Here is a 57,671-nt window from a genome sequence, read left to right on the forward strand (position 1 = left end):
GTAAATAGTCTATTTTTCATTCTATGTCCTTTATAAAAGTAATACGAACCTATAAAATCGAAGCTAGTTTCCGATTTTAACATTTTGCTACTGAAAAATCTTATTGGATTTTCGTTCATATAATGAATTAAAATGCGAATATATTTGCTGATTCCCTAAATATTTATGAAAATTTCTTTTTTTAGCACACAAAGATATGAACGGCCCATTTTTGATCAAGTAAATCAACTCCATCATCATGAAATTAATTATTATGATTTCCATCTGAATTCAGGAAGTGTCGGGGCAGTTCCTCCAACAGATGCCGTATGTTGTTTTGTGAATGATTCCATTAATGCCAAAGTAATTGATGGACTTTATGAGCGTGGTGTCCTGCTAATCGCTTTACGCTCTGCAGGATATAACCACGTTGATTATGCTTATGCACAAAAAAAAGGAATAAGCATCTGCAGGGTTCCCTCCTATTCGCCACAAGCGATTGCAGAACATACCGTAGCATTAATTTTATGCCTCAATAGAAAAGTTCACCAAGCCTATAATAGAGTAAGAGAAGGAAATTTTTCTCTCAATGGATTAATGGGATTTAACTTATATCAAAAAACAGTAGGAATTATTGGCACAGGACAAATAGGTACTTCTCTAGCCAATATTCTTAATGGTTTTGGTTGTACAATCCTTGCTTTCGACCCGAAACCTAATGAATGTTGTATCAAACTTGGAGTAGATTATACAAGTTTAGATTCATTATTGAAAAACTCAGATATAGTGAGTCTACATTGCCCATTAAACGACAATACATCCCATATAATCGATTACCAAGCTCTAGAAAAAATGAAACAAGGAGCGATGCTTATTAACACTGGTCGAGGAAAGCTTCTTGACACAAAAGCAGTTATAGAGGCACTAAAAAGTAAAAAATTAAGTTCTCTCGGAATTGATGTATATGAAGAAGAGGAACCATTGTTTTTTGAAGATCATTCCTCTGAAATTATTGATGATGATGTATTTTGTAGGTTACAAACTTTTCCAAACGTACTTATTACTGGTCATCAGGGTTTTTTCACACAAGAGGCCATACAGAATATTGCGTCTACAACATTGGAGAATATAAGTAACTTTGAGAAAAAAACAGGCCCAATCTATTTGGTCACAACTCCATTATAAAATCCAGATTTTTATGAACAGTATATCGAACAAAATTGATCTTTTAATTAATGAAGCCAAGTTACACCTTAATGAGACTCAATCTCTATTAAGTAAACTTCTACAAGTAACAACTGATACTGAAGATGATGGCTCTTCTGATGAAGATAAAATACTTAAAATTCAATTAACGCTGCAATATCGTTTAAGCTGTGAAGATGCTTTGAGCTTTTTATTAAGTCTTGATCATAATTTATTGTATTATCTTGGAATTCAACCGAAGCAGTCTGCTAAAATGAATATGGATCGATTAGCCTATGCAGTAGGTAATGAAGATTTAAAGCAGATCCTAAATATTTTAGCCATATTAACTGGTTCTCTGTCTAAAATCGTTGCGCGATATAAAAACACCCATACTTCTTTTGCATTACGGGATAGGGGCTCTAAAAAACATCACGTTATAACAAAAGAATTCACGAGACTACTAGACAAACAAAATCAGTTTTTAGACGTGTTGCACAAGCTTGATCAGGAAATGGAGCAGATTATAAAACTGCAAGCTGGAGAGCCTATTTTTGATTACATTGCTGCCTTAAGGGGACCTATTTCACATTTTCACCAAGCTATCATGAATGGTCTTGAACAGGGAAAACAGCTCTACCTCCAAGTAAATCAAACACCTTTGCTTGAGTACCAACTCAATAGTTTGCTTAAAGAAACGGAGCACGTACTTCATTTAATGCCTAGTGCCGATAACTCTCACCCCAATTACCCTATTAAACAATTTGATCACCCAGTAACATCTGAACAATTAGAACAACGTGCTGCCGCAAAACGATTACGGCCTTTTTTTGGATAAATAATCTGTATACGAGCAAAATTTGAACTAGTCAGGTTGCTTAAATCGGTTGGCCGTTCCATTACTCCCCCTGACCCAAAATAGCTTATCGATAAGTGGGAATAAGCGCTTCATAGTTTAGAAATAATGACTTTATCTGGGAGTTAAACCACAAGATAAATTCGTTTTATCTTTTTTGTCTGCCGTCTTTATCCCTTTAAAAAAGGAGAAAGTCGCTCTATCTTGCCATATGACAAGCTCTCTACACGGCTCGGGCGATTCTATTTGAGGCTCTTCTAATTTAAGTCTCGCAAAATCTAATTCAATGACATCTGATTCATCGTCAAGAAAAGTTATAGTGACTGTTGAATGCTTTTGTTGCGAACTACTTGTCGTGGTATCTTCATCAAGATCTTCCTCAATAGTTGTCAGAGAAGATGCATCAGAGTTTTGTGCGATACCACTCTCACTAACATCCAATTCATCTTCAGGAAAAGTTATAGAGACGACTGAAAGTCCTTCTTCTATGCTTATTGAACAACTATCTGCTTCTTCGATAGTAACCATAGAAGATGTATAAGCAGCAACTAGCTCTTTAAAAGTTGGTAACGGCGTTGCTTTAAAAGTACTCATATCAGGAGAGCAGTTTGAGCGGTTTTTCTGGATTAATGCATCACTAACTTTTATCGAGTGTTTATGATCATGAGCATAACCCGCCTTGACTAATTTTACTCCTCCATCATTATCATACGAGTTAAGGCAAGCGCGTTTCCTTATGTCTAGACTACCTTGTTCATTTAACATCGGTTGAGGTATATAAACTAACGCAGCATAATAATTAACCGTTACTTCTTTGTAGCCATCGCCTAACTCTTGTCCAAAATAAGTAGCTAATTGGTTATTATTGTTATTTTCATCACAAATGTATAAATTAATTGCTTTTAAATTTCGAGTTAACTCAGGTGTCAGACCACATTGTTTCAGGCGCCAAGCCACCGCATTAGTTGTTAATTGATATGGTTCTTGAGCAAAAAATTCATAATAGACTTGATTAACATTAATCACATAATCAGGATCTCCGGTTCCATCCGCAAGAACGTAAATTACGGTATCGCTGGTTAAATTTTCCTGAGTAAATTTAAATTGGACATCATACCCATCATAATCTTGTTCATTTTCATCAGGATGACGATACACAATTATGTCTGGAATTTTCTTTTTTTCTGCAGATCTTAAGTTATAGCGCCAGTCTAATGCTCTCATATATAAGGAGTAATTATTTTCACTTACTGTAAATGGTATAAATAGGATAACTTTAGGTGTGGACTGCGATTGCGGGACTGATTTTTCAAACATAATTAACGTGTTTTAAATAATAAATGCGGAATTATATAATTTCTTGATTAAGATAGTATTAAGAAATAAATTCTTATGAAGTTTCATTGATATAAAAACCGTTTTTGAATAAAAGCATCAGCTACGTGTTTAACCATAATTGTGAGTTAGTGAATTTTCTTTTCAATAAAATCATGATTAACAAAACCCATTAGCAGTGTTTGTACTGCATTTTCCCCCATTTTTTCTCTGGGACAAAAATCCATCGCAACAGCAAAGCCTATTTCTTTCAAAGACTCATCCCATCCTGTCTCTTTGTTCAAAATTGGTTTTATTTTTTCAAATAAAGAGTCTACAAAAATATCGTCCATAGAAAGAGATTGCTGCTTTTGAGGTTTATTAATAAGCATTGTTTTTATCGTGGTATAAAGTGCATAGTTCAATAGATATAAGGCAGATTCCTGCGCCACATATACTTGATCCAAACTGATCTTCTGCTCTTGAATATACAAATGAGTCATATGATAGTTCTCCGGGCAAAACTCGTGCTCAATAAAGTCCTTTTGCTGAGCGTTATGTACTTCACATCGGAAAAGTAAATACTCTTCGTGTTGTGAATCAAGGGTCGAAATTTTAAAACATCCTTGAAAAATATTAGGCTGGTTCCAAACAGTTACCAAGATTAAAGTTTCAATATTTATGTCGATAGGACTCATTTTCATTAATACATTTCATTTTTGTTTACTAGTGTACAAATAGATAACATATGGGGCAAGATATGATTTTCCAGTGAGTCATAAATTTGAAAAATACGAAATAAGGCCCTCTTAACCTTTATGAATTGGAACGACTTGTTGGACTTTACCGCTAAACTTAGCACCTATAGTTAAAATAGCTGGAAATTGTTTGATTACAGGTAATAGTAACGATCTAGGCCAAGATTTCATCATAGCCAATTGTGCAAAAAGGGAAGAAACGTGAATGCGTGTACTAAAATATTTACGCCATTGCTTTGAATAATAATTACCAACCTCGTCCAAATGCCCTATCCCCTTATGATTCGATTTAAACTGTATTAAACAGTGTGCCAGTAACCAGGCAGATTGCATCGCCATACTGATTCCTTCAGCAACAACCGGATGTGCTTCTCCCGCAATATTACCTACAAAAAAAATACCTTCGCTATAACAAGAGCGAATCCCCGGTCTAATCGGCCCTGCTGCCAACCAGTCTCCCTTACGTTCTGCACTGCTAAGAGCTTCTCTAACCCCGCGGCATTGGCTCAATAGATGTTGATAAACTGCTTCCCCTGCTTGTATCCCTGGAGTTTTTGAGCGCAAATCATGTAGTGCATCACGTCGAATACAACAAGAAAGAGTGACTTTCTGCAGGCTACTGTGCACAATTCCTCCGTATCCGCCAGGAAATGCAAGTAACGGCATCAAATTTGTAGGTAAATTGGTGTTATTAAAATGTGCTTTAAATGCTAAAAGATCAGAAGCTTGATGCATTTTAGTTTCTGAGTGCACAATCTTTTTTTCCCATGAACCATGGGCAATAACAACTAGTGGAGCAATGATCTCACTGGTTTTATTATTTTCCTTTATAGAGCAAATGAATACCCTGTCTTCTCGACAACGGTGTAAATTTATAGCCTCACAAGGCTGCCAAACATGTACCCCTCTCAATTTGGCTTGCTCTATAAGCTCTGTATCAAGATACTCTCGTGCTAACGCCCTACCCCATAGATTTTTTGAGGCATTAGAGGGAGGCATATTTGCGGTCATTATCACATCATCCGCATATAAACCGACTTTCTTTACTTCAGGACCACCATTTGCTAAATAAAACTCTTCTAATCCAAGTTTTTGAAGAAGAGATAAACTTGTAACCGATATAAATTCACCGCAGACTTTTCTACGCGGAAACTGCTTCTTTTCGACCAAACCTACGTTCCAACCCGCTTCAGCAAGTAATAATGCTGTAGTTGCGCCAGCTGGTCCTCCTCCAATAATGAGCACATCCAAAGTCATAGGCTTTCCATAGTACTATTTCAGAATAAGAATACTCCACCAAAATGGGAAGTGCCATTTGAGCTGATAATTTTTAATACCGGCCTGCTGCAATAAAAACTCTAATTCTTTTCGGGTAAAACTTTTTTGAATGGAAAGCAAACCATCATGTGTAATAAGTCGATTATAAAATAATATAGGACTTATTATTTTATACAGCCAATAAGCAATAACGTTGCGATGTAAATCATTAATAATTACCGCTTTACGGGCTGTATCATTAGCTTTTACTAAAAAGGCAATTAATTCTTCGTCATCCAGATGATGGCACACCAAATTGATTAAAATGATATCCACACTATTTGTGGCTATTTCCAGTTCTGGTTGTTGTTGAATTTTAAACTTAACTGGAGGGTCTTCATTTTTTTGTTGCCATTCATGCAACTCTTTTTCTGCAAGGTTAATGGCCTCTACAGAAACATCCAATCCCAGCAGGCGCATTTTAGGATAATATTTACTAAGATTAAGTAGGAATAAGCCGCCACCACATCCAACATCTGTTAGCACCGAATGTTGCGAAAACTGTCGAAGTAAATGTACTGTGTTATTAAAAATACCCATCAACTTATTAATTTTAAATAATTTTTTTAAAGACTGCTCATATTCTTGTGATGTATAAAAATCTGGACCGAGATCAATAATTTCCTTTTCCATTGATCGTGTTTTGAATTTGCCCATGTTATTTCTAAAATAATGAGAGATTTTCATTTTGCATTGTATACTTAAATATTGCAATCAATGATTTAGGTTGATAAATAGATCCGTAAGCAAGATAAAATTTGTCTATATGGAAAGGGAAACTTCAAAAAAAGGGAAAAAATGCACGCAAATATTACTGCAATTGGAACAGCAAGCCCCCCGTTTATGCGTACACAAGATGAGATTGCCGAACTTATTTCTATAGGGTTTCATCTTGATGAAACACAAAAGAAAATATTAAAAAAAATCTATAAATCTTCAGGAATTGATACTCGATATAGTGTATTAACTGATTATTGTAAGCAGCCAGGACAATTTGAGTTTTTTCCTAATACTCCTGAAGAAAGCTTTCCATCAACTTTACAAAGAATGATGTTATATAAGGAGAATGCGCTTAATCTAGCCATAACATCCATCGAAAACTGCTTAAACAGTATTGATTTTGACAAAAGTAAAATTACCCATTTAATTACAGTCAGTTGTACTGGTATGTATGCACCGGGAATTGACATTGAGATTGTTCATAAACTTAACTTATCCTCTTCCGTTAAGCGAACGGCAATTAATTTTATGGGTTGTTATGGTGCCTTTAATGGTTTAAAAGTAGCCAATGCGTTTTGTCAAACAGAACCTGATTGCAATGTACTCTTGGTTTGTGTTGAGCTTTGTACGATACACTTTCAAAACACTTTTAACATAGAAAACATTATCTCAAATGCTATTTTCGCTGATGGCGCGGCATGCGCTTTAATTCAGGGACAAACCAATCAAAAATGTTTTGCTCTTGAATCATTCTATTGTGACTTAGTACCACAAACTAGTCGAGACATGGCATGGACCATTACCAATTATGGATTTGATATCATACTAAGCTCTTATGTGCCTGAAGCAATTGAAGCAGGTATTTTCATGTTTACTGAAAAACTGCTAAAGCAATCCAATTATTCATTTAATGATATAGATTATTACGCGATTCACCCAGGAGGCATTAAAATTTTGCACGCATGCGAGAAAGCATTAAAGATTACAGCGCATGACAATCAATATGCTTATGATGTATTAAGAAATTATGGGAATATGTCCTCTGCAACCGTATTGTTTGTATTAAAAAACATCTGGGATAAATTAAGTGCTCGAGATGAGGCGAAACATATTTTTAGTTGCGCGTTTGGACCAGGATTAACTTTAGAATCGATGATACTCAAAATCCAGCATCATTAACCATGAAAATTATCCCCTTCTAACCGCTACCCTTGATTTAACAGGTAAGGGTTTTTTGATGCTTACAATCAGCTTCATCAACAGCCCCTATAGGTGAGCCCCCCGTATTAAACATAACGAATAATGAACTTCCTAGAGAAGAAGAGTCTAAATTTGCTTTGTCATGATATTGGGCATTAATCAGTGCAATCTCATTTCTTAAAGTTTCTGTTTCAGCTGGGTATTCGTCTTTATGTAGGTCTATAACCTCTGCTAAACTTAGTAAGTTCCATAAGTTGTATCGTAAAATGCCACTAAACTCATTGACTAGGCTTACTTTCATCGCTTTGTTTTTAAAAGTCTGGCCTTGAGCATCTTTCATATCAGCTACTTTCGACATTCCCCCCAGTTGCTTAATGAGGTGATGCAGCCGAATAATTTCCTCAAAATTAACTGTGCCAATATTTTTAGCTTTGTTTAATAATTTATGTGCAGCGGATTCACGAATTGGGGCGCCGTGTTGTACCAAGTATGCGAGTAAAGTCATATTTCTTATTTTACATGCATAATCAACAGGTAAATCATCTGATGTATTAATTGGATAATTAAATGAAACACCATGCTTTACAAGAGTATTTAGCATAACGTAATCAATCGTTTTCTTAGAGAGTAACGACGACAAAAGAGATTGATTCGTCGGAGTAACCACTTTATTGATAAAATCTGGATTTTTATCAAGCCCCTTATCTACTTCTTGATAAGAGCTATTGTAAACTGCTGCAGTAAGATTGAGAAATATAGGCTCAACATCATTGTTTTCTATGTATTTAATATCAGTGGCTTTACCCATTTTAAATCCCCAACTTAAATAAAAATATTTATCAAATAAAGATTCACATCCCTTTAATCGATGCCCATATTATCATCAAAAAATACAATTTACAGCTCATATGTATATTCATTCTTAATTTTCTCTTAATTTTCACAATGTATATTGTGCGAAAGAATATACATTGTGGGGAATAGTGGGGCATGTTGAGCTATAAAGAAATTCTTGCGTTATTAGATAAAGCAGTTAAAAAAACTGTGGAGCGTGTTGTTTCTGCTTCAGATAAACAAGCCAAGTCAGTTAAAAAAGCATCTGCTAACACTGCCATTTTGGTGGATAACGCAGCTGAAGAGACCAGAGTTTTAATTGAAAAAACAATCACAGGTATGAGAACAAAACCAGTTCACGAGCAACTTGTGCAAAATGCCAATACAACTACAAGTAGCGCATCATCTTTACCCGCTCAAGCCCCATTAGCTCAAGTAACGCAACCAGAACAGGCGCAAAATGTACCTCAAATCATACCAGTGACAGCCCAACTCGAATCATTATTCACTTTAATAGGCAATAAAATCAAGGGGCATGACCAAAAGCAGCATTTAAAATCGGTGTTGATAAAAGCTATTCTTAGCAAGAATACGGCTCTTTTTAGAGAACTGATGCTACAACTTGAGCTTTATGATTCATCAACTTTTGAACAGTACACTAAGCTCTTAGAGTTGCATCAAAAAGCCCCTCTTGCTATTTTACACTCTCCTGTTCTAGCGTATGTTCAAAAAGAACTTGCTGGAGAGGATGTAAAACCTTTAATTTCACTTTTATTAAATGTATTTCAATCCATACCTGAGTCATCAAAAGAAAAAGCAGGCATATGTCTCAGTATGCGTGATAAAAAGCACTTATTACCCATATTACTTGATCAAGTCGATACTCAAATTAAAAAGGCAGTTCTTTCACAGCTTACCGATTTATCTTTTGATGCGGTGTTGCCATCATTTAGACCGTCAATTGGTGATACAAGTTACATACCAGTTAGATTAACGCACAAACAGTATCTACAAATTGTTGCTAAGGGTGTAGATCAATCCATTTTTATTGCACTAACTATCGGTTATTTAAACTCAAATGGACTTGCATCAAAAGATTTTTTACAAGAATTAACCGCTAACTATTTATTTGTGAACTATGAAAACTGTTTGGCTGCAATTGAGAAACATTTCCAAGAGATGGAATTACCGCAAAACGCGCCTACAGGCTATGAGCAAAGCGTTCGCTCTATAGGCAAATTTATTATGGAGTTTGATCATCGTAAAAACGATACTCGACGTTTTTTTGAAACACGCCTTGCACAATACATCAATGGATTAACGCACTCCGAGGATACATTACATAGCATAGATGAGCCTTATGAAGACTTATTTGATGACAGCCAATTGCGGTTAAAAACGCTTGATGCAGCAAATAAAATATTATATTTCTTCCTTGGTCCGGAAGGGGTTGTAAACTCTCCTTTAGAAATGGAAAGAAAAATCAGTATTTTTGCTAATGGTTATAAAGATAAAGACAAGTACAATCAAGAAGAGCTCGAACGCTTCATGAAGTCTTGCTCTGCCTATCATGGAAGAGATCGAATGGCCAAAGCAAAAGAAACTGGCATTTTAGAAAGAAAATATGAAACATCAGTTGATAAGGTAGGTGCTGATACGTGGAACTCTTCCGGAGGCACGATGCGTTCAACCTCCGCGACGTTTGTTGATGCACAGCGAGATCCCATGCGTAATATGTTGGTTGACACCAGCGAAGTCTCGCCGAAAAAGGAGGTAGATCATCCTCAATGGTTTTGGTCAAATAATCGCGTTCGCTCAGCATACGTAGGTTCGATTTCTGGACATACGTGTAATATTGCATTCATGCTTAATTGCTATATGAAAGAAAATCAAAAAGATCCCAATTTAAGCCAGGACATTAATCTATTTTTAGTTCAGCTAATCGCTGTATATGCAAAGCGCGGTTATCATGGCATGCTCGAAGTTATAGATGTTTTGCATGATCCATTGGTCCAAAATCTATTTCAAGACAATAATGTAACGCTTAACTTAGCTCAATATTTCCGTCACAATCAGGAGGTTGGTGCATTTCTTGAATACGCAATGAATGACACTTCGGTTTATGCTCAGATTATAGCAAGTAAACAACATTTAAAATGCGAGTTAGCTAGATTCTTTATCCCGAGTGTCACATTAGAATTAGGAAGCTCAGCAAATGTTGAAGCTGAGAGTTACATGCCGTCTGGCAACTAATATTAAAAATAGGATGAAAGATGGTGTTTATAGCTCAATTGATAAATAAAATTATTTTATTAACACTATTTCTTTCTTTATCCTTTTTTTCTTCACCAACACTTAATGCCAATCCTTATGATTTAAGAGTATATAATATGTATGAAAAAACACCCATTGCTGATAAAACGCAAGAAGGCAGCTACCTCAAGTCAATTAAATTCTTTAAATATGAATATCCGAAAGAGCACTGGTCAATAGATTATACTAAAGCAGGAACATCTATTGCTCATGTAAGAGTAAAGGATAAATACAATTACTCCATCATATTAAATCCAACAGACTGTAGAGGCTACAGAATCATAGTAAGGTATTTAAATGATACTCATTCCGATATTGCTTCTGCACTCAATCGCCGTTATACAGTAGCAGAAGAGCGTGGATTAAATGAAGTCACCGCAATGATGGAACGAGTATATGAACGTCTGGGGCTTATTCCACAATTTTCTCAACTTGGCAACAATTCGCATTCCTTTGATGAAAAAACGCGTGAAATCACTATAGGTAACGAAGAAGAACCTGGTATGCTCCATCTTCACCTTTGGGGTAGAGGCGATCCCAACCATGAGTTTATCCCTGGGGTACCTTTGCGTGGCCCTATACCAGGATTAATGTTTGATCTGATAGCGAAATCCAAAACCGAGCCAACTAATCAATTTGCAATTAAGTGGGAGCCTCAAGAGTTGGAAATTGCTTTGTCTGTATTGAAAGAAGAACTGGGTGCCTATATTGATTCGGAAGAGTTTAGAGAGGAATTTAGCGACTCATTAGACGTTTCAATTGATCCAGTAACTCATCCAGCGATGGAGGCGTTCAAGAATTAACTTGTCTTGATTTAACAACATTATCTGTCTTATATCCAGAATGGTCTAATCTTTTCTCATGAAACGAAAAATAATGAGGAAACACCATGTTTACTAAAAAATTATGCCGTGTTTTTGTTTTAACATGCTTTTTTATAGTGAGCACTTCAGGTTATACAACAGCAAATAACATACAATTTTTCTATTCGAATAATAATCAAATTCTTGATCTTGAGCAGGCATATCAGCACTTAATTGGTAAAGAGCAGCGTCAGCTCCAAAAAGCTAGTCTCCATATATTGCCACAACAACATATGGAGGTAGGAGCGTTTAAAAATGTTCTTGGAACCTATACGTCACAAGAAAAAAAGCTATTTACAGCAGATAACTCTGAGGTTTTTTTTGTTTCACCGTTACAAAAGATGTCCCGAGAAAAAACGTTTCTCATCGCCATAACTTTGGCCAAACAACTTAAGCAAGAGAGTGTTGCTGTTTTTATTCCAAGCACTACAGGCACAATTGCACATATAAAATTGGTTTTTAGTTACACTAAGCCCACGATTACTGAGGTAATGCAGCTGGTTCATAAGCTCCCTACCTCATTGGCAACAGCCTTCACTTTAAAATTAAAAAACAGCCACTCTGATTTTGAATCAGCAGAAGTGCACTCCATTGAATGGCTTGGCAATAATCTTAATAGCTCAGTGATTAAAGAGTTTTTCCCTTTTGATACTGTACTTTCATATAACGGTGAAGCGTACTTGGTTTTTAATACTGGGCGTCTCCAAAAACTATAAATTGTTATAAGAATGATCGCGTGTTACAAAAAAAAATATCTGGAAAATATTCAAAGAGATACATAAGAAAACATCTACATGATCTTGCATAAATTGAATTTTTGACTATTCCTATTTAATAGCAATTAAATATAGGTATAGGATTATATACAATTGCTTTGCTGTTCGTTTTGATGTAAATGATTTTTTTGTTGTAGTGATTTTTAACTTTTTCAGGAGAAAATCATGAAAAAAATATTTTCTGTTCTACTATTAACAGCAACGTTTTCTTCAGGGTATGCTTTGGGTACGATAAGTACAGTTGTTTCGTCGCCAGGTAGCGCAGGAGCAAGCACCACAGGTACTGAAGGAACTAATACAAATACCGGCACGAATACTGGAACGAATACTGGTACAAACACGAATACTGGAACCAACACTGGCACAGATAATGGTACAGGCACCAATAACGGTACCAATACCAATACCAATAACGGTACCAATACCAATAATGGTACCAATAATAACACCAGTACTACCTATTAAATAAGGAGCTGAAAGCAGCTTAAACTTAGTTCGCAAAAGACGAGGCTAGTGTTTGTTCTCTCAACGTCTCACGGTTTTACGTAAGTCTAAGCAAGCCGTGGGACGTTAACCTCTCTCCCCTATTTCAAAAATTAAACTCAGTATTTAGCGCTTTACTTTGAGGTTCATGATCTTGCAAAGCACAATCTGGACGACAGTTACTTTTGTAGAGTTGATAAATCGTGGCAAAAACTTCTTTTTCCATGTTACTCTTAAAATATTCAATAGCATCCTCATCCCCATAACGCACAGCGAGATCAAGCCAATCAAAACCAGCTCTCCAGTCACATTTTAGTCGTTTTGGAAATTTTACTTCAATACCCTCATCCATTTCTTGTTTTAACACTTCAAGGTCAGCAAAAGCAATAAGTGCCATTTCAAATTGAGCGCTGCTGTATTGTTGCATGCCAGGAGAAACTTCGGTAATTCGTTTTGCTGTAACCAGAGTTCTTTGTATATACTCGCCAAAAGAAATCACTTCTTTAGGGGGGCTAAAAAATCGTCGTTTCATTTTTAGATTCAAAAAAAGTTTAATTGTGAGCATATAATACAATTAAATGTTTTTTGTTCTAATATAAATTCATTATTTAATCGTTTCTACGCTATAAACAAACACAAAAATCAGATGGATGATTTTATAGGAGATAAATATGGAGAAAAGAGTATGCGTTATTATTGGCGTTGGGCCGGGAAATGGTGCTGCTTTTGCTTCTCGCTTTTCCAAAGAAGGATATCATTTGGCTTTATTAGCACGTTCAAAAACGTTTACTACGGAGCTGGCAAATAAGTTAGGAAATGCATACGCTTATGAATGTGATGTAGGCCAGAGTGATTCAGTGCAAAATACTTTTAGCCAAATTCAACAAGACTTAGGAATAATAGATGTCATTGTATACAACGCAGGCTCAGGCTCATGGGGTAATATCGAACAAATAAAACCAGAAGATTTCGAAGCAAGTTGGCGAGTGAACGCATATGGATTAATGCTAGTTAGTCAACAAGTGCTCGCTAGTATGAAGCAACAAGGAAAAGGAGCACTTATAATCATTGGTGCAACAGCCTCTAAAAGAGGTGGAATTAAAACTGCAGCATTTGCTCCAGCTAAAGCAGCACAACGAAGTCTTGCTGAGTCAATGGCTAAATATTTAGGCCCCCTGGGAATTCACGTTGCCCTAGTTATTATTGACGGAGTTGTTGGTTTACAAAAAACAAGAGAGTTTATGCCAGATAAACCTGATGATTTTTTTGTTAAACCAAACGATGTTGCTGAGACTGTATTCTGGTTAACACAACAAGCCCCCTCTACTTGGTCATTTGAAGTAGAGATTCGTCCATTTGGTGAAGTTTGGTAGTAAGAAAACGTCATTCTTGTATGTGTGGAGAGTAAGAGTTAATTCAGCGAATGCTATCTCCTTACGGAAGCGTAGCGTAACCCAGAATTGTGTATTTGAATTCCGAGTTACGGCTTCGCCTTCACCCAGGCTACAGAAACTATAGATGAGCATTATTTTAATTAGCTATCCAATTGTACATGAATATCTCGTGCATCAGATTGGCCATGATCATCGACTACCCTCACAACAAACTTTCCAGGTTTTGCTTTCCATAAATAAGATTCTCCAGCCTTAGTCTTTGCAATAAACGTTTCATTAATAAACCAGTATACATGGGCGATGCCCGCGTCGGTCACAGCAGTAAAAGGAATGGTGTTATTGTGATGAGAATTAGCACGTACGATGTAACTAATTCCGTTTTGAGGCGAGGTAATGTGCGGATCAACTCCAGAGTTTCCATATAATGCGCAGTCAGATTCATAAAAAGGTGGTGTATGTCTTTGTATTCCAGCTTTTTTGAAAATACTCAGTAAGTCAGAAGGCCAAAACTCGAAAACCTCAAAACGAGTGTATTCGTCCATATGGCAGGTTCGTAAACCCGTTTTCGTATTAATCGCGACTTCACGATAAATTGTATCTGTTTTTATTGGAGATTTCCCAGGTATAAACCAGCTCCACTCCGTATCTTTGCAATAGCGTGTAGGCAACATCCCAGAGGCTTTGCATACCTCTACTTTTTTCAGGTTCATTTGTTCCAGATGCTTTTCTAAAGCATGTATAGGCCCACGCTCATGTTTTAATGCATCAATCAACTCAAAAAATAAAGGGGCAGCAATATCTTTGCCTATAAACGCGGGATTAGCCTTATTGTCAAAATTTCCTACCCATACTGCTAACACATAAGGACCGAATACGCCCACAGTCCATGCATCACGATATCCTGAAGACGTCCCAGTTTTCCAAGCGACCTGCAAACGCGACCAGCCGCGCGAATTATCATCTAAACGCGGGGTATTTTTTAACATGTCCAACACAAGATAACTTGCTTCTGGACTAAGTAAGCGTGTCCCTTTTTGCTTTGCTTCATTTTTAAACGCACGTATCGGGAACCAAACGCCATCATTAGCTAACATGGCATATAAGCCGACAAGCTCATTCATTGTTAATTCAACACCACCCAAACTTAATGACAGTCCATAGTACGACTCAGACCTTAGATGATTAATTTGCGCTTTTTCCAGTAGTTGATGCAATGTTGGACTGGTTAGCTGGCTAGCAAGATAAATTGCCGGAATATTACGGCTCAAAACTAAAGCATCTTTGGCTTTAATAGGACCGATAAAATCATAATCAAAGTTCTCTGGGTTATAGCCATTAAAACTGTGCGGAACATCTTTTAATACAGTATCAGGGTGAATCAAGCCTTGATCCAAAGCCAATCCATAGATAAAGGGCTTCAACGTTGACCCAGGTGAGCGCTTTGCTTCAGTGCCATTAACTTGTCCGCTAATGCCGGGATTAAAAAAGTTAGCCGATCCTAGCATTCCCTTAATACTCATATCTCGAGTATCTACAAGCAGAACGGAGGCATTACTTACCCCTAAACCCTTTTTCCTGGCAAGATAATGATGCGTGATACGCTCGATGATTAGTTGCGAACGATAATCTAAAGTTGTATCAATACTTTGCTGTTTGTTTGGTGCATCTGCCAAGATTTTATTGACAAAGTGTGGTGCACTAAAAGGAAGCATATGTGTATTTTGCATCACTAAGGGCAAAGCAAACACCGCTTTTTTATTAAGGTCATCCGGATGTTTGTTTAACCAGCGGACTAACAAATGCTCGCGAATTTTTTTTAACTCTTTATTGTTGGGTGTCCTTTTGCCTGGATTTTGTGGAATAATGCTTAAAGTTAAGGCTTGGGGTAAAGTAATTTTATTTACAGGTGTTCCAAAATAAACCAAACTCGCAGCCCCTACTCCTTCGACATTGCCGCCATATGGTGCCAAATTTAAATAAGCTTCTAGAATTTGCTTTTTGCTGTAATGCATCTCAATTTGTATTGCCCGAATGATTTGTAACAGTTTTCCTGAGATTTTTTTTGATTTCATACCATATCGCATTCGTGCAACTTGCATGGTAATTGTTGACGCCCCTATTCTACGGGATTGTGCACCGTATGTTTGCCATATGGCTTTTATCGTCGCCCAAGGATTGACACCATAGTGCCAATAAAAGTATTGATCCTCTTGCAATAAAGTGGCCTCAATAAGTTGATTTGATATGTCTGATAATGGTGTAAACAGTCGATACTTATCATCTGGACTTAATGTTAATCGGAGTAATTGATGATGTTCATCGTAGACTGCCTTAGAAAAACTTGTTCCTTCGAGTAACACTGGCTTTGGTAAAAAAAATAATATTAGATAGGCGCTGACAAGGAGCGTAATTAGGATTATGCTTAGCTTTTTAAATGTTTTGTTCATAGTCGCTATTATGCACTAAATAGAATAAAATATATGCAAATTTCAGCCCTATTTTACCACATGGGATAAATGATGAATAAAAGTCCGCTTTCTTTGTTAATCAATGCGTTTTCATCTGTATTTGGCAAATTAAATTGGCGTAGTCCACCATGGGTAAATTACTTATGCAGTAAATCAAAATCTTCTCCCAAAAAATTTTGGGGAAGCAGTCTATTAATAGTTCTTATTTTAATTTCAGCAGGCTGCTTTTTACATTGGTATAAAAATTTGCCGCAACCCATTTATACCACCGCACAAATCACAGTCCCAGATATCACACCAAATACTGAAGAACAATTAGTTCCCAACAATTTGATTATTGACTTTGGCATAAAAAATAATGGGTTTATTAATCAATCAGTTGCACCCATTAATCTGATTGGAAAAACAGTAAGCGAAGGCATTGTAATAACTCCCAAAATGCTTGGAACATGGACATGGAATACTGACAGCCAATTAGTTTTTACACCTTCAGAAGATTGGCCTGCAGGGAAAAAATACACTGTCCTTTTTGCTAACAGTGCCTTTGCGCCTAATGCAAATATGGAAAGTCATAAATTTTCTTTTTCTACCCACCCTTTTAATGCCAAAATTACTGAATTTAAGCTCTATCAAGATCCGGTACATGCTGAGGTAAGAAATGCTGTTGCAACAATAGAGTTCAATTTTCCGGTTAATCCACAAACTTTAGAACAAAATACATCTTTAGCATACCAAACGAAATCAGGTTCCACTGGCGAAAATCTTCCGTTTACTTTTACTTATGATAAAAATAAGCGTGTTGCTTACCTACATTCAGAAACAATAAAAATAGATGATGTAGCCCGCTTTTTACGTTTAACATTAGGTCAAAGCGTTACCTCATCAACAAATTCCGGCCATTTGCTACAGGAACAATCACAAAATTTATTAATTCCAAGCGCCAAAGAATTCCTTAAAGTTCTCTCAACTTCAGCCTCTATTGTTCGCAATGAAAAAGACAGGCCCGAACAAGTTCTGACGGTGGAAACTTCTTTAGGAATAAATGAAAACGACTTTAATAAGTCAGTACATATTTATTTACTGCCTAAAGACCGACCAGCAACCACTGCAGAGGCTGCCAAAGAGAATTATCAATGGCAAAATCCAGGAGAAGTAACACAAACGATTCTGGCTTTAGCAACTCCCTTGGCAAAAGAGCCTATTCCTACAGAACAAAACTACTCAACCTTACATAGCTTTAAATTTAAAACAGAAGCCCCTCGCTACATCTATATTAAAATTGATAAAGGCATGCAGAGCTTCGGCAATTTTACTTTAGGCAATGAATACGTAGCAGTTATTCCTGTGCCTGCAATACCTAAAGAGATCAGTTTTTTACATAAAGGCTCACTTTTGGCTTTAAGTGGTGAGAAAAAACTTTCTGTACTGGTTCGCGGTCTACCTGCAGTCAAGTTTGATTTCGCACGTGTATTGCCTGAAAATATCAATCAATTAGTAACGCAAACTCATGGTGATTTTAATAATCCCTATTTTATTAATCCTACCTTTAATCAACAAAATATCAGTCAAATTTCTTCAGAAATTCAAGAATTTGATATTTCTGATTTAGCCAAACAACAATATACAGCGCTTGATTTCAGCAAGTATTTGACAATGAGCACCAATACTTTGGGGCCACAGGGCTTATTTTTGCTACAAGCTACAGGCTGGGATGTCATCAATAAAACAGCATTGGATGTGAAAGCCAGTCGCATGATATTGATTACTGATATGGCCTTATTAGTAAAAGACAATCAGGATGGCAGCCATGACGTGTTTGTTAATTCGATAACGCAAGGAACCCCAGTTGCCAATGCTACAGTAACCGTTTTAGGTAAAAATGGCTTACCCATTTTATCCCGTATTAGTGATGCCCAGGGCCGCGTTTCGTTCCCGCCTTTAAAAGATTTCATTGATGATCGAGAGCCCACAGTATATTTGTCTCAATTGAACAATGATGTGTCATTTATTCCATTCAATAATGCGAATAGACAGTTAAATTTTTCCAAGTTCGACATTGGCGGTCTTTATACTAGCAATCAAGAATTACACAGTTTAAGCGCGTATCTTTTCTCAGATAGAGGTATATACAGACCTGGAGATACAGTGCATATTGGCATGATTGTCAAACAAGCCTTTGCTCAACCACAACCTGGTGGTTTACCGCTGCAAGCGACTGTGATTGATTCAAGAGGCACAACAATCAAAGATGAGAAAATTACCCTTAATGATCTCGGCTACATGGACCTGGACTTTGCAACCAATGCCAGCTCGCCAACTGGCCAATATATGGTTAATTTGTACTTAGTCAAAGATGGATATCCCCAAAATCTACTGGGCTCTACGACCATTCGTGTTTCTGAATTTTTACCTGATAGAATGAAAATCACTACCAGCTTGTCTCCAAAACCATCTACCGGTTGGAGCTCACCAACTGGATTAAAAGGTGAGGTGACTCTTTGGAACCTATATGGCGCGCCTGCCGTTGATCGAAAAGTTAGTGCTAAAATTTTGTTAGTCCCACAAAAAGTTCAATTCGATAAATATCCTGATTATGTTTTTGTTGATCCCTTGTTGGATCCCAAAAAACCACCCAAAGTCTTCACCGAGACCTTAAATAACGCAAAAACAAATAATAAAGGCGACGCTGAATTTGACTTAAATCTTGACCGTTTTGAAAAAGCGACTTACCAATTGACATTCTTTGCTGAAGGTTTTGAATCAGAAGGTGGTCGTAGTGTAACAAACCAAACTAAAACCTTAATTAGCCCACTACCCTACTTTATCGGATATAAACCGGATGGGGACTTATCCTTCATTAAGCAAAACGCTACCCGCGCTGTTCACTATATTGCGATTAATCCCGAATTAAACCAGCAAGAAGTCAAAGATGTGAAGATACAACTGGTTTCGTTACATCCGGTCACAACGCTTGTTAAAAAAGCAGATGGAACTTATCAATATCAGTCGGTGATTCAATCGACAATAGTGAGCACCACACCATTTAATATCTCCGAGCAAGGTATTGATTACACATTACCAACACAACAGATTGGCGATTTTTCGTTAAGTATTCTTGGAAAAGATAATACAGTACTTAATCAACTAAAATTCAGCGTTGTAGGTGCAAGCCAGCAACCCTTAGCTAAGAATGCCGAGCTATCGATTAAACTCAATAAAGCAGAATATCAAGCAAATGAAGATATAGAAATACAAATTACTGCGCCTTTTACAGGCTCAGGCTTGATTACTATAGAGCGTGATAAGGTTTACGCAGCACAATGGTTCAAAACAGATACTACAAATTCCGTGCAAACTATTCATATTCCCGCTGATTTTCAAGGTGATGGATACATCAACGTTGCATTTATACGTGATTGGAGCTCACCTGAAATATTCATAAGCCCACTTAGTTATAGTGTTGTACCTTTTACGGTAAATCATCAAGGACACAGTATAAAAATTGATCTGCAAACTGCTGCAGTGGCGCGTCCTGGTGAACCGTTTACCATAGATTATCGTACTGATAAGCCTGGGAAAATTATTGTCTTTGCAGTTGATGAAGGGATTCTGCAAGTTGCACGTTACACAACCCCCGATCCTTTATCTTTCTTCTTCCAAAAACATGCTCTTGAAGTACTGACCCAGCAAACAGTGGATCAGATCATGCCTAAATTTATCCAAGATAGAGAGCTTTCTGCGGTCGGAGGTGATAACGGTGAAGAAGGTATGGCAAGTCGCCTCAATCCCTTTAAGCGCAAAACTGAATTACCTGTGGCTTATTGGTCAGGTATTGTTGATGCAGACTCAAACAATCATCAATTAGTATACCAAGTTCCTGATTATTTTAATGGAACATTGCGCGTTATGGCCGTAGCGGTATCATCTGATTCCGTTGGTTCAAAAGAGACCTCTGCTGAAATTCGTGGGGATTTTATTATTAACCCTAACGTTCCGACCTTTGTCGCCCCAGGAGATGAGTTTGAAATATCGGCATCTATTGCAAATAACATTAAGGGCTCAGGAGAACATGCGCTTATAAATATTGATTTGACAGCATCTCCTGAAATCGAAATCACTGGGTCACCAACGCAAATATTAGAAATTGCAGAAGGTCGGGAGCAAACGGTTCATTTTAAATTAAAAGCTAAATCTCTTCTGGGAGCTGCTCAATTGAGCTTCAAAGCCAGTATGGGTGATAAATCAAGTACAATGGGTGCTACACTGAGTGTTAGGCCAGCTGTACCACTTAGCACTTACATCAATAGTGGAAAATCAGACGAAGCTCAGAAAACCTTGGATATTATGCAAACACTATATCCAGAATATCGCAAAGTGAGTGCTACTGTTTCTACTAATCCTATAATTTTGATATTTGGGTTACAACGCTATCTGGATAATTATCCCTATGGTTGTACAGAACAATTAACCAGTAAAGCCCTCCCCTTATTAGTAATGAACAATCAAACTGGTTTTGGTGAAGAAACAAAGCAGGTGCATGAAAAAGTAAACGCGGCCATTCAAATGCTAAGCCAGCGCCAGATGTCTAGTGGTGGTTTTAGTTATTGGCCAGGACTTGGTGACAACCAAGGCAATGATTTTGCAACAGTTTATGCAATGCATTTCCTAACTGAGGCAAGAGCACAAGGATTTAATGTTCCAAATGATTTGTTCTTTAATGGAGTTAACTATCTTAAAACCTTGGCAAGTCAAAATGTATCTGATATGGATGCGGCAAGAGTTCAGGCATATGCCATTTATATTTTAACCCGCAATGAGATTGTTACAACCAATTACCTTTCTAATTTGCAATTGTATCTAGAAAAGGATAAGACCAATGCATGGAAAACGGATATCCTCACAGCCTATATTGCTGCATCTTATCAATTACTACAAAGCCATGATGAAGCAAATCAATTAATTGGCCTGTATAAGCCACAAAATAATCAGGCTTATGTTACTGATTTTTATAATAGTGCCATCGCTGATGCTCAATATTTGTATCTTGTAGCGAAACATTTCCCTAATCTATTACCACAGGTAGGTGATGATTTGCTAAAACGTCTAGTCCAAGCTGTTAATAACGATGAAATCAATACTGTTTTATCTGGATTTACAAGCTTGGCCTTAGGTGCTTACCATTCAAATCAGCCTAATGACGCATCATCAACCTTATCGATGACAAAAATTATGGCTGATAATAAGGAAGTTAATGTCCCAGCATCTAATGCAAACTATCAGAAAGTTGATATTGAACCTGATGTCCAAAAAATACGTTTTAATAACCCGGACAAGAAAACATTTTTCTATCAATTAATGCAATCAGGTTTTAATCAAGAAATCCCCAGCACGCCTTTAAAGCAAGGCTTAGAAATTTTCCGAGAGTTTAGAGACGCCAAAGGAAATGTGATCAACACAACAACCCTGGGAGGCGAAATTGAGGTGCATATTCAAATCCGTGCGGTTGGCCATGATTATTTATCAAACATTGCTATTGAAGATTTGTTACCTGGTGGTTTTGAAGTGGTAACCGACTCTGTAAAAAATAATACAATGGATTTTGTTGATGTACGTGAAGACAGAGTGAATTTCTTTGGTGGAGTTGAATCTGTTGCTAAAGAGATTGTTTATAAAATAAAAGCAGTTAATATTGGAAAATACATTGTTCCGCCAGCCTATGCAGAAGCAATGTATAATCCAAATACGAAAGCACAAGGTGTTTCCTCAGTAATTACGGTTACTGAAGCACCTTAGTACTTAAATTGCTAACCTAATGAAGTTCAAATGTTTTGTAGCCTGGGTGACGGCGTAAGTCATAACCCGGGAAGTTTTGCAGAAAAACGGGTTTCGCTTCGCCTCACCCAGGCTACAAAATCAGCAGTATCTTCAATCAATGCAGATTTTATTGCATTCATAAATGGATCCGTTTAAATTCGAGACTTCTAGCGCGACTGAATGCGACTTGTAAAATAGTTTTATAAATATATGGTGTTTGTTTTATGAATAACTTAAAAAGAGGCATTACCAAGTTTATTTTTATGGGAAGATGGTTACAGCTTCCTTTATATTTAGGCCTTATTTTAGTACTGGCTGTTTATGTATATCGTTTTGTTTATGAATTATTTGAATTAATAGCCCACCTAAATAGTATTGATGATGCCCAGATCATGCTTGGTGTCTTAGACTTAATTGATGTAGTGATGATTGCCAATCTACTTATTATGGTTGTTATGGGAGGATATGAAACTTTTGTTTCTCCTCTTGCCCTTGAGTCACATCCTGATCAACCGGAATGGCTCGATCACCTTGATGCAGGAGCGATGAAAGTAAAGCTTGCTCTTTCATTAATTGGAATATCATCAATCCACCTATTGAGAACATTTATAGATCCCAATAAGCTCAGTAACTACTCTGTAATGTGGCAAGTGATCATTCATTTAACACTACTTGTTTCAGCATTAGCGATTGCATTTACCAATAAAATGCTTACAAAGAGCAAAACACATTAAAAGTATATGTTGCAAACAGTATTTAGAAGAAGAAATAAAAAGTAATCGTAGTCTCGTGTAACACCGAAATTACACACATATTATTAACTCCTTATATGATGAAAGAGCATTATAAAGTAATGATTCTTTCATTTTTGCATCATGTTTCGCTGAGTCGAACCAGAAAAAACATGCTGAAAATAATTTTCAGCTTCCTTTTTTGGAACATACACTGAACTGACTTTTCCAGTCTCTTCCTCATCAAAAAAACATTAATAGAAGAGTAAACTGTTGAGAGACACGGTGTGTTACTAGTTGAGGCGTTGCGATAATCCCCCCTACTTCGAATATTTTTCCCTCGGGGTTTGAGAGATAATAAAGGGAAATGTTTCGATATCAAAATAACAATCTAACATAGGAAGTATTTCTCCATAAATGACTTATTATTTGATCATCAAACATCGTCACTACATGGAGTTCTAGGCGTAAACCGTCCAAATTTCATCACGTCATGGCTAATAACTGCGCAACAGGGACAATTAAACTAAGATGTTTGGTTTATGAGAGCTCTGAACACATAAGACCCAAGCATTTGATTTTTTTTGTAAATTATATTAAACATATTACATTATTTGTTGTTTTCTATTGCAAATATCCTTCATTAGCCATTCTTAAGGACTAGAAATGCTAAACAAAATCCAAGTCTTCTCTTTGTTAATCACAATGATATTTTTTTCTGCCGTATCAGCAAAAAGTTATAGAGTGCCCGCAACAGAAGAAACCGTAACTCTAGGTCTTTATACCCTAGATAAGCAGCCTGTGGTTAAAGTTCACTCTGGGGATTCAGTGTCTCTAGAAACTTGGAACAGTTGCTTGCATGAAATGGTCTATAATAAGACAACTCCTGCTGAAGTTGCAAAGTTTTATACCCAATATGACATTCAAAATAGGCGCGGGATGCATAGCTTAACCGGCCCTGTTTACATTGAAGAAGCTGAGCCAGGAGATGTACTTGAAATTCGAATATTAGATATAAAATTGAATGATTTTGGCTATAATTTTTTAAGCCCTACAGCAGGGATCTTATCGGAATTTACCCAACCCCGAATTATGTATTTTAAATACAATCAAGAAAAGAACGCTACTGAATTCAAGAAAGGACTCTGCTTACATTTAAAACCGTTTCCAGGGGTTGTTGCTGTAGCTCCTCCTCAAGATTGGCCTGATGGCTGGCCTGTAAATTTAGAATCACACATGGGGCAACCGGTTCCAGGACAATTTAATTCCGTTCCGCCAGGTCCTTTTGGAGGCAACTTGGATGAACCAAGCTTGCAAGTTGGTTCCATACTGTATTTACCTGTTTTTCAAAAAGGTGCTCTCGTTTGGACCGGTGATTCACATGCAATGCAAAGTAATGGTGAGATTGACGTTACAGCCCTTGAAACCTCTTATCAAGGTATCACCCTGCAATTTATTGTCAGAAAAGATCTAAAAGCCGAAGGTGTATTTGATAAATCAAAACGCAATGGTAACAGTTTGTTCACTTGGCCAATTGTTGAAAACTCGAAAGAATGGATTGTTATGGGATTGAATCAGGATCTTCTTGAAGCTATGCAGCTTGCCTCTAGGAATGCAATTGAATTTTTAGTGAGCACTCAAGGATTTTCTCCACAAGAAAGTTATCAATTTTTAAGCATGGTAGGTAATTTCGACATTCCTGAAGCAGTCAATACCATTAAAAACGTAGCCGTACATATTCCTAAAGAATCCTTCAAAAATCTGGGCAAGATGAAAACACTTTCTGCTGAGGGTAAATTCCCTCTCATGCCAAAGATTGATGAAAATGTAAGCTGCCCGCCTCAAGAAGGTAAAATTATTCAATAACCATTAGGTGAAATAATGAAAAAGATCTTCATTTTTTTGTGCTTAAGCTATATGACTTCAAGTGTCTTCGCCAACAGCATTATGCTTGACAATAAAACAAATTACCCACAGAAAAATAAATTCGGAAAAATCGCAGTACAATGGGTATCTTCAGTCAAAGAAGTACAAAAAGCGAATCAAAGCATGCTTAATGATGCAACATTAAACGCAAACTCTTTAATGATACTCGCCAAAAAAGGAAAAATTAAGCTCATCTCACCAAATAATGCCCGATACTTTAGAGTAATAGCGTGGTCAAATGATAAAGAAAAACCAGACTTACTTACGAATTGGGTAGATATTATTCCCAATAAAACCTATGTTGTGAATCAAAATCAACTTGTACCAAGGATACTCATGTCTGGAGCAGGTTGCTAAAAGGTTGATTAGGCAAAAGACTCGCTGCGGCCGATTATTACCTCAGCCACAGCGATAGTCATGGAACGAAAAGTAAAATGATAAATCGTATCTTCTTTTTTATTCTGTTGGTTACGCTTAATAGCGTTTATGCAGAGGCAATTAACCCCCCTAAAAAATCAACACATAAAGTACCCCCAAAACCCACGAGTATCAGCTCAAACCCTGCAGCTGTTAATGTTCCTACCGGCACAGGAACAATCCAACGTTCTATAGAAGAAAAACTTGGTATTGAAAATAATCATGGAATTATGATCCAGGGTGCCTGGATAGGAGATACGAATGATTTATTTTCTGGTGGCATAACTGATGCTGAACGCATCACATCAAACAGTGTGTTGTTGGTCGATTTAACCATTAATATGGAGCAATTTAATGGATGGCGTGGTGGTCTATTTAGTGCTCAATTTTTACAGCAAAATGCGCAAAACACAAATGCGCAAGCCGGTCTTTTTCAAGGATATAACTCATTACCCGATGTATATCCTTTTAATCGTTCAGAACTTTATGCGCTCTGGTATCGGCAAGCACTTTTTGATGATAAACTTTTTGTTCGTATTGGGAAAACAATTACTACACTTGATTTTAATAACGTAATCAAGCCTGTTCCTCTAAGCTCTGGTGAACCTAATATACCAGCAGTAAGCAGTTTGATTTACACCCCTATTTTTATCAATCCAGCCGTAGATGGAGTTATGCCTGGCTATACAAATTCTGCTTATGGGCTCACCTTGAATTTTACGCCCGTGAAGCGATGGTATCTTACTTATGGTATTTATGATGGCAATTTAGCTAGCGGTAAACAAACCGGTTTAACTGGACCAACATTTAATGGAAATTACTTTCAAGTTGCTGAAACAGGTGGAGCATGGGTTTTAGGAAAAAAACCTGGAACCGCTGGAATTGGAGTATGGCATCAAACAGGACTTATTCGCCAGCATAATCTTAGCGAAAAGGATGCCACAGGTGCTTATCTATTCGGATCACAACGTTTATGGTATCGTCATCCGGGATACGATATTAGTGGTATTTCGGCTTTTTACCAATTAAGTATTAATAACTCCAGTGTCTTACCTATGAACAAATCTATTGGCGCAGGTTTAACTGCATTTGGTTTAATCCCCAATCGAGAAACTGATTCGCTAGGTTTTGGTTTTTCACTAGCATGGTTGAATCACCACAGTACTGATAGACCAACTGAATTAATGTACCAAATTTACTATCAAGCCCAAATAATATCAAATATTTATTTAGAACCAGCTCTTTCCTATATCCCGACCCCAGGACAAAGCTCTAGTTTACCACCTGCATTTGCAGGCACAATAAGAGCGATTATCTTAGCTTGAATAATTGAGTTAAATTACAGTTCTGGAGCGAAAGCGAATTATAGTTTATTTATTAAATCATAAGCTCTAGAAATTCCATTTGACTGTTATACGATCATTTATGAGCTTGCTTTTTCCGTAATTATCAGTTCATGAATGTATTACTATCAAATACTTTCTGATATAGCTCCTAATTCGCTTTTGCTCCAGATCTGTAATTTACCCCAGAATTAGATAGTATTTTAAAAGGTTTTTTTATTATTAATAACTCTCCATCATCGAAATGAAGAGAAAGATTAAATAAACGACGGGCTTCCAGATGTGGTTGCTTTAAATCATCTTTATACTTAATTGATTTTTTTATTTTTATTTAATGCTCGTAATATTTTTGATAAATAGCGGTATAAGTTCCATCATGCTCCATCTGAAGAATTGCTTTATTTATTTCCTCAATTAATGGCGCTTTGTCAGCAAGGCCAATTATGCCATATCCATTACCTAAAGGGAGATCGTGCCCTATTGCTTTTACATTGAAAATATTGTTACTGGTTATATTATGAGCAATGGCATGATTTAAAACAATAACATCAATTTTATTTTCTGCTAAATCAGAGAAGAGATCGGGTGTGCTGTCATAAGGAATAATTTGATTATGTTTACCATAAGGAGACTTGAGCAACAGGCCATAAAAAGTATTCTTATTTACACCAATTTTCTTATTTTTTATGTCTGCTATTTTATTAATGGAACTGTTTTTTAGTGTAATAAACTGAAATTTACTGGTCGCATAAGGAATGCTAAAAGCATATTGCTTTAGATGATATGGTGTATAAGGGCTAGCCAAAATGAGTAAATCAACTTTACCACTATCTAATAAATCAAATTGATCATTAAGAGTTACTTCACTGTAGCTACAAGTGTTTTTAATCCTTTTACAAATATTATCCATGAGATCAATGCAAAAACCAAAATAATGTGAGCCTTGGGCTGTAGTGACTTTTTCAACAATAGGCGGTCCTGAAACACCTAAACCAATCTTCAATGGACTGCTAAAAGATAGGTTACTGATAAACCAGAAAAGGATGAATACGACTCTATGTCCTCTTTTTTGTATTCTAATAAATTCCATTTTATTTTGAGTTATTTACTTTGGATTTTCTTAAAATTTAGGGAGTAATCCGCATTTTGTCAAATTACTCCGCATCTCTTCAGTCTATTAGAGGAACTGCAATATAGGGGCGCGTCTTAATGTTAGTTTTTGAGAGTCTGTAAGCTTCATATATCATTTGCTTTTCCTGATCATTATCAGGATGTCCTATTTTGAGTGAATGTGCTCCATCAATATCATTTATTACTAATTGAAAACCTAACTGCATTTAATACTCCTTACAAAGCCAACCCCCCCCTTCTGTTTAAACATAGCCAAATAAATTGAATGTTGTATGATTTGTTGGCATTTTATTTCCCATAATTCAAATAATAGAATGCAGGTAGTTAGTAGAGTAAAAATGCAACCAAAATTGAATTTTAAGTCTTTTGGCAAAAAAAAGTCTGAATGCATCATGTATTTTGTTTGAAAGCTATTGCTCATAACTAGATTGATGAGTTATTTATAATCCATAATTGAACATATTTTGATCATATTTTAATATTTTGTTAATATTTGCCTAGTATAATACCAAAGAAAGTGATTTTAAAATTGGTATGGATGCCTCGTATAAATTAAAAATATGAGGTTAAAAATGTACTCTAAAGATAAAGAACAACAACCTAAGCCACAGCAAGCTAAAACAGAATACCAAATTGGTGTTTGTGTCAAAGAAACCAATCAAGAAAATGGTCCAGGGCATGTAACAGCTATGCTTATTAAGAAAAAAGAAGGCCAAACACAAATTCATACCACGAGTTTTTATCCTGGCTTGCTCGGAAGTATTGTTAATGGATTATCATTCGGATCAATTCCTGTATTAGGACAACTTGCTAAAGATCATGTCCAAGATGTACAGGAAGCAGATCATGTTTTGATTACCTCAGTACCTGAAGAACAATTTAAAAAAGCGGTAGAAGGATATACTGAATTTAGTGAAGATGTAAAAAGTGGACATCGACTTTACTCCGTTTTTGGTAAAGCCAACCCATTAGCTCAGGGATTCAAAAAGATAGTTAAAGGAGCTAGTGGCGCGCAATTAGTAGTGGAAAAACATAAACAAGAAATGGGCTGCTATCCTCCTGAAGATATGTGTGGTATCCATGTATTTGATAACGACCACCCTAAAGTTCCAAAGATGCGTGTGGATAACTGCGCTAGTTCTGTAACCCATATCCTCCAAAGTGCAGGTTATAGCTTTGATAATCCCACAATACCAACCTTTTTTACCTCAGAGCTGACAAAACACGGCTTTGCTAAAGTAGATAAAGACGAGTTTATGAAAGAACATTGCAGTGACCACAAGATGTAATATCAAACCGAGTTCACCCTATTTAGAGTTAAATAGGGTGAGCAACAAATAGACACTTGATTTAAAATTTAATACCTGCCTATAATCCCTTTACTGTAAAGGTTATTTCGCTAAATATAAAAGGATTGTCATGTTTGCACGCCTAAGATCTATAATACACGGTGTCACGAATACTTCCTCCTCTAATTCAGCTTTAGATGTGGAAAGTAGTCCTGTTAATTTAAAAGCTACTGCGCCATCAAAAGAAAGCGAACCTTCTGATACCCCAAAAAACACTTGGGTATTTATTTGGGATATGACAGCAGAAAAAGTAGGTCATGCTGCAATACAAACAGGCGGTTCCCGGCCAAAAAAGAAAGCTAAAGATCCTGGATTGTATATAAGTATTCATCCTTATGGTGTCCCCTCCACAGGTTTAACTTCAATACTCCCTTTACCAGCACACCTTGCTACCAATTTATCTGAAGATATGGAAACATTAGGTGCATCTGAAAATACAGGTGCCTTTGATATGGACCAACCGTTGGTAAAACCAAACCATGATGCAAAGCCACTACCTCCCGACCATATTTATCATTTTAAAAATTTAAATACCCACATGATGAGTCAGCATATTCAAGAAATTCAAAAAAAAGTAGAAACTGGTGAAGTCGGCTATCAACTGTTTCCAAATGTAAATCTACTTGGTTTTTTTAGAGACAGCTCAGCATTTGTCTCCCAAGACCCAATTGATGTTGAAATGCACCGCAGAGCATCTAAAAAAAGAACAAATAGTAACCAGGTGTATAATTGCACGACACTTGTAAGTGATGTTTTGAATCAAGGCGGATTGCCAATCAGCCGCTCTCTTATAAAACCCTGGGGAATTACTCCAAATGGTTTATCATCTGAAATAAAAGATTCAGAAGAAATAAGCAGTCAAGGCCCCCAAATTTAACATTGTATATAATTCATTTATCGGGTTTTCAGCACATTTGCGCTGAAAACCTTTATAAAAAGTCCATAGTGTAAATCCATCATTCGCTTTTTTTATTGTTGCAATTTTAATTTTGATACATCGTAAATAGTAATTGGTGACTCGATTCCCTTAACTTTTACGCGAAGATGACCATTGATTTCAATGTCCTTTGCAACTTCATTATATGTGGATTCGGAAATTAATATCTGTCCGCCAAGACTGAGATCTTGAATTCGTGAGGATAAATTAACTGATGAACCTATCGCACTATACTGCATCCGTTTCTTGGATCCCACATTACCTACTACAGCAATCCCCGTATTAATTCCTATACCCATCTCTAAATGAGGCAAATTTTTCTTTTGATTGGATTGATTCAGTTTCTTGAGAACCTTCTGCATTTCCAAAGCACAGGCTATCGCGCGTTGTGAATCATCTCCGGAGGAATATGGAGCACCAAAAATAACCATAATGGCATCTCCAATAAACGCATCAACAGTACCTTGATGCTTTTCTATTACTGGGACCATTTTACTAAAATAGTTATTTAAAAGAGAAACCAGCGCTTCACCAGGAATTGATTCAGACAAGGGTGTAAAATTTCTTAAATCACTAAACATGATGGTTATTTTATGTTCGTATCCACCTAATCTTTGGTGATGAGGAGATTCAAGAATTGTGTTTACTACATCATCAGACATATAAAAGCTAAATACTTTGCGAATTAACTTATTACGTACCTCGAGTTGGTTTTTTACTTTTTGTAATAAGTAGTTCGATTTACGAAGGCTTAACTCATCTTTGGCTATATGCGCTAAATTTAATAAAAGCTCCAGTTGTTTGTCATCCAATTCTTTTGGAGAGGTATCAGCCAAACAAAATGTACCTACGTTATAACCTTGTGGATCAGTCAAAGGAACGCCTGCATAAAAGCGAATAAAAGGATCTTTTTGTACCAAAGGACTATTAGCAAATCGTTCGTCAACAAGGGCATCATTAATAATTAATGGTTCATGTTTTTGTATGGTCACATTACAAAAGGAAATGCTTCTTGGCGTTTGTTTCGCTTGTAAACCATGTCGTGCTTTAAACCACTGTCTTTTATCATCAAGAAAGGCAATATAACAAATTGGAATATTAAAAAAATTAATGGCAAGACGTATCAATCGGTCATAACTTTCCTCAGGAACTGTATCCATAATCCTTAATGATTGAAGTGCATCAAGCCGTTTATTTTCAAACGATTGGGTTGTTTCTATTTCTTTCACTTTCGTTGCCATAATAACTCTCTGATTACAGTCCCTAAGATTTAGACGATTTCAGTTCTCCATATAATCATTATAGATTAAATATTTACCACAATTTTTGCATCAGAATAATTCATGATACTATCATCTCAAATCTTATTTTTGGCCTATAAAATGTTCACTATTAAAAATAAACCTGAGCAAAGACAATTAAGGAAAGTGGATGAACATGGTGAATATGCGCCATTTCCGGGTGTCACAGTGGTATCCGCATGCTATCCTGAACAAAAGGAGTTTTGTGAAGCAATTTATCAAGTCTTAAAGAGTAGTCCATTGATTATGCATTATTTTTCCCCGCTACCTGCTCATAGTTATCATATGACCACTATGAGTTTAGAAACAGAGCAGCAAGTTGGAGCCTCTTGGAATCAATTTATTACTAAAAACCTGCCTCATTACAAAAAAATAAACCAAACCCTTCAAAAAAATCCTATTTATCCATCAATTGAAAAAATGCAAGTCAACGTTGATTGGTGCATTTCATTAAGTTTATTTTTGCCCAAAAAGCATGTAGCGCAAATTGAGGAAATGGCTGAAGCGTTAAATATCGAAGAAACGATACCTCCGGTTTTCCACTTTACTTTGGCCTATCCTCGACCCAATAGAAAAATATCTAAAGAAGTTTCGGAGCGAATTATTAAGGAACTTAATGGCGTTATTGAAAAAACAGCAGTTCCATTTGAAATTGCCGAAGCCAAACTATGCTATTTTAATGACATGACTGCCTTTCTTCCTTGGGATGCAGAAAATAATCCATTTCTTCAATCGAAAAAGCATCTAACTGACTTCATGCAAACTGACGAAACACGCTCAGATTCATTACAAAGCGAATATCTCCATGAAACGACTCTTTCGACAAAACCATCATTTCTGTTGAAATAAAAAAATTGATCTTATATTGTTGCTCCTTATGCCATGAATTGTGAGCGTTCACGAGCACGCCATACAAGGATCCTTCTGCTTTCGGTTGACGTATTTCAGTGTGTGCTTACCATGAATTAGGGAGTTTTCATGAAAAATCATTCCGGGATATTTAGGTTAAGTGATTATGAGGTACTTGATTACCTTATAAAACATGTAGATTTGGAGATTGATCTTTCTAAGAAGCCTGTCCAGTCCAAAGCCATATTAACGATTGCCCCCAACCCTAAGTCCTCATCTCACTCTGTTGATCTCGAGTTAGATGGTGAAAATATGATCTTAGAATCGATTATTCTCGATGGTAAAAAACTATCTCGAGAAAAGTATGAAGTAACAAAAAACTCTTTAATTATCAAAAGTATTCCAAAAGATCGAGTATTTACGCTTGAAACAATAACACGTTTGGGTGAGAACACCGATTTGTTCGGCTTATATGAAACAGAAGGAACTGTACTGGTTAAAGCCGAAACAGAAGGACTTCGTCGCGTCCTTTTTTGCCATGATAGGCCAGATAATCTAGCGACCTACAAAACAACCATTATTGCCAAAAAAGAAAACTATCCTGTATTACTCTCAAATGGGGCACTCATTGAACAAAAAGACATTGAGAACGGATTACACTGTGCAACATGGCTAGATGAAGTTCCTAAACCCAGTTATCTTTTTGCATTGGTCGCTGGAAAGCTACAAAAGTCAGTAGCTTATTTCAAAACACGCTCTCAACGTGAATTACCGATTGAGTTTTATGTGCCGCCCGCAGCAACTGTAAAATGTGATTTTGCTAAAGAAGTTTTAAAAGAAGCAATGCGTTGGGAAGAAGAGATCTTTGATTTGGAATGTGAGTTATCACAACATATGGTTGCTGGCGTTGATAAATATGCATCTGGCGCTTCTGAACCGACAGGCTTAAATTTATTTAATACCGCAAATTTATTTGCTACACCCGAAACGCGAACTGACGCTGATTTTTTACGCGTCTTAGAGGTAGTTGCTCATGAATATTTCCATTATTGGTCAGGCGATCGGGTAACTATCCGTGAATGGTTTAACTTGCCATTTAAAGAAGGACTGACTACGTTTAGAGCTGCAATGTTTCGAGAGCGTTTATTTGGTACCGACTTAATCCGGATGTTGGATGGGAAAAATTTTGATGAACGTGCCCCACGACAAAATACCTATACGAATGTAAGAAGTCTCTATACCGCTGCTGCTTATGAAAAAAGTGCCGATATTTTCCGGATGATAATGCTTTTTCTTGGCGAAAAAACTTTTTATCAGGGAATGACCCAATTTTTAAAAAGCAATGATGGTGGTGCTGTGACATTGGAAGATGTATTGGCGTCACTAAATAAATCAACGCGAAAAGATATGAGCCCTTTCTTGAATTGGTTTACTGAAGCAGGTATTCCTCAATTAATGGTCACTGACGAATATGAGCAAAGAACAAAGCGTTATACTTTAAAATTTAAAACCACAGATGGAAAAGGTAGACCTATACCTGTTGTTGTTGGATTACTCGATAAAAACGGTAACGAGATTCAGGGTGATGCAACAATCATAGTCGATAAGCCGGAGATGGCGTTTCATTTCGATAACATTGATTTACATCCTACTCCATCTTTATTACGTAGTTTTTCAGCTCCTGTGCAACTCGAATTTGCATACAACAAAGAACAGTTGCTTCTCTTAATGCAGCATGACAGCAATTTATATAATCGATGCGAGGCGGCAAACAAACTAATGACACAAATGGTAAGTGATTATTGTGCAGGCATCTCCCTTGTATTTACTCCTGAACTTTTTAATGCATATCGAAAGCTAATTAGTGAGGCCCATAGTTCATTAAATTATTGGGTATTTGCTGAGCTCATATCTATACCTACGGAAGAAACTTTATTTTCTAATCTGCAAAACCAAGATTTTGGGAAAATTACAGAAGCACGCCAACTTATTCAGAGGCAGATTGCAAAAAAATTAAAGGAAGATATAGTTTTGATGCAAAAAAGTTTGGATAAAATACCTGCATCCAACAAATCGCCGTTTCAAACGTTTGATATCATTTCTGCTGGTGCACGCCGCTTACAGCATGTTTGCCACTCATATCTGCTTTTAATACAGCCTGAAAAAACTGAGAGCGCATTAGTTGAGCAATTCAATAACTCTTTAGGTAAAAACATGACCGACTGCATTTCTGCACTTAGCTTGCTTTTAAATAATAACAGCAGTCAATCAAGCAAATTGTTGGAGCGCTTTTATGATTACTGGCAAGGTGATGCAGGCGCTGTTAATTATTGGTTTAACGTGCAGGCAGCAGCGCATTCAGTACATGTCGTGAAGTTAGTGGAGCAATTGACGTCCCACCGTGCTTTTGATTTGTCTAATCCAAATAAAGTATATGCTTTGTTGGGAACATTCATTAAAAATCCTTATGGGTTCCATGCCATTTCAGGAAAAGGCTATCAACTTATCGTCGATGTCATTCTAAAATTAGAAAAAATAAATCCAACATTAGCCGCTAATTTGGCCGAAAAATTCAATGATTGGGATAAATATGACGAAAAAAAACAACAACTGATGTTAAGCCATTTAGAGTTCCTTAGCACAAATGCAACAACTGCTGATGTAAGAAACATGACAAAAAAAGGGTTAGACAAGAAGAAGCATGATTCATCGCCTCCAGTAACCTGATTGCTTGCAACCGGGTTATAGCGTAGAAGCGTAAGTTGATCCTCGACCCAACAACAGAAAGTAATTAGTTAATATGTATGGAAATAAACGATTAGTTTTGTTGATTACGCAAAGGCGCACACACGTTTACGTAATGCGCGCCATTTTATGCGTTATCATTTTAAAAGAATCTCTGCGCAACATTCAGGCGCAGTTTTCCCATCCAGACCCAGTTCTTCTTTGCTTCGAGCCATCTGCCGACTTTCTCCAAAAAATGTCGAAAGGTTGCTGGAAAAATATTGGTTTGGAAGATACGGTTTACCAAAGTGGGTATAAGATGCCTTCCCTTCTAATACTCCTTGGTTTAATAACGCCCCGGGAACTGCTTGGGCCACACGATCAGCCGCGGCGGCCGCCTCATTGCCACTGACATTTGCCCGTATAAAAACATGTTCAAATTCGGCACTAGTAGCAGTTAATTCAGGTTTTTTAAGCTTTGCAAATAAAGTGTCCGTTAAAATGATTTTAAATTGGCTTTTACATGCATCTTGATGTTTTTTATACACCTTGAGTAGTTCAATTAAATAGGCATCAAGATCTTCAATTCCAGGATGAAGACCGAGACGCACCTCTACAGTAGGATGCTTCGGCAGCTCTGCAAGTAAACTATTTAAAAAAGTACTATCAATTGCCACAGGCTGAGTGGTACTGCTGACAAAAGCCAATGATTTTCCTTCTCCTACCTGTAAGGCTTTTTGTGTTTTATCTGACAGTTCTTGTTCTGCCTTTAAGCTCAGTACACGTTCTGCATCACTCATTGGAGGTTTTGTGGTGAAAGCATTGTCGATACTCAGATGTCCAACTGTATGTACTTTGCTTTTGTCGACACATGCGAAGTCAGTTATTGCCTGCTGCAATGGTAAAGCCCATTGAATATTTTGCTTATTTTTTAAAGTGGGTAAATGATCCCATAAATTATGAGCGTCTGGCTTAAACATAAACTCATAAGCCATTAGCACAGGTATACCTTCTAATGCTGCTGCAATTTGAAACGGAATGTTACTGCTAACAGAAGGGACACCACAATATGCGCGCTCAATTTTCTCTTTTTGTATGTATTTTATTATCTTATTGAGTTGTTCTTCACTGCAGGAGCCTATTGGGAAAGAGTTATTTTCAGTATTTAGTAGTTCTGGCAATGATATTTTAGCCGACATTAACGTTGAGTTAAAACCAGCCACGCGATCTTGAGCCGTTTTAGTTAATGAAATAAGTAAAACCTCATGTTTACCACGAAGTTCTAACGCCCTAATCGTGTTTAACGCTAAATCAGTATCCCCAGCACTACTAATAAAAAAAGCGAGTTTCATAAGAAATAGAACCAACTATTATAACAATAAAAAAAAAAATCATATCAAAAAACAGCGTCAAAGTCTTTATTGTCAACAATATGAGGAATATTAGATGGCACTTTTTATGAAATTCAGTGAGTGCTAATTGTCACTCAATTTTCTTTAAAAAACCTAGGGCTTGCGCAATTTTTTTGTTTACAAAACGTTTAGGTAATCTGAGTGGCACTATCCAATCTAGAAAGAGATTAGGAACCAAAACATAACTTGCTTTGGGATGTGCGCTAGATAAAATCTTATATGCCAACTTCCCCACTTTTTTTGCGGGCAAAGCAGATTGTTCTACTTTATGATAAATATAATTTCTGAATTGGTGCAGAGGCTTCGCATAAATAGATTGGCTCAATTTATCTTCACTGACTTGATCTTCATTTTTATGCCAAATCGGAGTATTTACCATTCCAGGCCTAATCAGCACTACATCAACACCATAAATCATCAACTCAACACGCAATGTATCTGAAAATGCTTCTATCCCGTATTTTGAAATGGAATAAGGTCCAAAAAAAGGTCTACAGATTTTACCTGATATAGAGCCAATATTTATGATTTTTCCGGGCTCTCCCTTCAAGGTTTTATCAGCACCAAGCAAAGAAATAAATGCTTGAGTTACCTGTATTTGTCCAATAACATTCACTTCAAATTGCCGCCGAAACTCTTCTAGCGGTGTTTCTATTAAAGGACCAACAACAGCAACTCCCGCGTTATTAATTAATCCCCAAAGTTTTTCGCCTTGTAATTGTTTCTGCACCTCTTCTACTGCCTTTTTAACTGCAATCTCATCAGTTATATCAAATATAAGCGGAAAAAAAAGTGCCCCTAGCTCATCAGTTATGCGTAAAGCATCTTGTTCATTGCGTACGCTTCCAAAAACCTTAATATCCTGACTCACTAACTCTTGAGCTATGGCATACCCAATTCCAGATGAGACACCAGTAACAACTACAGATCGCATGTTTTGCTCCTTTACCTATCTTATTTAAATGATTAGTGGAGGAGATTTAAGCTCCTTGTTTTTTTATCAAATAAATATCTGTATGTTGTAAGCACCCTACTTTTATACATCAAACCAATTTTTTCCATTTGATGATGCATTTTGGGATTAAAATCACCAATCCATTTCATTTCATACTCTGTGTACTGCGATTTTGGTGACTGAAGAATGCCCTCTAATAACTTATAACTTAAATAAACAGTAATACCTGTTTTTTGAAATTCGGGGATAATGGCATGAATCATACCAATTACTTTATTACAGGGTTTGAAATGTTTCAAACATAAAAGCTTTGCAATTTGTAAAAAGCCAAACTTTCCATTTAAATACTTAATGAATTGATTTAAATCAGGAATAGAAAATAATACAGCGATAGGCCGCTCATGATGATAAGCTAATAAAACAGTTTGATTATCACTAAAAAGAAACATTTTTTTTAGCAAATCAAATACGAGCTCAGACTCAGCCTCACCGCTCAAACCCTGAGTGAACTTACCTGCATAAAGCATTTCTTTAAAATCACATGAAAATTTTTTAAAGTTATTTTTATCAATGTACTGAATAGAAAACTCTGGATTATTTTCATACCTTGAATGAATCTTGTACCAGATTGGTTTTAAAGAGCTGCTCAACGTAATGTTATAACATAGTTGATTATAGAACTCTTCAAATCCATAAGCCTCAAATAACTCTTGATAATAAGGTAAATTATAATTCATGAGGTACAATGGATTTTGAAAGCCTTCAACAAGCAATCCCCACCATCGATCCTGTTCTCCAAAATTTATCGGTCCATCCATTGCTACAATCCCTTGTAATTGAAGCCAGTCTTTTGCAGCGTCAAAAAGAATTTTTGCAGCTTGATGATCGTAAATGCAGTCAAAAAAGCCTATTCCACCTACTAAAAAGTTATCCGCAATAATTTGATAACGTAAGTTAATAAAGGCCGCAATCCGCCCAATTAGCACACCCTGCGCATCACGTAATATCCAACGTTGAATCCATCCATGTCTAAATGTTTTATTTCGCAGCGGATCAAATACATCATTAATGTCCTTATTCAAAGGACGAATATAATCAGAGCTATTTTTATTTATTATCACATTCACCAGAATAAAATCCTTGGCATCTTGAGGTGTTTCGACAATAGCTAACTTAAATTGACCCACGACTATCCCCTTTTAAAAAAGAGCATTCGGATCGATAGGTTCTTGTGATTGAAATAAAAAAAACATAGATGCTTGATATTAATTTACAGACTTTTTTTGCTGCAAAAAATATAAATTGAATCACTTTAAAAACAGAATGCAGGCATTCTGTGAATATATTTTTCATCACATGCCCATTCATTTCATATAAAATCAGTATAGTTGATATTTATCGATTTGCTATTCGAAAACGTTCAAGGAATACGTAGACATAGAACGGAGATGACAGGCTCGTGTATTTGAAGAAAAGGGGAAATTCCGCGCGAAAAATCGAGCCCTATGCGAGCTCGATCTTATACTTTTGTAATTTTTTAATTTTTTATTCATGTTCCGGGTGTACTACAAATATGCCTGGTGCATTCCTCAGGTACTCGTTGTAATCCATTCCATAACCAAAGATATAATGGTCCTCAACTTGTAAGCCCACGAAATCGGCCTGTTGTAAACCATTTACAACACGCTTTCTATATTTATCAACTAAAACAGCACTGTATACTTTTTCTGCTCCAAGCTTTTGTATTTCATCAATAATGGCTGCTAGTGTGACGCCACCATCGAGAATATCATCAACCACAAGCACAGTTCTTCCCTTTAAATTAGTCGAGGGCTTTGCTTTCCAAACGATATCTCCACCTGTAATTTCACCCCGATAGCGAGTTGCATGTACGTAGTCTACCTCTAATGGAAAGTCCAAGCGTGGCAATAAATTACCTAAAAGAACCAAGCCCCCAACCATAACACAAACAAGCACTGGATTTTGATCTTGCAATTCACGGTGTATATTTATTGCCATTCGATCAAGAGCGGCTTCAACCTCATTCGTAGTAAACAAGCAAGATGATTTCTCGTAAACTTCTTTAATTTTATCTGGAATAGTCATTATGAGTCCTCAGGACAAAGAGTGAGATATAAAGGAACTTTCATTTAATCTTTTATTTTTCCCGTACCAGGAAAAGGGCTAACTTTACCTCCATGACCTGGATTATCTTTAACTTTAGCTGTTCCTTGTTTTGTAACTTCATCAATACGATAAATCGAATGCATGGGAATAAATGTTCGTTTAACACCATTAAACTCAATCTTTAAGCGTTCTTCTGAAGGGTCAACAACCAATGAAGTTTGTTCACCAAACACCAGTTCTTCAACTTCGAGAAACCCAAACATTTCACTTTCTTTAACAGAGCGTGCGTAAATTTCATAAATTGCTTCTTGATTAGCAAAAGTGATTCTGAATATTGTTTTCTTATGCATAAAATTAACCTGTTCTTATGACAAAGCGAAGTATACAAAAATAAGTGGACTCTATTCAAATTAAATTAGCATGAGTTAAATGATTGTAACTCGCATTTCATGCTATAACTGCTAATCTTTAAACTATTAAGGTTCATATTGAGGAAGGTATTATGGCACAAAATAAGTATGACCAAAAACCTATTCAATTAGGTGACATGATTTTTTTCCAAAATCTGGTTCCAGGAAAACAGCAATCACCTTTAATAGATCATTATCGCTCAAACGTTCTTAATGCAGAAAAAGACGAGCACATGAAACAGCAACGAGAAGCTTTACTCATGGAGTATCCTCCTATTCTTTCTTTTCACAATGATCAACAGAAAAAAGAATTTTATGATGAAGAGGCCAAATGTAGAAAACAATTTTGCTGTGGCGCATTAAATCCATTAACTGCTGCATTTATAAATGATATTGCTTTTTCTCCTAAAGATGACTACGTGTTTTCTTCGGGCAATGGTCAATTTTATACTGGGAGTCAAAAGGCAATAGGCAACGCAATAAAAGGAGATATCAGTCAAGCACCTTTTGGCAGTACAAGTCAACAAGAATTGATGAGTGACTTAAAAGCATTTGATGATACTGTGGCTCAAAGAGGTCAATCGACTACTACCTTTGATAGCGATTCGCCGGCATTAGCAGAAATAAAAAGTCCCAATCCATTTAATATAATACCTAAACCCAAGGATCAGCAATAAAATATTATGTAATTTTATCTAATTGGCGCGCACTACGGTTTTGAGAAGAAAAAATAACAGGCTGCAATGTGTCTTGATAATCTTTTATCGGCTCTTCAGCAGGTTTAAAGTGTAAATTAGGTTCGATTACTTGATATTTTTGGGCAATATAACAATAAAAGCCTGAAGGAAAAGGCCAAAGCATCTTGCCTATTTCGTCCAAAAAAGTAAATTTTTTGATTAATGATGGACTATTAACTGGTGGTATATAACAAAAATTACTTAGAGAATGCTGCCTATACCCTCTTTGTAAAAAAATACGATTTAAGTTAAATGGAGTTCGCATTTTAACTTTTTGATCACTATAACAGTGTAATAAGCCAGTTTTTATTGCCCCACCCCACAAACTCCACGGGTTAATGCTTAATAAAATGACGAACCCCATAGGATTAAGAATACGGTCAATTTCATCGATCAAACTAAAACTATTAGCGAATGGCTCAAGTGTAAGCGGTACAATAATACAATCAACACTATTACGGTCCAGAGGAAGTTGATTTAAAGCACATTCAACCTGGACTTTATTAGTTAAGGAAAAAGGAGAGGCAATCCACTTATGAGTATAATTGAATTTTTTCAACCATATATTATCCCCGCAATTTCCCAATTGCAGCAATGTATCGCCATGTGAATAATCACTTTCAGATTCAAGATTGACTAAAAATTCATGAGCTGCAAAAAGTCCCAGGGGCGATTGGAACCATTTATTCAGGGCGCGATATTGCTTTAATTGTCGTTCAATCAACAAAATAATGCCTTTTAAAATAATGAATCCTGAATTAAACTACAATACAACGAGTTTCTCATACATACAATCCATTTTCCTTTTTTTGAGTTTAAATATCTTAAACCATTATAAATAAAGGATTATTAGGCGATTGTTCGGGCATTGTTTTCGTCCAACCGGCACAATGCGTACGATACAAATGTTGAATGAAACGCGTGATTTTGTTGAATGGATTAACTATAGTTAATATTATTACAAGCTGATCGAGACTATGTTAGGAACGGATGAATTAAAATTACATGGAATAGGACAGTTATTTGTTCTTGAGAAGCTGTTAGATAGACCTCAAGCAGTTGAATTCTGTAAGCAAGCTGCTGCAGAAAAAATTTCTTTAGTTCAATATCTTGTAAAAAATAATATTTTATCAGCCACACAAATTGCACTTGCAGCGTCCCATAATTTTGGCGTCCCCATGCTTAATTTAGACTGCATTGAGGCCGATTCAATTCCTATTAGCTTAGTCAATGAGAAGCTTATTCGCCGTCACTCAATGGTTCCCTTATTTTACCGAGGCAATAATTTATACTTAGCAACAGATGATCCCAGTAAACAAGCTTCTTTGAAAGAAATTCAGTTCCATACTGGGCTTAATACACATGCCATTGTCGTAGAGGCCGACAAACTTAGTGCACTCATCGATCATTTACTATCAATACAGGAAACTCAGGGCTTATCTGAGTTTGTTAGTGGAGATACAGCTGAATTTGATGGACTTATTATTAACGAGGAAGAAGAGCATGAATCAAATGCTCCATCACTTACAGAAGATGCCCCTATTGTAAAATTCGTTAATAAAATACTTCTTGATGCCATTAAGCAAGGAGCATCTGACATTCATTTTGAGCCTTATGAAAAAGAATATCGTATACGCTATCGACAAGATGGTATTTTACACGAAATTGCAACACCGCCAGGGAGTTTGTCCACACGCATTACTGCACGTATAAAAATCATGTCCAACTTGGATATTTCAGAAAGAAGAGTTCCCCAGGATGGCGGTTTTAAAATGAGAATATCCAAAATTCGATCCATTGATTTTCGCGTTAGCACCTGCCCTACAACTTCAGGTGAGAAAGTTGTTATGCGTATTCTAGATCCAGGCTCAGCAAAACTCGGTATTGAAGCTTTAGGTTTTAGCCCTGTTCAAAAAGAGCATTTTCTTCATTCGATTGAGCGCCCTCAAGGAATGATTTTAGTGACAGGCCCCACAGGTAGTGGTAAAACTGTATCCTTATATACCGCATTAAATATACTCAATACTAAAGAAGTAAATATCTCCACCGCAGAAGATCCCGTTGAAATTAAAGTACCAGGGATCAATCAGGTTAATATCAATCCTAAAGCGGGATTAACCTTTTCCAATGCATTACGCTCATTTCTGCGTCAAGACCCTGATATTATCATGGTTGGGGAGATACGCGATTTAGAAACAGCTGAAATTGCAGTTAAAGCAGCACAAACAGGACACTTGGTACTCTCAACATTACACACAAACAGCGCCGCAGAAACACTTAATCGTCTGGTTAATATGGGCATTGCTACATTTAATGTAGCCAGCTCGGTAACGCTTATTATTGCGCAACGTTTAGCCCGAAAATTATGTGAGCATTGTAAAGTATTAAGAGATGACTTCAATAAACCAAGTTTGTTGGAATTAGGTTTTACTGAAGCAGATATCGAAGGAATTCAATTATACAAGGCAGGAGGATGTGCTAAGTGTACCAATGGATACCGCGGTAGAATAGGTTTATTTGAAGTATTGCCTATGACCAAAACACTTGGCCAGGTTATCATGTCCGGAGGAAACTCCTTGGACATATTAAAAGTTGCTCAGGAAGAAGGCATGATTACCATTTATCAATCCGGACTTGAGAAGGTAAAACAAGGTATTACAACTATGGAGGAAGTCAATCGGGTAACTGTTGACTAACCACGCAAACAATGAAAAAAAATACCAATATCACCCTAACCTTTCATTACATAGGTGTTAATAAAGCTGGTCAAAAAATAAATGGCGATATCGATGCCAGAAGTCTTGCTTTAGCTAAAGTAGAATTACGCAGACAGGGAGTAGTCGTAAACAAAATTGCTAAAAAACGTCCTCCTCTCCTCAATTTTAAAAGTAAAAAAATAAAGTCAGGAGATATTACGGTATTTAGCCGGCAATTAGCGACAATGATCGAATCAGGAATACCTTTAGTACAATCCTTTGATATTGTAGCAAAAGGACAATCAAATAAACGACTAAAAGAATTAATTGAAACGATTAAACGTGATGTTGAAACCGGATTAACCCTTTCCGAAGCATTGAATAAACATCCAGCACATTTTAATGAATTATTTTGTAATCTGGTGGATGCTGGTGAAAAGTCAGGGTCTCTGGATATTATGCTCGATAAAGTCGCCACATATAAAGAAAAAATAGAAACAATAAAAAAGAAAATTAAAAAAGCCTTAACTTATCCTATGGCCATTATGGTTGTCGCGCTCCTTGTTACAACCGGCTTACTTATTTTTGTTGTTCCTCAATTTGAATCGCTATTTAAAGGTTTTGGTGCAGATCTACCCGCTATGACCCAAGCCGTAGTCAATATGTCCAAATTCTTTCAGTCCTATTGGTATTTAGTCTTTGGCGCATTAGGCGGCGGTATTTATGCCTTTATTTATGCAAAAAAACACTCCTCTCAATTTGCACAAAATATAGATAAAATTTTATTAAAAGTACCTGTAATTGGGCCTATTATTGAGAAAGCTGCGATCGCACGTTTTGCAAGAACGCTTTCGATTACTTTTGCTGCGGGTTTACCTTTGGTTGAGGCACTCAAATCTGTAGCAGGAGCTACAGGAAATATCATTTTTTCGAAAGCCACCGACCAAATTCGGGAAGAAGTATCTACCGGCCAACAAATGAATAAAGCTATGGAAAATACGAAATTATTCCCTAATATGGTAGTTCAGATGGTTGCCATTGGCGAAGAATCAGGTGCCTTGGAAAAAATGTTAGGTAAGGTTGCTGATTTTTTTGAAGAAGATGTAGATAATGCTGTCGATTCACTGAGTAGTTTATTAGAACCTGTTATTATGGTTATTTTAGGTGTCTTGGTAGGCGGTCTTGTGGTTGCAATGTATTTACCCATCTTCAAACTGGGAACTGCAATATAAGGCAGCTCAATTAGGCTCTGATTGTGTTGTAGCCTGGGTGCAGCGCAGCGGAACCCGGGTTTTTTCCAATGTAAATTTCCCGAGTTCCTCTGCGCTGCACCTGGGCTACATTTTGTGTGGGATCAATTGAATGATATATGACCTAATCATCAATCATACTTGGTTTATGTATGTTGTAGTTGCCCTATTTTCTCTTGCCGTAGGTAGTTTACTTAATGTTATTATTTATCGCTTACCTATCATGTTAGAAAGAGAATGGAAACAACAATACAATGAATTGACAGGAGTCAAGGAAGAGGAACAATCGATTAATTTATTTTTTCCAAGATCATTTTGCCCTTCATGTAAAGCAATGGTTAAAGCCTGGCAAAATATACCCATTTTGAGCTATTTATTTTTGCGAGGCCGCTGTTATCAATGTAAAAGTGCCATTTCTATTCGTTATCCGCTAATTGAATTAGGCACAATGATTCTTTCCCTCTATGCGTGTTGGCATTTTGGTTTTACTGTACAACTCATTTTTGTACTGATTGCAATTTGGATCTTAATTTGCTTGGTTTTCATTGACATAGATCATCAAATTTTACCAGACAATCTGACTTTGAGCTTATTATGGATAGGACTTATTGCTAATACTGAAAATCTATTTGCCCCTTTACCTCAAGCAGTACTGAGTGCAGCGGGTGCCTATATTGGGTTATGGTTATTTATCAAGGTATTTTATTTATGTACTGGTAAAATAGGTATGGGTAATGGTGATTTTAAATTACTTGCTGCATTTGGGGCGTGGTTTGGCTGGGTCTTTTTGCCATTAATTCTACTTCTTTCCTCGATTAGTGGTACAATTATTGGTTTATTGTATTTACGATTACACAGTAAATCCAAAGATACCATGATTCCTTTTGGCCCATTTTTATGTATCAGTGGATTAATTTCTCTATTTTGGGGTCATAGTATAGTGAACTGGTATTTGCATCTTTGGATGTAAAAAATCACAGGACTCATATATGCCTTATCAAGTTATTTTATTTGATCTAGACGATACGCTCATCGATTTTGCACACTCTCAACGAATGGGGCTAAGAAATATTTATGAAAAATATTACTCGTCCATTGAATTCTCTGTTTTTGAACGTCTTTATAAAGAAATTAATACCCATCTATGGAATCAAGTAGGTGCTAAAACACATGCGCTCAGGCCAAGCGAAGTGAGATTATTACGATTTATACAATTAAATCAAAAACTCTATAGTTCTGCGTCTGCACAAGAGGTAGCAGAAGAGTATGATGTTAATCTGTGCTTGCATGCCCACTGGATACCAAATGTAAAAACTGCTATTGAATTTTTACACCAAAAAGGACATATTTTAGGCATTATTACCAATGGTTTTGTTGAGGTTCAAGGGAAAAAACAAAAGCGGCTCGAATTAAATCATTGGTTTGACTGTTATATTGTTTCTGATGAAGTGGGTGTAGCAAAACCTAATGTTGAAATCTTTAATATTGCTCTGCTAGAAATTACTAACAAGCGCAAACAATCAATCAGCAAAGACTCCATATTAATGGTCGGTGATTCAATGACCAATGATGGTTATGGGGCAAGAGATTTTGGGATTGATTATTGCTTTATAAATGCTCAAGAATTAGATATTGCATCACAAGAAGCCCCCATTAAATACAACATCCGTTCTGTTGCTCATTTACCAGCATGCATAGGATATGAAATAGAATACATGCGATTTCTAGAATTACATAAGAGTGAGAGCAACTTATTACAACTATGATTTGAGGCATATTACTGAAGAGAAACTCTTACTCAGACTAAAAATATTTAAAATTTAAAAATATGAAACAACTGAATATAGAACAAATAAGAAGCGATACCCCTGGCTGTCAGCATGTTGTTCATTTCAATAATGCTGGGGCGGCATTATCTCCCCTTCCAGTTACCCAAGCAATAAAAAATCATCTTGATTTAGAGGCTACAATTGGTGGGTATGAGGCAGCACAACAAGCAGCAAATAAAATACAAAAATTTTACGAAAATGCCGCACTGTTGATTCATTGTCAGCCTGATGAAATTGCCTTTTTTGACAATGCGACTCGAGCTTGGGATATGGCCTTTTACAGCTTTAAATTTAATCCCGGAGATAAAATATTAACTTGTGTTTCAGAGTACGCAAGCAACTATTTGGCTTTTTTACATCAAGCGAAACACACCGGAGTTACAATTGATGTCATTCACAATGACTCATCAGGCCAATTAGATCTTGACGACCTAAAAAGAAAAATAGATAAACGAGTTAAATTAATTGCTATAACTCATATACCGACACAAGGCGGTTTAATTAATCCTGCGGTTGAGGTTGGTCAAATAGCCAAGGCACATAATATCCCCTACCTTCTTGATACAACACAATCGGTAGGACAGCTTCTTGTTGATGTGCAAGAGATTGGTTGTGATTTTCTTTGCGCAACTGGCCGAAAATTTTTACGTGGCCCGCGTGGTACAGGGTTTTTATATGCAAGCAAAAGAATTACAGAACACAGCGATCCCCCTTTCATTGATTTACACTCTGCGCAATGGATTAGTGATCATGATTATTTACTACGTCCTGATGCGCATCGATTTGAAACTTGGGAACAAAATATTGCTGCAAAAATTGGACTTGCGACAGCTATTGAATATGCTTTAAAACTTGGTTTGCCGCTAATTTGGCAACGAATCAGCCAATTAGCAACGCTACTACGTCAAAATTTGTGCACCATTAATTCAATAAAATTGCACGATTTAGGTGTTCATCAATGTGGTATTGTTACGTTTACTTCATTAGAGAAAAGTCCTCAAGAAATCCAACGATATTTAACCAGCAAGCGAATTAATGTTTCAATTTCACTACAAGAATACGCGCGACTTGATATGATTAAAAGAAATTTGCCTGCATTGGTCCGTGCTTCGGTGCATTATTATAATACTGAATCAGAAATTGATATTTTTTGCTCTGAACTCCGTAAGTTTTTAAACCCTTGTCCTTAAATAAAACAAAGTTATTATTATTAATATAAGCATTTACAAGGTAAGCATAATTAGAAGAAAATAAAGCTATATACTTTGACTGCCCAAGCTAAGAGATTGATATGGATATTAATTTAATTGTATATGCTGCGCCAATATTCCTGATTTTAATAGTTGTTGAGTGGTTTCTAAAATCAGAAGCTTATCAGCTCAATGATTCCATAAATAATTTCAGTACCGGTATATTTGAGCAAATTGCTTCATTGCCAGCACGAGGCCTAGTAATTTTCGGTTATTATTATGTATCTGAACACTATGCTCTTCTCTCTATCAATCCTCATTTGATTAGCTCCTGGATTATACTCTGGCTGAGCGTAGATTTTTGTTACTACTGGTACCATCGAGCAAGTCATCGATGCAACTTTTTTTGGATAGGACATTCTGTTCATCATCAAAGCGAGCTTTTTAATTTATCGGTTGCATTAAGGCAAGGTTATTGGCAAACGCTAACCTCCTGGGTTTTTTATCTTCCCCTTGCCTTAATTGGTTTCCCAACATGGATGTTTATCCTCGTCTCTTCATGCAATACCATTTATCAATTTTGGATCCATACTGAATCAATCAATAAAATGGGATGGTTTGAAAAAATATTTAACACCCCTTCTCACCATAGAGTACATCACGGTAAAAACCCTCAATATATAGATAAAAATTACGCAGGAAGCTTAATTATTTGGGATAAATTTTTTGGAACGTATGAACCAGAAATTGCTCCGGCTGAATATGGAGTCACCGAACCTTTAGACTCCTGGAACCCTTTATATGCGAACATCAAAGTGATTAAAGATTTAATGTATTATGGAAAAAACCTTAAAAACAAATTGGATATCATCCGTGCTCTTTTTATGCCCCCAGAATGGATAATTCATCGTTTACAACAAAAGCATCAAAATATTCCGAAGCGAATTGTTCAGCACAAAAATGACAAATCACCCAAATTATACATGCTAGTCAACTTGGCACTTGCAATTGTCTTATATACCTATCTTTCATTTATATTTGTAGCAAGCTCACTAAGTTCCTGGCTTATTGGCGCATTCATAATATACACCCTCTATACTCTTGGTGCAGCTGCCAATGGAAAACAAAAAATTCTAATTATTGAAATAATGCGCTCGATTTTAATTTTATTTATTTTGATTACATTGAATATGCATCTGTTTTTTTCTTTAGGTGTAACAATATTGTTTTTACTTATTAATCTGTGCTTGTTCTATTTTGAACTCCCCAAAAGTCAGCCATATACCCCTTCTATTTCAGTATAAAATAAGGGCTAAACTCTGCCAGCACAACCGCGCATAGTTTTTTATATACTATACTAAAAACAGTGAACAAAAATTTAACATTCGTTGTCCTGTGGTCAATTCGTAGTTCGAAGTGATGTATGAAGTACTTCTTTTCTAAAAAGTGCTTTATTTACAAAATAGATACTAAAAACAACTATTATTTTGGGAGACCTCGATGAGAGTTGGCGAATACTGTAACCGGAATGTAGTTGTTATTAATGGCAATGAATCGGTAAAGAACGCTGCAGAGCTCATGCGCTCCTACCATGTTGGAGACTTAGTTTTGGTTGAAGAACACGATAGCCAAAAAATACCTATAGGCATTGTTACTGATCGTGATTTAGTCATTGAAGTCATGGCAGCAGGAGTGAAGCCTGAGTCATTGCTAGTCCGCGACATTCTCACAGAACCATTTCGCTGCGTTTTTGAAAACGATAGCCTTTTTGATGCCCTAGAAATAATGCATTCCCCAAAAATCCGTCGCTTACCCGTTATTAATTATGACAAAACACTCATAGGCATAATCACCCTAGATGATTTTATAGAAATTTTGACTGAGACAATGGGGCAAATAGTTAACGTGGTTAAGCTTCAACAAAAAAAAGAGGCGCGACAAAGAATATAAACTTAAATAAACAATATTGATGTATGTGATATAAGGAGCAAGCAATGAACAATTCAGTACATTTTCCTATAAAAATAGAATTCAATAATTTAAAATATTCTCGAGCTGTTGAAGCTAACGCTCGCAAACATGCTGAAAAATTAGGAAAGTATTTTGACCGTATTATGATTTGTAAAATAAGTCTCGAAACGCATCGACACCATAATAAAGGCAAAATTTATCATGTCCGTATCGATATTATTGTTCCTCATGCAGAACTGGTGGTAAATCGTGATCTTGCAGAAAATCACGCGCATGAAAACCTCTATGTCACCATAAGAGATGCTTTTCTTGCAATGACACGACAACTAAAAAAATATGTCGAGAAACAACGAGGAAAAGTAAAATATCACGAGCTCCCACCTGAAGGACTAATTCGCGAAATCGCTCCTGTTGCTGATTATGGTTTTATTGAAACAATTGATGGTAGAAGACTTCGATTCACCAGTAAAAGTGTAATCGACTTTGATTTCACAAAGTTAGAGGTGGGAAAAAGAGTTTTCTTTGTTGAAGCCATAAGTAACGATGGTCCAGCAGCAAGTACTGTTTACGTGCAATAATCAATTTTTTTATGGAAAAGACATCATGTCTTTTCCATAAAAATATTAAAATAATCAATATCTTATATAAATCAAGCCATCTTGTTTAATTTTAATTAACGCCGAAACCTTAACCTATAAGGATATGTGTACACTCCCGAATATTTATATATACTCTGACATCGTGATTTGAAATCCAAAGGTTAATTACTATGTCATTCATCCGATTATCAAACTGTGGAGTAAGCCCTTTCGAGCAACTTTTAGGACATAACCCAGATATATTGACCCTATGGGGACAATTGGAAATGGCTTTTTTCAAGAGTAAAACATTTCATCCAGATTTTTTAGAGCAGATCAGACGTGCTTTAGCGTTCAATAATCAATGCCATTACTGCATGGCAAAAGCTGGACCACCAGCTCAAAATCCTCAAGACGAGCGACTCGGTGAAGCATTGAGGTTCGCTAACCTATTCTCAATAAGTCATGAATCTATAAATATAAATGAGATAGACCGATTAAAACACCATTTTTCTGAGGCAGAAGTTGCAGAGTTAATCGCTTTTTGCAGTTTTATCTCGGCTGCACAAAAATTTGGTGCAGCATTAGGTCTTGAAGCGATGGATAATTATATAAATCAAGCTTATTAGGGGCTGTTAACGATCCGCTAGACTGAACCCAAATGGAGCACATCATCCCTAGCGTAGCGCATAACAAGTGCTAGCTCAGGATGATGCCATATAGAAACAATGTGCTAATATACCCTCGATAAATTGCTCAGAAGATGACAATCCATCAGGCCATCCCACCATCGATTCCGAGTACTTTTCCGGTAATATAAGATGCCTTATCTGAAGCTAAAAAGACAATGGTTTGGGCCACTTCGTCAGGATGTCCTGCCCGTTTCAAAGGCACCATTTCAAGAAGCATCGCTTTATGCTCTTCATCACCAGTGAAACGTTCGAACATATCTGTACTGATCGGACCAGGGGCAACAGCATTGACACGAACGTTGGCAGCAGCTGCTTCTAGCGCAGCAACCTTTGTAAACGCTTCAACTGCATGTTTCGTTGCGCAATAAATCGATGCACCTGGAAATCCTTTTTGGCCTGCAATCGATGAAAGATTAATAATACATCCAGAGCCTTGTGGTATCATCTCTTTGAGTTGATATTTAATGCATAAAAAGACACCCAATACATTTGTATCAAAGGTCGCATGATAATTTTCTAGAGATTCCTCTACAAATGGAGCAGGTACTCCTTCTGTTCCTGCATTGTTGACTGCAACATCAAGACGGCCAAAACGTTGTACTGTACCTTCGATGAGCGCTTTAACATCCTTTTCATAACGCACATCAGCCTGTATGAACTCTACTTCTCCTCCCAAAATACGAAGCTCTTTTGCTAAAGCTTCCCCTACTTCTTGTTTACGACCGGAGATTACAACATTTGCACCTTCATGGGCAAAAGCAAAAGCAGTTGCTTTACCAATCCCCGCAAGAGCGCCTGTAATAAGAACAGTTTTCTTTTTCATTTTGAATTCCCTTTAGCATGTGAAAAACTCCATTTTGCCTAGTATAGTACAAATGAATACCCGGTATATTTATTGTAGAACTTATATTTACTATTTTTAGCGATAGGGCTCGTTTCCTATAAAGTCATAATGTTAAGATACCGCATTTTTAAACCCTATTTTAGGTTCAACTCATGGATAAGAAAATTGCCGCAGTTTATGTCGTGAAACCTGAATTTCTTTCACTGCTTTCTGAAGAATTAGGTGATTTTTCATCTATTGCAGAAGACTTGATTTGCTCACCTCACAAAAATTTGGATGTGTGCTTTGCACAAGATATTTGGTTAGAACCACAAGTAGTACCATTTCAATCCATCTCTGAAGCGGTAAGAATTCTACGTCAAGCGGGAAAATTCTGGTACTTACATCCCATTTCTCATATAAGACGCTCGCGATTAATCGAAGAACAATTGCGTAACACGCCCCAACTCATGCGTCATTTTCCACTTGAGACTGAAATTCCCTCGATAGGCGCGTTTGGTTTACTAGATAAAAATACATTAATCTATAGCGCTACTCGTCAAAAAAAATGGCCGCAGGGAGCATGCTATTTTATTGAAGACAAAATAAATCCCCCGAATCGAGCCTATTTAAAATTGTGGGAAGCACTTACAATTTTGGGAAAGTATCCCCAATCAGGCGATAAGGCTCTCGATTTAGGGGCTTCTCCTGGAGGATGGACTTATGTCATGCAGTCATTAGGTGCATCAGTCACCGCAGTTGATAAAGCGTTATTAGACCCTAAAATAGCAAAACTACCCAACATCTCCTACCTGCAACAAAGCGCTTTCTCTATTGAGCCTGCGAAATTGGAGCAAAACTACGATTGGGTCTTGTCTGATGTTGCATGTTACCCCGATCGCGCTTATGCACTCATTATGAAGTGGATTGAGTCTGAAAAAGCGAAACAAATGATTTTTACTATAAAATTACAGGGTAAAGTTGAGTTATCTACAATCAAACAATTTCAAAAGATACCTAGTTCTTTTATTACCAACATGTTTTATAACAAACATGAAGCAACATTTTTTTATCCTTTTGATAAATAACGGCAGAATGATATAAAAAAAGCACCTTCCTTTCATATTTTTTTAAGGAAACTCAACTAGAATATAAATAACGATAAGGTATTTAATTAGTTACTCGAGATATCTAATGTCTGGTTCTAAAAAAGAAATAACTAAGTCAATAACCAGTGATAAGCTGCATAATGAAAACTGCTTTCATTACTTAACCAATCTTAAAGTCCCGCGTGCGTTATTGACACTCAATTTGCTTCCACCTGAAATTGTTGCGGGTTTGCAGCAACTTCAAGACAACTCAGCAGATCCGGAAGCTGACCCTGTATACATCAAATTTAGAACACACTATGTTACAAAAGATGAAAATAATGAAAATAATGATGAAAACTACCCCTACGCCGATCTTTACACCAAACTTTTTGATTGGCTCGAGGAAAATACTCAGACAATTTACTATGACCTCAGGCAAAAGCTACTTGCTGATGCGGAAAGAATTAAGCTATTCCAGCCAATCACATCCACATCACCTATCTTTCCATTAGCTCTAAAAGAGCGCGGTATTTTGCCTCGGATAAAAGCGATTAATGAAATAAGCCCAAATGAAAATTTCGAAGGAAGAACTTTTAAGCAAGCAATGAACTTAAGGGCTATAGAACTTCAGAAAGAAGCCGCTGCTCTAGATGAATTTATCAAATCTCTTTATGCTAATGATAATCATATTTTAGAAACAACTTTTGAGCATATTAAAGATATTCCCTTACATCAAACACCAAGATCCCCAAAAATTGAGCATTCTATTTCGCATTATGTGAGTGATGAAGGAAAACGTGTCAATCGTGAGTCTAACTCACCTGCATATGAAGGTTCGCGTCAAGGACGCTTTTTGGCAATGATGTCTAATAATTATAAACCGCAACATGGAACCAGTTTATCCACAGTAAGGCATTATAAATATAAGTCAGACGATGATCCCATTGAATATCGCTTTGGTACTCAAGGACAACGCCATCATGGTGAGGCTCGTATTAGTCCCTTATTTGAACTATTTTTGGATATCCAAGATCGGGAAGAAGAAGATAGGTTAGAAAAGATTAAAAAAGAGCGTGCTACACAACAGGAAAATGCTGGGAAGGTACCAACTAAGGTAGAGAAAGATGAAGATAGAATAACGCATGTGTATTTTAATTTCTTGGGTCGAGATCGAACAGATCCCGAAGGATTAAAAGAAAAAGCGTTAACCGAGAAGTTAGAAGAACTTGAATTACATAATGAAAATGGCATGTTACATGGCCATAAAAATATCGCAGTAATAACGCTTCCTGCTGATAAGGGGCTCATGAGCAAAGATTCCTATGCTCGTACCAAGAAAAAACATAATATTGATGATGTGAAAGAAGAGTTTTTACGCATCGCACAGGAATCTCCTGGGGGGCGTGACCTACGCTTGATGGATAAATTACCAGATGATCTGACAAAATATAAAGGAAGCTATATATATATCAATAATAGTGACAGCAAAACACTATTTTATATTAAAGCAGATGGGAAATCTGAAGAAGTACCGGTTAATGATTTTTCTCAATTTGATAAAAAACTCCATGACATTAAAGATGATGAGGCTACTGAATTACATCTTTCTGATGAGCAAGTTAAGTCGCTTGTTACAGCAAACGGTGGTCACACCCCTCCCGCTCTACCAGAAATAAAAGATTTTCACATCAGTGAACGAATTCGCGAAAAAATATTTCGTGGAGAAAACGGCAAATACAGTCGTGAGAGCGAAGAAGAAATTCTAAATTCATTAATTGAGAAGAGTTTCAAAGCATTAGGCTATGATAAAAAAACAAAATTATCCGATGCCCAACGACAGGCGGTCTGGTTTCATTTTCTAAAATATGAGCTTACAAACCATATTATTAGCTCCTTACAACCTAAGAGCATCAACTTTACTTGTAAAGATGCAATTGACCGGGGTGGTGTCGCCTCTGCTTATTATAATTTAGTTAAATCATTTGAACCATTAACGGAGCAACAAATACAAGCAGGGAAGGTAAAAATACCAATGAGCCGCAAAGAGTTCGATCAGGCATTACATGCTGCACCAGCAATGGTTAAAGGCCGCGGCATGAATCATCATATAAAATTAATATGGAATGCCGTTGATGCCTATGTCACTCAAAATCATGCACAACTACAAGCAGATAAAGATAAATCCTGGCTCATCGAGTGGAGGGATTTTAATTGCCCTCACAACCGGGTCGCGAAATTATTAAAACAACGTATAGTAGAATGTAGAGCAGAATTAGAGGAGCGATCTAATGCAAACCCCGATGATCCGTGGATCAAGGAGGGACAAGCTATTTTACATAAACTCGAGCATCACTCAGCCAAAGGCGTGAGTGGCAAACGTTTATTATTGGAGACAGTCTCTAGGACGACTACTATAGCAATACATCCTGAAGCCCGAACAGAAGAAAATTATAAATGCTATAAAGAACTCCGTAAAAATCTTTCTATTGCTCATCCAGAGTTACATGTTCTAGGAGGCTTAATGAAAGCCTTTGCCGGTGCAATTTTATATGTTTTATCTGGAAAAAAACTAGACATTGGGATGTCCAGTGGCTGGGCTACATTTAAAGCAGGTCGTGATATTTCTTCACGAGAATCTCTCCAATCTGAAATGCATGATATGAAAAGAAAACTTAAAGAGCTGGTTAATACCCCATTAAAAAGTGAGACAGACGGAGTGATCAATGAAGAAGAAAAGGAAGAAGAAGAAGTACTGAATACTGATAAACGTGAAAACCAAAGTGCCATGAAAAGAGAACTTGATGGCTTGAGAAAAAAAGAGGAAGATCCCTTCTACTCACCTCCTACGAGTATTGAGATTTAAATATATTCCTAATTATAAAAAAATAGATTAAAAATAAAGAAATATTTGCTAAGCTATTTTATTAAATAACGCAAACTGGCTCTTTAATACATTTTGATTTCAAGGAATAAATCATGGATCTAAAACTTAAAGGTAAATCGGCTTTAGTAACTGGCTCCACCACAGGTATAGGTTTTGCAATTGCCCAAATATTAGCTCATGAAGGTGCAACTGTGGCCATAAATGGACGTTCACAAGATAGAGTGACCCAAGCAATACAACAAATCAAAGCAAATAACCCCGAAGCACATTTAATTGCGGCACGAGCTGATCTCAGTAAAAAAAATGAGATAGACGAGTTAATGAAACAAATTCCTTCAGTTGATATTCTTATCAATAACGCGGGTATTTACAATGCCAAACCTTTTGTTGATATCTCAGATGAAGAATGGTTACAGATGTTTGAAATCAACGTGATGAGTGGCGTTCGTCTAAGCCGTCATTACTTGGTACCCATGCTAAAACAAAATTGGGGCAGAATCATTTTTATTTCCAGTGAATCTGCATTACAAATTCCTAAAGAGATGATTCATTATGGGATGAGCAAAACAGCACAACTTTCAATTGCTCGAGGTATGGCTGAGCTCACCAAAGGGACACACGTCACAGTCAACTCCGTTCTTCCAGGACCGACGAGCAGCGAAGGTGTTAGCCAATTTGTAAATGATCTTGGAAAACAACAAAACAAAACAGCAAAACAAGTTGAAAAAGAGTTTTTTGAAAATTTAAGGCCTACTTCATTAATCAAACGATTTGCTACTACTGAAGAAATTGCGAACATGGTTGCATTCTTATCTAGCCCTCTATCTTCAGCAACTAATGGCGCTGCTGTTCGAGTTGAGGGAGGTCTGCTCTTATCGATTGCGTAAGATAATGAGCATTATGAGTACTATCCAGTCATGTTGCCTGGGTGCAACGCAATGAAACCCGGGTTTCGGTCCTCGACCCAGGCTACAAGTACATTTCAGTGCAGATTATTATCCTTGAGCAATTATACACTCAGAGTAACTGCACTTTTTAATTTTAGCGCGCCTTCAACAGTCTCCACAACTTTTTCTAGCTCTTTTCCTGGATCAACATATTTGAAATCAGGATGTGCGAATTCCTTGATGGTATTTAAGAAGGAAATAACCAGATCATCTTCGCCTACTTTAAGTTTTTTCAACGCATACTTCAGCGTATCAGGATGCTCAGTGCATTTTGAAGTCATGGATGGGGCAAACAAAATTCTTTCATCCGCTGACCACTTCTCATCGCTAATAATCGCAGCTTCTCCTCCTGGAATTGATTTTTGCAACTGCGATAAAATGTAATGCAAATGAGGGTAATTGGTATGAGATACCAGCACAAACTTAACATCATCATGCTTATCTAAAAATTCTTTAAACTTGGCTACTCGCTCTAAAGAAGTTTTATCCAGAGTACACATCGAATTAAAAATTTTACCAAAATCACTAAACGACATATTTACTTTGAAATGCGCATTAAATTGGTCACAAAATTGCTTAAGTGTAATCGCCCCAATTCTTAAAGGTGCCAAATTCGCAGCCATCCATTTCCAGACATCCTCACCTGAAACCGCAGCCTCTTTATCATCTTTTTTTTGGCTTGCAAACCACTCTTGAAACCCTGTTTTTAATACATCGAGTTTTGAAGAGACAAATTGCCCCAGCGAAAAAACTGCAATAATCATAAATACTCCGATCATTTTTGGAACAAAATGAATATCATAGAAGGATGTAAAAAGCAATCAAGTTGACTTTAATGATACAAATGTGTTTAAAACTCTCAAGTCCGGAGCATCATTCTAAGGAACAAATCACAGCATACAGATATTAAACACCACTTATTTTTTAATACCAATATAAATTGCACATTCTTCTTGTCCCATATACACCTCAAAATCAGTCTTATATGCTCTTGAAACAGAGGATTGAGTGTCGAAATAATGCCAAACGGCTTGCCAAGCTTCGATGATCGCTTTAGGCATTGGGCCTGAATTTTTAAAAATAAGATAGTCGCCCTC

At 36.6% G+C, this 57,671-nt stretch carries 49 protein-coding genes (2 of these 49 running past the window's edge); 29 read left to right on the forward strand and 20 right to left on the reverse strand.

Features of this window, described 5'->3' with window-relative positions; genetic code table 11:
- Positions 1-20 carry the 5' portion of a c-type cytochrome gene (locus BGO44_RS08060; protein ID WP_058510340.1) on the reverse strand. 355 nt of this gene lie to the left of the window's left edge, so only the first 20 of its 375 coding nucleotides appear in the window; its start codon is at positions 18-20; the stop codon falls past the left edge of the window.
- Between the two features lie 145 nt (positions 21-165).
- Here BGO44_RS08060 and BGO44_RS08065 point away from each other — a divergent pair, with 145 nt between their 5' ends.
- Both BGO44_RS08065 and BGO44_RS08070 read left to right on the forward strand, forming a co-directional pair.
- On the forward strand, positions 166-1,164 hold the full coding sequence (locus BGO44_RS08065; RefSeq protein WP_273197891.1) for a 2-hydroxyacid dehydrogenase: 999 nt from the start codon (positions 166-168) through the stop codon (positions 1,162-1,164).
- Between the two features lie 13 nt (positions 1,165-1,177).
- Positions 1,178-2,002, forward strand: coding sequence for a hypothetical protein (locus BGO44_RS08070; protein ID WP_273197892.1), 825 nt, complete (start codon positions 1,178-1,180; stop codon positions 2,000-2,002).
- Between the two features lie 132 nt (positions 2,003-2,134).
- Here the strand turns inward: BGO44_RS08070 and BGO44_RS08075 are convergent, their stop codons facing one another.
- The 4 genes from BGO44_RS08075 to BGO44_RS08090 form a co-directional block, all read right to left on the reverse strand.
- Entirely contained in the window at positions 2,135-3,337 is a 1,203-nt protein-coding gene (locus tag BGO44_RS08075) for a hypothetical protein (RefSeq protein WP_286823029.1), read from the reverse strand.
- A 146-nt stretch (positions 3,338-3,483) separates the two neighbouring features.
- The gene (locus BGO44_RS08080) at positions 3,484-4,038 is read right to left on the reverse strand and encodes a hypothetical protein (RefSeq protein WP_058510343.1); all 555 of its coding nucleotides are present in this window, start codon (positions 4,036-4,038) and stop codon (positions 3,484-3,486) included.
- Positions 4,039-4,143: 105 nt separating this feature from the next.
- Positions 4,144-5,349, reverse strand: a complete 1,206-nt coding sequence (locus tag BGO44_RS08085) for an NAD(P)/FAD-dependent oxidoreductase (RefSeq protein WP_058510344.1) — start codon at positions 5,347-5,349, stop codon at positions 4,144-4,146.
- 15 nt (positions 5,350-5,364) lie between these two features.
- Positions 5,365-6,066 carry a methyltransferase gene (locus BGO44_RS08090; RefSeq protein WP_058510345.1) on the reverse strand — a complete coding sequence of 234 codons (702 nt, stop codon included), beginning with the start codon at positions 6,064-6,066 and terminating at the stop codon, positions 5,365-5,367.
- A 99-nt stretch (positions 6,067-6,165) separates the two neighbouring features.
- On the opposite strand from BGO44_RS08090, the gene BGO44_RS08095 reads away from it, so the two are divergent.
- On the forward strand, positions 6,166-7,308 hold the full coding sequence (locus tag BGO44_RS08095) for a type III polyketide synthase (protein ID WP_273198016.1): 1,143 nt from the start codon (positions 6,166-6,168) through the stop codon (positions 7,306-7,308).
- 37 nt (positions 7,309-7,345) lie between these two features.
- Here BGO44_RS08095 and ankJ read toward each other — a convergent pair whose 3' ends face one another.
- Positions 7,346-8,137: a Dot/Icm T4SS effector AnkJ/LegA11 gene (ankJ, locus tag BGO44_RS08100; RefSeq protein WP_058510347.1), complete on the reverse strand. Its 792-nt coding sequence runs from the start codon at positions 8,135-8,137 to the stop codon at positions 7,346-7,348.
- 182 nt (positions 8,138-8,319) lie between these two features.
- Between ankJ and ceg14 the strand changes: the two genes are divergently transcribed.
- The 3 genes from ceg14 to BGO44_RS08115 all read left to right on the forward strand — a co-directional run bounded on the left by ceg14 (position 8,320) and on the right by BGO44_RS08115 (position 12,055).
- Entirely contained in the window at positions 8,320-10,416 is a 2,097-nt protein-coding gene (ceg14, locus tag BGO44_RS08105) for a Dot/Icm T4SS effector Ceg14/sidL (protein WP_273197895.1), read from the forward strand.
- A 20-nt stretch (positions 10,417-10,436) separates the two neighbouring features.
- Entirely contained in the window at positions 10,437-11,279 is an 843-nt protein-coding gene (locus BGO44_RS08110; protein ID WP_333660391.1) for a hypothetical protein, read from the forward strand.
- Between the two features lie 86 nt (positions 11,280-11,365).
- Positions 11,366-12,055, forward strand: coding sequence for a hypothetical protein (locus BGO44_RS08115; RefSeq protein ID WP_273197896.1), 690 nt, complete (start codon positions 11,366-11,368; stop codon positions 12,053-12,055).
- Positions 12,056-12,325: 270 nt separating this feature from the next.
- Here the strand turns inward: BGO44_RS08115 and BGO44_RS08120 are convergent, their stop codons facing one another.
- Together BGO44_RS08120 and BGO44_RS08125 are read right to left on the reverse strand one after the other, a co-directional pair.
- On the reverse strand, positions 12,326-12,616 hold the full coding sequence (locus BGO44_RS08120) for a hypothetical protein (protein WP_273197898.1): 291 nt from the start codon (positions 12,614-12,616) through the stop codon (positions 12,326-12,328).
- Between the two features lie 88 nt (positions 12,617-12,704).
- The gene (locus tag BGO44_RS08125; RefSeq protein ID WP_273197900.1) at positions 12,705-13,130 is read right to left on the reverse strand and encodes a hypothetical protein; all 426 of its coding nucleotides are present in this window, start codon (positions 13,128-13,130) and stop codon (positions 12,705-12,707) included.
- A gap of 139 nt (positions 13,131-13,269) precedes the next feature.
- Here BGO44_RS08125 and BGO44_RS08130 point away from each other — a divergent pair, with 139 nt between their 5' ends.
- The gene (locus BGO44_RS08130; RefSeq protein ID WP_273197901.1) at positions 13,270-13,971 is read left to right on the forward strand and encodes an SDR family NAD(P)-dependent oxidoreductase; all 702 of its coding nucleotides are present in this window, start codon (positions 13,270-13,272) and stop codon (positions 13,969-13,971) included.
- 161 nt (positions 13,972-14,132) lie between these two features.
- Here BGO44_RS08130 and pbpC read toward each other — a convergent pair whose 3' ends face one another.
- Positions 14,133-16,439: a penicillin-binding protein 1C gene (pbpC, locus tag BGO44_RS08135; RefSeq protein ID WP_286823030.1), complete on the reverse strand. Its 2,307-nt coding sequence runs from the start codon at positions 16,437-16,439 to the stop codon at positions 14,133-14,135.
- Positions 16,440-16,511: 72 nt separating this feature from the next.
- On the opposite strand from pbpC, the gene BGO44_RS08140 reads away from it, so the two are divergent.
- From BGO44_RS08140 to BGO44_RS08160, 5 genes are all read left to right on the forward strand, one after another.
- The gene (locus tag BGO44_RS08140; protein WP_273198020.1) at positions 16,512-22,253 is read left to right on the forward strand and encodes an alpha-2-macroglobulin family protein; all 5,742 of its coding nucleotides are present in this window, start codon (positions 16,512-16,514) and stop codon (positions 22,251-22,253) included.
- Positions 22,254-22,498: 245 nt separating this feature from the next.
- Positions 22,499-23,008: a TIGR00645 family protein gene (locus BGO44_RS08145; protein WP_273197904.1), complete on the forward strand. Its 510-nt coding sequence runs from the start codon at positions 22,499-22,501 to the stop codon at positions 23,006-23,008.
- Positions 23,009-23,671: 663 nt separating this feature from the next.
- A complete protein-coding gene (locus tag BGO44_RS08150; protein ID WP_273197906.1) occupies positions 23,672-24,871 on the forward strand; it encodes an acetamidase/formamidase family protein in 1,200 nt (399 codons plus the stop codon).
- A 15-nt stretch (positions 24,872-24,886) separates the two neighbouring features.
- A complete protein-coding gene (locus tag BGO44_RS08155) occupies positions 24,887-25,288 on the forward strand; it encodes a hypothetical protein (RefSeq protein WP_273197907.1) in 402 nt (133 codons plus the stop codon).
- 77 nt (positions 25,289-25,365) lie between these two features.
- Entirely contained in the window at positions 25,366-26,673 is a 1,308-nt protein-coding gene (locus BGO44_RS08160) for a carbohydrate porin (RefSeq protein ID WP_273197908.1), read from the forward strand.
- 349 nt (positions 26,674-27,022) lie between these two features.
- On the opposite strand, the gene BGO44_RS08165 is transcribed toward BGO44_RS08160, so the two are convergent.
- Positions 27,023-27,694 carry a transporter substrate-binding domain-containing protein gene (locus tag BGO44_RS08165; RefSeq protein WP_273197909.1) on the reverse strand — a complete coding sequence of 224 codons (672 nt, stop codon included), beginning with the start codon at positions 27,692-27,694 and terminating at the stop codon, positions 27,023-27,025.
- Positions 27,695-28,394: 700 nt separating this feature from the next.
- Here BGO44_RS08165 and BGO44_RS08170 point away from each other — a divergent pair.
- Both BGO44_RS08170 and BGO44_RS08175 read left to right on the forward strand, forming a co-directional pair.
- Positions 28,395-29,111, forward strand: a complete 717-nt coding sequence (locus BGO44_RS08170) for a hypothetical protein (protein WP_058510361.1) — start codon at positions 28,395-28,397, stop codon at positions 29,109-29,111.
- 130 nt (positions 29,112-29,241) lie between these two features.
- Positions 29,242-30,048: a hypothetical protein gene (locus tag BGO44_RS08175; RefSeq protein WP_273197911.1), complete on the forward strand. Its 807-nt coding sequence runs from the start codon at positions 29,242-29,244 to the stop codon at positions 30,046-30,048.
- A 92-nt stretch (positions 30,049-30,140) separates the two neighbouring features.
- On the opposite strand, the gene BGO44_RS08180 is transcribed toward BGO44_RS08175, so the two are convergent.
- Positions 30,141-31,349: an adenylate/guanylate cyclase domain-containing protein gene (locus BGO44_RS08180; protein WP_058510363.1), complete on the reverse strand. Its 1,209-nt coding sequence runs from the start codon at positions 31,347-31,349 to the stop codon at positions 30,141-30,143.
- 141 nt (positions 31,350-31,490) lie between these two features.
- Here BGO44_RS08180 and BGO44_RS08185 point away from each other — a divergent pair, with 141 nt between their 5' ends.
- Together BGO44_RS08185 and pepN are read left to right on the forward strand one after the other, a co-directional pair.
- Complete coding sequence (locus BGO44_RS08185) at positions 31,491-32,258, forward strand: DUF1868 domain-containing protein (RefSeq protein ID WP_273197914.1); 768 nt, start codon at positions 31,491-31,493, stop codon at positions 32,256-32,258.
- Positions 32,259-32,387: 129 nt separating this feature from the next.
- Complete coding sequence (gene pepN / locus BGO44_RS08190; protein ID WP_273197916.1) at positions 32,388-34,985, forward strand: aminopeptidase N; 2,598 nt, start codon at positions 32,388-32,390, stop codon at positions 34,983-34,985.
- Between the two features lie 155 nt (positions 34,986-35,140).
- Here pepN and BGO44_RS08195 read toward each other — a convergent pair whose 3' ends face one another.
- From BGO44_RS08195 to BGO44_RS08215, 5 genes are all read right to left on the reverse strand, one after another.
- Positions 35,141-36,334 (reverse strand): hypothetical protein, encoded by a 1,194-nt coding sequence (locus BGO44_RS08195; protein ID WP_273197917.1) that lies wholly within the window; start codon positions 36,332-36,334, stop codon positions 35,141-35,143.
- 130 nt (positions 36,335-36,464) lie between these two features.
- Positions 36,465-37,328, reverse strand: a complete 864-nt coding sequence (locus BGO44_RS08200; protein WP_273197919.1) for an SDR family NAD(P)-dependent oxidoreductase — start codon at positions 37,326-37,328, stop codon at positions 36,465-36,467.
- 32 nt (positions 37,329-37,360) lie between these two features.
- Positions 37,361-38,536: a hypothetical protein gene (locus BGO44_RS08205; protein WP_273197920.1), complete on the reverse strand. Its 1,176-nt coding sequence runs from the start codon at positions 38,534-38,536 to the stop codon at positions 37,361-37,363.
- 358 nt (positions 38,537-38,894) lie between these two features.
- Positions 38,895-39,455 (reverse strand): hypoxanthine-guanine phosphoribosyltransferase, encoded by a 561-nt coding sequence (locus BGO44_RS08210; RefSeq protein ID WP_058510369.1) that lies wholly within the window; start codon positions 39,453-39,455, stop codon positions 38,895-38,897.
- Between the two features lie 44 nt (positions 39,456-39,499).
- A complete protein-coding gene (locus BGO44_RS08215; protein ID WP_273197922.1) occupies positions 39,500-39,826 on the reverse strand; it encodes a DUF1820 family protein in 327 nt (108 codons plus the stop codon).
- A 152-nt stretch (positions 39,827-39,978) separates the two neighbouring features.
- Here BGO44_RS08215 and BGO44_RS08220 point away from each other — a divergent pair, with 152 nt between their 5' ends.
- Positions 39,979-40,563: a hypothetical protein gene (locus BGO44_RS08220; protein ID WP_058510371.1), complete on the forward strand. Its 585-nt coding sequence runs from the start codon at positions 39,979-39,981 to the stop codon at positions 40,561-40,563.
- Positions 40,564-40,567: 4 nt separating this feature from the next.
- On the opposite strand, the gene BGO44_RS08225 is transcribed toward BGO44_RS08220, so the two are convergent.
- Positions 40,568-41,350, reverse strand: coding sequence for a methyltransferase domain-containing protein (locus tag BGO44_RS08225; protein ID WP_273197924.1), 783 nt, complete (start codon positions 41,348-41,350; stop codon positions 40,568-40,570).
- Positions 41,351-41,600: 250 nt separating this feature from the next.
- Between BGO44_RS08225 and pilB the strand changes: the two genes are divergently transcribed.
- From pilB to BGO44_RS08270, 9 genes are all read left to right on the forward strand, one after another.
- Positions 41,601-43,319: a type IV-A pilus assembly ATPase PilB gene (pilB, locus tag BGO44_RS08230; RefSeq protein WP_273197925.1), complete on the forward strand. Its 1,719-nt coding sequence runs from the start codon at positions 41,601-41,603 to the stop codon at positions 43,317-43,319.
- Between the two features lie 11 nt (positions 43,320-43,330).
- Complete coding sequence (locus BGO44_RS08235; RefSeq protein WP_273197927.1) at positions 43,331-44,551, forward strand: type II secretion system F family protein; 1,221 nt, start codon at positions 43,331-43,333, stop codon at positions 44,549-44,551.
- A 130-nt stretch (positions 44,552-44,681) separates the two neighbouring features.
- Positions 44,682-45,539: a prepilin peptidase gene (locus tag BGO44_RS08240; RefSeq protein WP_273197928.1), complete on the forward strand. Its 858-nt coding sequence runs from the start codon at positions 44,682-44,684 to the stop codon at positions 45,537-45,539.
- Positions 45,540-45,558: 19 nt separating this feature from the next.
- Positions 45,559-46,335, forward strand: a complete 777-nt coding sequence (locus BGO44_RS08245) for an HAD family hydrolase (RefSeq protein ID WP_273197930.1) — start codon at positions 45,559-45,561, stop codon at positions 46,333-46,335.
- Positions 46,336-46,397: 62 nt separating this feature from the next.
- A complete protein-coding gene (locus BGO44_RS08250) occupies positions 46,398-47,588 on the forward strand; it encodes an aminotransferase class V-fold PLP-dependent enzyme (protein ID WP_273197932.1) in 1,191 nt (396 codons plus the stop codon).
- A 101-nt stretch (positions 47,589-47,689) separates the two neighbouring features.
- Positions 47,690-48,892 carry a sterol desaturase family protein gene (locus BGO44_RS08255; RefSeq protein WP_273197933.1) on the forward strand — a complete coding sequence of 401 codons (1,203 nt, stop codon included), beginning with the start codon at positions 47,690-47,692 and terminating at the stop codon, positions 48,890-48,892.
- A 196-nt stretch (positions 48,893-49,088) separates the two neighbouring features.
- Positions 49,089-49,538: a CBS domain-containing protein gene (locus BGO44_RS08260; RefSeq protein WP_273197934.1), complete on the forward strand. Its 450-nt coding sequence runs from the start codon at positions 49,089-49,091 to the stop codon at positions 49,536-49,538.
- A gap of 44 nt (positions 49,539-49,582) precedes the next feature.
- Positions 49,583-50,137, forward strand: a complete 555-nt coding sequence (locus BGO44_RS08265; RefSeq protein ID WP_058510380.1) for an HPF/RaiA family ribosome-associated protein — start codon at positions 49,583-49,585, stop codon at positions 50,135-50,137.
- 191 nt (positions 50,138-50,328) lie between these two features.
- Positions 50,329-50,766, forward strand: coding sequence for a carboxymuconolactone decarboxylase family protein (locus BGO44_RS08270; RefSeq protein ID WP_058510381.1), 438 nt, complete (start codon positions 50,329-50,331; stop codon positions 50,764-50,766).
- Positions 50,767-50,911: 145 nt separating this feature from the next.
- Here the strand turns inward: BGO44_RS08270 and BGO44_RS08275 are convergent, their stop codons facing one another.
- A complete protein-coding gene (locus BGO44_RS08275; RefSeq protein WP_058510382.1) occupies positions 50,912-51,652 on the reverse strand; it encodes an SDR family NAD(P)-dependent oxidoreductase in 741 nt (246 codons plus the stop codon).
- Positions 51,653-51,825: 173 nt separating this feature from the next.
- On the opposite strand from BGO44_RS08275, the gene BGO44_RS08280 reads away from it, so the two are divergent.
- The 3 genes from BGO44_RS08280 to BGO44_RS08290 all read left to right on the forward strand — a co-directional run bounded on the left by BGO44_RS08280 (position 51,826) and on the right by BGO44_RS08290 (position 56,514).
- Positions 51,826-52,740, forward strand: coding sequence for an SAM-dependent methyltransferase (locus BGO44_RS08280; RefSeq protein ID WP_273197935.1), 915 nt, complete (start codon positions 51,826-51,828; stop codon positions 52,738-52,740).
- Between the two features lie 106 nt (positions 52,741-52,846).
- A complete protein-coding gene (locus BGO44_RS08285) occupies positions 52,847-55,606 on the forward strand; it encodes a hypothetical protein (protein WP_273197936.1) in 2,760 nt (919 codons plus the stop codon).
- Positions 55,607-55,719: 113 nt separating this feature from the next.
- Entirely contained in the window at positions 55,720-56,514 is a 795-nt protein-coding gene (locus BGO44_RS08290; RefSeq protein ID WP_058510385.1) for an SDR family NAD(P)-dependent oxidoreductase, read from the forward strand.
- A 122-nt stretch (positions 56,515-56,636) separates the two neighbouring features.
- On the opposite strand, the gene BGO44_RS08295 is transcribed toward BGO44_RS08290, so the two are convergent.
- Together BGO44_RS08295 and BGO44_RS08300 are read right to left on the reverse strand one after the other, a co-directional pair.
- Positions 56,637-57,338 (reverse strand): hypothetical protein, encoded by a 702-nt coding sequence (locus BGO44_RS08295; protein ID WP_058510386.1) that lies wholly within the window; start codon positions 57,336-57,338, stop codon positions 56,637-56,639.
- A 153-nt stretch (positions 57,339-57,491) separates the two neighbouring features.
- Positions 57,492-57,671: the 3' portion of a GyrI-like domain-containing protein gene (locus tag BGO44_RS08300; RefSeq protein ID WP_273197937.1), read on the reverse strand. 279 nt of this gene lie beyond the right edge of the window; only the last 180 of its 459 coding nucleotides appear in the window; its start codon lies off the right edge, out of view; the stop codon is at positions 57,492-57,494.

The sequence above is a fragment of the Legionella sp. 39-23 genome, assembly GCF_001897665.1.
GTDB classification, from domain to species: domain Bacteria; phylum Pseudomonadota; class Gammaproteobacteria; order Legionellales; family Legionellaceae; genus Legionella; species Legionella steelei.

Coding starts and splice junctions, on each gene's coding strand:
- BGO44_RS08065 (WP_273197891.1), top strand. CDS start 166: ATGAAAATTTCTTTTTTTAGCACACAAAGATATGAACGGCCCATTTTT.
- BGO44_RS08070 (WP_273197892.1), top strand. CDS start 1,178: ATGAACAGTATATCGAACAAAATTGATCTTTTAATTAATGAAGCCAAG.
- BGO44_RS08075 (WP_286823029.1), bottom strand. CDS start 3,337: ATGTTTGAAAAATCAGTCCCGCAATCGCAGTCCACACCTAAAGTTATC.
- BGO44_RS08080 (WP_058510343.1), bottom strand. CDS start 4,038: ATGAAAATGAGTCCTATCGACATAAATATTGAAACTTTAATCTTGGTA.
- BGO44_RS08085 (WP_058510344.1), bottom strand. CDS start 5,349: ATGACTTTGGATGTGCTCATTATTGGAGGAGGACCAGCTGGCGCAACT.
- BGO44_RS08090 (WP_058510345.1), bottom strand. CDS start 6,066: ATGGGCAAATTCAAAACACGATCAATGGAAAAGGAAATTATTGATCTC.
- ankJ (WP_058510347.1), bottom strand. CDS start 8,137: ATGGGTAAAGCCACTGATATTAAATACATAGAAAACAATGATGTTGAG.
- ceg14 (WP_273197895.1), top strand. CDS start 8,320: ATGTTGAGCTATAAAGAAATTCTTGCGTTATTAGATAAAGCAGTTAAA.
- BGO44_RS08110 (WP_333660391.1), top strand. CDS start 10,437: ATGGTGTTTATAGCTCAATTGATAAATAAAATTATTTTATTAACACTA.
- BGO44_RS08115 (WP_273197896.1), top strand. CDS start 11,366: ATGTTTACTAAAAAATTATGCCGTGTTTTTGTTTTAACATGCTTTTTT.
- BGO44_RS08125 (WP_273197900.1), bottom strand. CDS start 13,130: ATGAAACGACGATTTTTTAGCCCCCCTAAAGAAGTGATTTCTTTTGGC.
- BGO44_RS08130 (WP_273197901.1), top strand. CDS start 13,270: ATGGAGAAAAGAGTATGCGTTATTATTGGCGTTGGGCCGGGAAATGGT.
- pbpC (WP_286823030.1), bottom strand. CDS start 16,439: ATGAACAAAACATTTAAAAAGCTAAGCATAATCCTAATTACGCTCCTT.
- BGO44_RS08140 (WP_273198020.1), top strand. CDS start 16,512: ATGAATAAAAGTCCGCTTTCTTTGTTAATCAATGCGTTTTCATCTGTA.
- BGO44_RS08145 (WP_273197904.1), top strand. CDS start 22,499: ATGAATAACTTAAAAAGAGGCATTACCAAGTTTATTTTTATGGGAAGA.
- BGO44_RS08150 (WP_273197906.1), top strand. CDS start 23,672: ATGCTAAACAAAATCCAAGTCTTCTCTTTGTTAATCACAATGATATTT.
- BGO44_RS08155 (WP_273197907.1), top strand. CDS start 24,887: ATGAAAAAGATCTTCATTTTTTTGTGCTTAAGCTATATGACTTCAAGT.
- BGO44_RS08160 (WP_273197908.1), top strand. CDS start 25,366: ATGATAAATCGTATCTTCTTTTTTATTCTGTTGGTTACGCTTAATAGC.
- BGO44_RS08170 (WP_058510361.1), top strand. CDS start 28,395: ATGTACTCTAAAGATAAAGAACAACAACCTAAGCCACAGCAAGCTAAA.
- BGO44_RS08175 (WP_273197911.1), top strand. CDS start 29,242: ATGTTTGCACGCCTAAGATCTATAATACACGGTGTCACGAATACTTCC.
- BGO44_RS08180 (WP_058510363.1), bottom strand. CDS start 31,349: ATGGCAACGAAAGTGAAAGAAATAGAAACAACCCAATCGTTTGAAAAT.
- BGO44_RS08185 (WP_273197914.1), top strand. CDS start 31,491: ATGTTCACTATTAAAAATAAACCTGAGCAAAGACAATTAAGGAAAGTG.
- pepN (WP_273197916.1), top strand. CDS start 32,388: ATGAAAAATCATTCCGGGATATTTAGGTTAAGTGATTATGAGGTACTT.
- BGO44_RS08195 (WP_273197917.1), bottom strand. CDS start 36,334: ATGAAACTCGCTTTTTTTATTAGTAGTGCTGGGGATACTGATTTAGCG.
- BGO44_RS08200 (WP_273197919.1), bottom strand. CDS start 37,328: ATGCGATCTGTAGTTGTTACTGGTGTCTCATCTGGAATTGGGTATGCC.
- BGO44_RS08210 (WP_058510369.1), bottom strand. CDS start 39,455: ATGACTATTCCAGATAAAATTAAAGAAGTTTACGAGAAATCATCTTGC.
- BGO44_RS08215 (WP_273197922.1), bottom strand. CDS start 39,826: ATGCATAAGAAAACAATATTCAGAATCACTTTTGCTAATCAAGAAGCA.
- BGO44_RS08220 (WP_058510371.1), top strand. CDS start 39,979: ATGGCACAAAATAAGTATGACCAAAAACCTATTCAATTAGGTGACATG.
- pilB (WP_273197925.1), top strand. CDS start 41,601: ATGTTAGGAACGGATGAATTAAAATTACATGGAATAGGACAGTTATTT.
- BGO44_RS08235 (WP_273197927.1), top strand. CDS start 43,331: ATGAAAAAAAATACCAATATCACCCTAACCTTTCATTACATAGGTGTT.
- BGO44_RS08240 (WP_273197928.1), top strand. CDS start 44,682: ATGATATATGACCTAATCATCAATCATACTTGGTTTATGTATGTTGTA.
- BGO44_RS08245 (WP_273197930.1), top strand. CDS start 45,559: ATGCCTTATCAAGTTATTTTATTTGATCTAGACGATACGCTCATCGAT.
- BGO44_RS08250 (WP_273197932.1), top strand. CDS start 46,398: ATGAAACAACTGAATATAGAACAAATAAGAAGCGATACCCCTGGCTGT.
- BGO44_RS08255 (WP_273197933.1), top strand. CDS start 47,690: ATGGATATTAATTTAATTGTATATGCTGCGCCAATATTCCTGATTTTA.
- BGO44_RS08260 (WP_273197934.1), top strand. CDS start 49,089: ATGAGAGTTGGCGAATACTGTAACCGGAATGTAGTTGTTATTAATGGC.
- BGO44_RS08265 (WP_058510380.1), top strand. CDS start 49,583: ATGAACAATTCAGTACATTTTCCTATAAAAATAGAATTCAATAATTTA.
- BGO44_RS08270 (WP_058510381.1), top strand. CDS start 50,329: ATGTCATTCATCCGATTATCAAACTGTGGAGTAAGCCCTTTCGAGCAA.
- BGO44_RS08275 (WP_058510382.1), bottom strand. CDS start 51,652: ATGAAAAAGAAAACTGTTCTTATTACAGGCGCTCTTGCGGGGATTGGT.
- BGO44_RS08280 (WP_273197935.1), top strand. CDS start 51,826: ATGGATAAGAAAATTGCCGCAGTTTATGTCGTGAAACCTGAATTTCTT.
- BGO44_RS08285 (WP_273197936.1), top strand. CDS start 52,847: ATGTCTGGTTCTAAAAAAGAAATAACTAAGTCAATAACCAGTGATAAG.
- BGO44_RS08290 (WP_058510385.1), top strand. CDS start 55,720: ATGGATCTAAAACTTAAAGGTAAATCGGCTTTAGTAACTGGCTCCACC.
- BGO44_RS08295 (WP_058510386.1), bottom strand. CDS start 57,338: ATGATTATTGCAGTTTTTTCGCTGGGGCAATTTGTCTCTTCAAAACTC.